This window comes from Cohnella terricola, assembly GCF_007786475.1.
Classification (GTDB): domain Bacteria; phylum Bacillota; class Bacilli; order Paenibacillales; family Paenibacillaceae; genus Cohnella; species Cohnella terricola.
Window position 1 is genome coordinate 170,796 of the sequence record NZ_VNJJ01000008.1, and the last position, 54,879, is coordinate 225,674.

At 53.3% G+C, this 54,879-nt stretch carries 56 protein-coding genes and 2 riboswitches (1 of these 58 cut by a window edge); of the genes, 39 read left to right on the top strand and 17 right to left on the bottom strand.

From position 1 onward, the window contains the following. Both FPZ45_RS15750 and sda read left to right on the top strand, forming a co-directional pair. Positions 1 to 266: the final stretch of a YheC/YheD family protein gene (locus tag FPZ45_RS15750; RefSeq protein WP_144703697.1), read on the top strand. Its footprint begins 406 nt before the window's first position; the window shows 266 of its 672 coding nt (coding positions 407–672); its start codon lies beyond the left edge, outside the window; its stop codon occupies positions 264 to 266. 261 nt (positions 267 to 527) lie between these two features. Next, positions 528 to 671, top strand: a complete 144-nt coding sequence (gene sda / locus FPZ45_RS15755) for a sporulation histidine kinase inhibitor Sda (protein WP_144703700.1) — start codon at positions 528 to 530, stop codon at positions 669 to 671. A 296-nt stretch (positions 672 to 967) separates the two neighbouring features. Here sda and FPZ45_RS15760 read toward each other — a convergent pair whose 3' ends face one another. Beyond that, positions 968 to 1,948, bottom strand: a complete 981-nt coding sequence (locus tag FPZ45_RS15760; RefSeq protein ID WP_144703876.1) for an NAD(P)/FAD-dependent oxidoreductase — start codon at positions 1,946 to 1,948, stop codon at positions 968 to 970. A 257-nt stretch (positions 1,949 to 2,205) separates the two neighbouring features. Here FPZ45_RS15760 and FPZ45_RS15765 point away from each other — a divergent pair, with 257 nt between their 5' ends. The 3 genes from FPZ45_RS15765 to aspA all read left to right on the top strand — a co-directional run bounded on the left by FPZ45_RS15765 (position 2,206) and on the right by aspA (position 5,232). Further along, positions 2,206 to 3,402: an NAD(P)/FAD-dependent oxidoreductase gene (locus FPZ45_RS15765; protein WP_144703703.1), complete on the top strand. Its 1,197-nt coding sequence runs from the start codon at positions 2,206 to 2,208 to the stop codon at positions 3,400 to 3,402. After that, on the top strand, positions 3,402 to 3,677 hold the full coding sequence (locus FPZ45_RS15770; RefSeq protein ID WP_144703706.1) for a hypothetical protein: 276 nt from the start codon (positions 3,402 to 3,404) through the stop codon (positions 3,675 to 3,677). The genes FPZ45_RS15765 and FPZ45_RS15770 overlap by 1 nt, the downstream gene beginning before the upstream one ends. A 136-nt stretch (positions 3,678 to 3,813) precedes the next feature. After that, on the top strand, positions 3,814 to 5,232 hold the full coding sequence (gene aspA / locus FPZ45_RS15775; RefSeq protein ID WP_144703709.1) for an aspartate ammonia-lyase: 1,419 nt from the start codon (positions 3,814 to 3,816) through the stop codon (positions 5,230 to 5,232). A gap of 68 nt (positions 5,233 to 5,300) precedes the next feature. Here the strand turns inward: aspA and hemQ are convergent, their stop codons facing one another. Next, positions 5,301 to 6,047 carry a hydrogen peroxide-dependent heme synthase gene (gene hemQ / locus FPZ45_RS15780; protein WP_144703712.1) on the bottom strand — a complete coding sequence of 249 codons (747 nt, stop codon included), beginning with the start codon at positions 6,045 to 6,047 and terminating at the stop codon, positions 5,301 to 5,303. 217 nt (positions 6,048 to 6,264) lie between these two features. Between hemQ and FPZ45_RS15785 the strand changes: the two genes are divergently transcribed. The 9 genes from FPZ45_RS15785 (at position 6,265) to FPZ45_RS15825 (ending at position 14,089) form a co-directional block, all read left to right on the top strand. Next, on the top strand, positions 6,265 to 6,576 hold the full coding sequence (locus tag FPZ45_RS15785) for a YuiB family protein (RefSeq protein WP_144703715.1): 312 nt from the start codon (positions 6,265 to 6,267) through the stop codon (positions 6,574 to 6,576). Between the two features lie 36 nt (positions 6,577 to 6,612). After that, complete coding sequence (locus FPZ45_RS15790) at positions 6,613 to 7,026, top strand: GtrA family protein (protein WP_144703718.1); 414 nt, start codon at positions 6,613 to 6,615, stop codon at positions 7,024 to 7,026. Positions 7,027 to 7,146: 120 nt separating this feature from the next. Continuing rightward, the gene (locus tag FPZ45_RS15795) at positions 7,147 to 8,664 is read left to right on the top strand and encodes a DnaD domain protein (RefSeq protein ID WP_144703721.1); all 1,518 of its coding nucleotides are present in this window, start codon (positions 7,147 to 7,149) and stop codon (positions 8,662 to 8,664) included. Positions 8,665 to 8,700: 36 nt separating this feature from the next. Continuing rightward, a complete protein-coding gene (locus FPZ45_RS15800) occupies positions 8,701 to 9,654 on the top strand; it encodes an ATP-binding protein (protein WP_144703724.1) in 954 nt (317 codons plus the stop codon). Between the two features lie 288 nt (positions 9,655 to 9,942). Further along, positions 9,943 to 10,764, top strand: coding sequence for a hypothetical protein (locus tag FPZ45_RS15805; protein ID WP_144703727.1), 822 nt, complete (start codon positions 9,943 to 9,945; stop codon positions 10,762 to 10,764). A gap of 246 nt (positions 10,765 to 11,010) precedes the next feature. Continuing rightward, on the top strand, positions 11,011 to 12,108 hold the full coding sequence (locus tag FPZ45_RS15810; protein ID WP_144703730.1) for a sulfate ABC transporter substrate-binding protein: 1,098 nt from the start codon (positions 11,011 to 11,013) through the stop codon (positions 12,106 to 12,108). Between the two features lie 33 nt (positions 12,109 to 12,141). Then, a complete protein-coding gene (cysT, locus tag FPZ45_RS15815) occupies positions 12,142 to 12,987 on the top strand; it encodes a sulfate ABC transporter permease subunit CysT (protein WP_144703733.1) in 846 nt (281 codons plus the stop codon). 5 nt (positions 12,988 to 12,992) lie between these two features. Continuing rightward, positions 12,993 to 13,862 carry a sulfate ABC transporter permease subunit CysW gene (gene cysW, locus FPZ45_RS15820; RefSeq protein ID WP_144703736.1) on the top strand — a complete coding sequence of 290 codons (870 nt, stop codon included), beginning with the start codon at positions 12,993 to 12,995 and terminating at the stop codon, positions 13,860 to 13,862. A gap of 38 nt (positions 13,863 to 13,900) precedes the next feature. Next, positions 13,901 to 14,089 (top strand): YezD family protein, encoded by a 189-nt coding sequence (locus tag FPZ45_RS15825; RefSeq protein WP_144703739.1) that lies wholly within the window; start codon positions 13,901 to 13,903, stop codon positions 14,087 to 14,089. Between the two features lie 69 nt (positions 14,090 to 14,158). On the opposite strand, the gene FPZ45_RS15830 is transcribed toward FPZ45_RS15825, so the two are convergent. Then, positions 14,159 to 14,305: a YqzM family protein gene (locus FPZ45_RS15830; protein ID WP_144703742.1), complete on the bottom strand. Its 147-nt coding sequence runs from the start codon at positions 14,303 to 14,305 to the stop codon at positions 14,159 to 14,161. A gap of 375 nt (positions 14,306 to 14,680) precedes the next feature. On the opposite strand from FPZ45_RS15830, the gene uvrC reads away from it, so the two are divergent. The 6 genes from uvrC to FPZ45_RS15860 all read left to right on the top strand — a co-directional run bounded on the left by uvrC (position 14,681) and on the right by FPZ45_RS15860 (position 20,551). Next, positions 14,681 to 16,612, top strand: coding sequence for an excinuclease ABC subunit UvrC (gene uvrC / locus FPZ45_RS15835; RefSeq protein ID WP_144703745.1), 1,932 nt, complete (start codon positions 14,681 to 14,683; stop codon positions 16,610 to 16,612). 128 nt (positions 16,613 to 16,740) lie between these two features. Next, positions 16,741 to 17,436, top strand: coding sequence for a YkoP family protein (locus FPZ45_RS15840; protein ID WP_144703748.1), 696 nt, complete (start codon positions 16,741 to 16,743; stop codon positions 17,434 to 17,436). 33 nt (positions 17,437 to 17,469) lie between these two features. After that, positions 17,470 to 18,162, top strand: coding sequence for a phosphatase PAP2 family protein (locus FPZ45_RS15845; protein ID WP_144703751.1), 693 nt, complete (start codon positions 17,470 to 17,472; stop codon positions 18,160 to 18,162). Next, positions 18,143 to 18,814, top strand: coding sequence for a class I SAM-dependent methyltransferase (locus tag FPZ45_RS15850; RefSeq protein WP_246120467.1), 672 nt, complete (start codon positions 18,143 to 18,145; stop codon positions 18,812 to 18,814). The genes FPZ45_RS15845 and FPZ45_RS15850 overlap by 20 nt, the downstream gene beginning before the upstream one ends. Further along, positions 18,811 to 19,500, top strand: coding sequence for a response regulator transcription factor (locus tag FPZ45_RS15855; protein ID WP_144703754.1), 690 nt, complete (start codon positions 18,811 to 18,813; stop codon positions 19,498 to 19,500). Before FPZ45_RS15850 ends, FPZ45_RS15855 begins: the two co-directional genes overlap by 4 nt. Beyond that, complete coding sequence (locus FPZ45_RS15860) at positions 19,478 to 20,551, top strand: sensor histidine kinase (protein WP_246120468.1); 1,074 nt, start codon at positions 19,478 to 19,480, stop codon at positions 20,549 to 20,551. The genes FPZ45_RS15855 and FPZ45_RS15860 overlap by 23 nt, the downstream gene beginning before the upstream one ends. Here FPZ45_RS15860 and FPZ45_RS15865 read toward each other — a convergent pair. Further along, entirely contained in the window at positions 20,511 to 22,199 is a 1,689-nt protein-coding gene (locus tag FPZ45_RS15865; protein WP_144703757.1) for a CPBP family intramembrane glutamic endopeptidase, read from the bottom strand. The genes FPZ45_RS15860 and FPZ45_RS15865 overlap by 41 nt on opposite strands. Positions 22,200 to 22,451: 252 nt before the next feature. Further along, a riboswitch (cyclic di-AMP (ydaO/yuaA leader) is annotated at positions 22,452 to 22,633 on the top strand. A gap of 87 nt (positions 22,634 to 22,720) precedes the next feature. Here FPZ45_RS15865 and FPZ45_RS15870 point away from each other — a divergent pair. The 4 genes from FPZ45_RS15870 (at position 22,721) to FPZ45_RS15885 (ending at position 26,957) form a co-directional block, all read left to right on the top strand. Continuing rightward, complete coding sequence (locus FPZ45_RS15870; RefSeq protein WP_144703760.1) at positions 22,721 to 24,064, top strand: TrkH family potassium uptake protein; 1,344 nt, start codon at positions 22,721 to 22,723, stop codon at positions 24,062 to 24,064. Positions 24,065 to 24,078: 14 nt separating this feature from the next. Then, positions 24,079 to 25,425, top strand: a complete 1,347-nt coding sequence (locus FPZ45_RS15875) for a TrkH family potassium uptake protein (RefSeq protein ID WP_144703762.1) — start codon at positions 24,079 to 24,081, stop codon at positions 25,423 to 25,425. A 13-nt stretch (positions 25,426 to 25,438) separates the two neighbouring features. Beyond that, positions 25,439 to 26,104: a potassium channel family protein gene (locus FPZ45_RS15880; protein WP_144703765.1), complete on the top strand. Its 666-nt coding sequence runs from the start codon at positions 25,439 to 25,441 to the stop codon at positions 26,102 to 26,104. 64 nt (positions 26,105 to 26,168) lie between these two features. Beyond that, a complete protein-coding gene (locus FPZ45_RS15885) occupies positions 26,169 to 26,957 on the top strand; it encodes a polysaccharide deacetylase family protein (protein WP_144703768.1) in 789 nt (262 codons plus the stop codon). A gap of 64 nt (positions 26,958 to 27,021) precedes the next feature. Here the strand turns inward: FPZ45_RS15885 and FPZ45_RS15890 are convergent, their stop codons facing one another. Both FPZ45_RS15890 and FPZ45_RS15895 read right to left on the bottom strand, forming a co-directional pair. Beyond that, positions 27,022 to 27,669, bottom strand: a complete 648-nt coding sequence (locus FPZ45_RS15890) for a 3D domain-containing protein (RefSeq protein WP_144703771.1) — start codon at positions 27,667 to 27,669, stop codon at positions 27,022 to 27,024. Positions 27,670 to 27,676: 7 nt separating this feature from the next. After that, a riboswitch (cyclic di-AMP (ydaO/yuaA leader) is annotated at positions 27,677 to 27,844 on the bottom strand. A gap of 108 nt (positions 27,845 to 27,952) precedes the next feature. Next, positions 27,953 to 28,870 carry a LysR family transcriptional regulator gene (locus tag FPZ45_RS15895; protein WP_144703774.1) on the bottom strand — a complete coding sequence of 306 codons (918 nt, stop codon included), beginning with the start codon at positions 28,868 to 28,870 and terminating at the stop codon, positions 27,953 to 27,955. A gap of 181 nt (positions 28,871 to 29,051) precedes the next feature. Here FPZ45_RS15895 and FPZ45_RS15900 point away from each other — a divergent pair, with 181 nt between their 5' ends. Genes FPZ45_RS15900 through sdhB form a run of 3 tightly spaced genes read left to right on the top strand, consistent with a single transcriptional unit; the run spans position 29,052 to position 32,277 of the window. Further along, positions 29,052 to 29,723, top strand: a complete 672-nt coding sequence (locus tag FPZ45_RS15900; protein WP_144703777.1) for a succinate dehydrogenase cytochrome b558 subunit — start codon at positions 29,052 to 29,054, stop codon at positions 29,721 to 29,723. Positions 29,724 to 29,742: 19 nt separating this feature from the next. Beyond that, entirely contained in the window at positions 29,743 to 31,500 is a 1,758-nt protein-coding gene (gene sdhA / locus FPZ45_RS15905; protein ID WP_144703779.1) for a succinate dehydrogenase flavoprotein subunit, read from the top strand. A gap of 3 nt (positions 31,501 to 31,503) precedes the next feature. Next, a complete protein-coding gene (gene sdhB / locus FPZ45_RS15910) occupies positions 31,504 to 32,277 on the top strand; it encodes a succinate dehydrogenase iron-sulfur subunit (RefSeq protein WP_144703782.1) in 774 nt (257 codons plus the stop codon). 1,050 nt (positions 32,278 to 33,327) lie between these two features. Here sdhB and FPZ45_RS15915 read toward each other — a convergent pair. The 5 genes from FPZ45_RS15915 to FPZ45_RS15935 form a co-directional block, all read right to left on the bottom strand. Then, a complete protein-coding gene (locus FPZ45_RS15915) occupies positions 33,328 to 33,888 on the bottom strand; it encodes a hypothetical protein (RefSeq protein WP_144703785.1) in 561 nt (186 codons plus the stop codon). 87 nt (positions 33,889 to 33,975) lie between these two features. Next, complete coding sequence (locus FPZ45_RS15920) at positions 33,976 to 35,088, bottom strand: PD40 domain-containing protein (RefSeq protein WP_144703788.1); 1,113 nt, start codon at positions 35,086 to 35,088, stop codon at positions 33,976 to 33,978. After that, on the bottom strand, positions 35,085 to 36,572 hold the full coding sequence (locus FPZ45_RS15925) for a sensor histidine kinase (RefSeq protein ID WP_144703791.1): 1,488 nt from the start codon (positions 36,570 to 36,572) through the stop codon (positions 35,085 to 35,087). Before FPZ45_RS15925 ends, FPZ45_RS15920 begins: the two co-directional genes overlap by 4 nt. Beyond that, positions 36,569 to 37,252, bottom strand: a complete 684-nt coding sequence (locus FPZ45_RS15930) for a response regulator transcription factor (RefSeq protein WP_144703794.1) — start codon at positions 37,250 to 37,252, stop codon at positions 36,569 to 36,571. The genes FPZ45_RS15925 and FPZ45_RS15930 overlap by 4 nt, the downstream gene beginning before the upstream one ends. A 21-nt stretch (positions 37,253 to 37,273) precedes the next feature. Next, positions 37,274 to 38,197, bottom strand: coding sequence for a M15 family metallopeptidase (locus FPZ45_RS15935; protein WP_144703796.1), 924 nt, complete (start codon positions 38,195 to 38,197; stop codon positions 37,274 to 37,276). 192 nt (positions 38,198 to 38,389) lie between these two features. On the opposite strand from FPZ45_RS15935, the gene FPZ45_RS15940 reads away from it, so the two are divergent. Further along, entirely contained in the window at positions 38,390 to 39,034 is a 645-nt protein-coding gene (locus tag FPZ45_RS15940) for a sensor domain-containing protein (RefSeq protein ID WP_144703798.1), read from the top strand. A 30-nt stretch (positions 39,035 to 39,064) separates the two neighbouring features. Here the strand turns inward: FPZ45_RS15940 and FPZ45_RS15945 are convergent, their stop codons facing one another. The 3 genes from FPZ45_RS15945 to FPZ45_RS15955 form a co-directional block, all read right to left on the bottom strand. Continuing rightward, positions 39,065 to 39,373, bottom strand: coding sequence for a winged helix-turn-helix transcriptional regulator (locus FPZ45_RS15945; RefSeq protein ID WP_144703799.1), 309 nt, complete (start codon positions 39,371 to 39,373; stop codon positions 39,065 to 39,067). Between the two features lie 321 nt (positions 39,374 to 39,694). Beyond that, the gene (locus FPZ45_RS15950; protein ID WP_144703801.1) at positions 39,695 to 40,507 is read right to left on the bottom strand and encodes a histidinol-phosphatase; all 813 of its coding nucleotides are present in this window, start codon (positions 40,505 to 40,507) and stop codon (positions 39,695 to 39,697) included. Positions 40,508 to 40,530: 23 nt separating this feature from the next. Further along, a complete protein-coding gene (locus FPZ45_RS15955; RefSeq protein ID WP_144703803.1) occupies positions 40,531 to 41,433 on the bottom strand; it encodes a LysR family transcriptional regulator in 903 nt (300 codons plus the stop codon). A gap of 201 nt (positions 41,434 to 41,634) precedes the next feature. Between FPZ45_RS15955 and FPZ45_RS15960 the strand changes: the two genes are divergently transcribed. From FPZ45_RS15960 to FPZ45_RS15970, 3 genes are all read left to right on the top strand, one after another. Next, complete coding sequence (locus FPZ45_RS15960) at positions 41,635 to 43,230, top strand: MDR family MFS transporter (RefSeq protein ID WP_144703805.1); 1,596 nt, start codon at positions 41,635 to 41,637, stop codon at positions 43,228 to 43,230. Between the two features lie 5 nt (positions 43,231 to 43,235). Next, positions 43,236 to 43,811 carry a PadR family transcriptional regulator gene (locus tag FPZ45_RS15965; RefSeq protein ID WP_144703807.1) on the top strand — a complete coding sequence of 192 codons (576 nt, stop codon included), beginning with the start codon at positions 43,236 to 43,238 and terminating at the stop codon, positions 43,809 to 43,811. Between the two features lie 180 nt (positions 43,812 to 43,991). Further along, positions 43,992 to 45,248: an MFS transporter gene (locus FPZ45_RS15970; protein WP_144703809.1), complete on the top strand. Its 1,257-nt coding sequence runs from the start codon at positions 43,992 to 43,994 to the stop codon at positions 45,246 to 45,248. A 21-nt stretch (positions 45,249 to 45,269) separates the two neighbouring features. Here the strand turns inward: FPZ45_RS15970 and FPZ45_RS15975 are convergent, their stop codons facing one another. Continuing rightward, a complete protein-coding gene (locus FPZ45_RS15975; RefSeq protein WP_186438417.1) occupies positions 45,270 to 46,226 on the bottom strand; it encodes a zinc dependent phospholipase C family protein in 957 nt (318 codons plus the stop codon). A gap of 114 nt (positions 46,227 to 46,340) precedes the next feature. On the opposite strand from FPZ45_RS15975, the gene FPZ45_RS15980 reads away from it, so the two are divergent. From FPZ45_RS15980 to FPZ45_RS15990, 3 genes are all read left to right on the top strand, one after another. After that, complete coding sequence (locus FPZ45_RS15980) at positions 46,341 to 46,799, top strand: chemotaxis protein CheX (RefSeq protein WP_144703813.1); 459 nt, start codon at positions 46,341 to 46,343, stop codon at positions 46,797 to 46,799. Positions 46,800 to 46,908: 109 nt separating this feature from the next. Continuing rightward, positions 46,909 to 47,691, top strand: coding sequence for an SDR family NAD(P)-dependent oxidoreductase (locus tag FPZ45_RS15985; protein WP_144703884.1), 783 nt, complete (start codon positions 46,909 to 46,911; stop codon positions 47,689 to 47,691). Between the two features lie 13 nt (positions 47,692 to 47,704). Further along, positions 47,705 to 49,216 (top strand): DEAD/DEAH box helicase, encoded by a 1,512-nt coding sequence (locus tag FPZ45_RS15990; RefSeq protein ID WP_144703815.1) that lies wholly within the window; start codon positions 47,705 to 47,707, stop codon positions 49,214 to 49,216. Positions 49,217 to 49,402: 186 nt separating this feature from the next. Here FPZ45_RS15990 and pdaA read toward each other — a convergent pair whose 3' ends face one another. Further along, positions 49,403 to 50,185 (bottom strand): delta-lactam-biosynthetic de-N-acetylase, encoded by a 783-nt coding sequence (pdaA, locus tag FPZ45_RS15995; RefSeq protein WP_144703818.1) that lies wholly within the window; start codon positions 50,183 to 50,185, stop codon positions 49,403 to 49,405. A gap of 190 nt (positions 50,186 to 50,375) precedes the next feature. Here pdaA and FPZ45_RS16000 point away from each other — a divergent pair, with 190 nt between their 5' ends. From FPZ45_RS16000 to FPZ45_RS16020, 5 genes are all read left to right on the top strand, one after another. Next, positions 50,376 to 51,674 carry an S-layer homology domain-containing protein gene (locus FPZ45_RS16000; RefSeq protein WP_246120469.1) on the top strand — a complete coding sequence of 433 codons (1,299 nt, stop codon included), beginning with the start codon at positions 50,376 to 50,378 and terminating at the stop codon, positions 51,672 to 51,674. 126 nt (positions 51,675 to 51,800) lie between these two features. Then, positions 51,801 to 52,592 (top strand): ABC transporter ATP-binding protein, encoded by a 792-nt coding sequence (locus FPZ45_RS16005; RefSeq protein WP_281284906.1) that lies wholly within the window; start codon positions 51,801 to 51,803, stop codon positions 52,590 to 52,592. Continuing rightward, positions 52,585 to 53,865, top strand: coding sequence for an ABC transporter permease (locus FPZ45_RS16010; RefSeq protein WP_144703821.1), 1,281 nt, complete (start codon positions 52,585 to 52,587; stop codon positions 53,863 to 53,865). Before FPZ45_RS16005 ends, FPZ45_RS16010 begins: the two co-directional genes overlap by 8 nt. Positions 53,866 to 54,225: 360 nt before the next feature. After that, positions 54,226 to 54,417 carry a hypothetical protein gene (locus FPZ45_RS16015; RefSeq protein ID WP_144703824.1) on the top strand — a complete coding sequence of 64 codons (192 nt, stop codon included), beginning with the start codon at positions 54,226 to 54,228 and terminating at the stop codon, positions 54,415 to 54,417. A 62-nt stretch (positions 54,418 to 54,479) separates the two neighbouring features. Continuing rightward, positions 54,480 to 54,716, top strand: coding sequence for a hypothetical protein (locus tag FPZ45_RS16020; RefSeq protein WP_144703826.1), 237 nt, complete (start codon positions 54,480 to 54,482; stop codon positions 54,714 to 54,716). A 41-nt stretch (positions 54,717 to 54,757) separates the two neighbouring features. Here the strand turns inward: FPZ45_RS16020 and FPZ45_RS16025 are convergent. Next, positions 54,758 to 54,879 (bottom strand): IS3 family transposase (locus tag FPZ45_RS16025; protein WP_144703829.1); only part of this gene is annotated, 122 nt, incomplete at its 5' end.

The following is a 54,879-nucleotide window of genomic DNA, read 5'->3' on the forward strand; positions in this document are numbered from 1 at the left end:
CGATGGTCGGAAGATTGGCCAGAAGGGGATTGTTCGTGACGAACCTGTGCAGGGGGGGCTCGCAGATAACTGCGGCGCAAGGAATTCGGCGCTCGTTATCGTCACGTGATGTCGTTCCGTTAAAACGCGAAATGCGACATTTGACGAATGCCTCAACGGCGCTGTTGGAACGCCGTTTTCCGGGTCTTGGCCAGCTCGGATATGATTACGGAATCGACCGCAACGGACACATTTGGATACTGGAGGTCAACACTCGACCGCAGTAAGCGGGTGATTGCGACAAACTTTTCTATAGAAACAGCTAATTGAATATTTTGCGGTTATGAAAGTTGTTTATTAAATTCCTTGTCGGATATTCTGTGTATAACTTTTTCCACAATACACACCTTGATGACAAAGGTCTACAAGTATTTTTCAACAAAATACTCACAACTTACTCACATTTCCTTGTGGATAAATGTCGGCTTGTCCGCTTTGTTGAAAGCGTGCTATGATGCCTTCACAAACCAAGGGAAAGGGTGTGGGTTATGTTGCCTTTACTGACGGATGAACTATTGCTGGACGCTTATCGAAGCGCGCTGCGTATGAGGCTAGACAGAGATTTCGTTCGTATGCTGCATTCAGAGATTCGAAGAAGGAAGCTTTCGGTTCCGGAAGATCGGGTAATCTAAATATGCCACGCGGCGATCTCTACCAAGAAAGAGAACTGGCAGCAGGGACAACGGACGGAATGCTGGCAACTCGACTCTTCGGCGGCGAAGGCTTCCCGAGAGACGAGGTCGGGTTCATAGGGGGAATAGGGTCCGCTCCAATCGCCCCAACGACCTTCGTCTTCGGCCGCGGAACCGCAGTTCGGACAAGAAATCTCTAGGGGGCTTAAAGCGTTGCAGATCGGACAAATCAAAAGGGCATCCTCCTTTGGCTCACCGGTAACAGCCGGTATTCCTCAGGTAGGATGCCCTTATTATTACATTTTCATATTGCTGCTATGGCCCGGGGAAAGCTTCGCGGCCGGATCGACGTAGACTTTAGCGTTATTGATCGCGGTTGGCGCTTCGCCGAAACCAACGGCGATTAGCTTCAGCTTGCCCGGATAAGTCGTAATATCCCCCGCCGCGAAAATGCCGGGAATGCTCGTTTCCATTCGCGAATCGACGATCAGGGAGCCGCCTTCGATATCAAGACCCCATTCCGCGATCGGACCGAGCGAGCTGACGAAACCGAAGTTGATAATGACCGCATCGACTTCATGGTCGGATACGGCGCCGGACTTAACGTCAGTTAACGTGACCCGGCTAATCGAGCTCTCGCCGTGAAGCGCGGTGATCTCCGTTGGCGTAACGACCTTGACTTTGGATTTCATCAACAATTCGACGCTATGTTCGTGCGCGCGGAACTTGTCCCTGCGGTGGACGAGCGTCACTTGCTCGGCGATCGGTTCGAGCATAAGCGCCCAATCGAGAGCGGAGTCTCCGCCTCCGCTGATCATGACTTTTAGGCCGCGGAAACGTTCAAGATCACTGACGAAATAATGAAGATTCGTTTTCTCGTAACGGGACGCTTCCGGCAACTCCAGCTTGCGCGGCTCGAACGCGCCGACTCCTGCCGTAATGATTACCGCCCGTGCATGGTGAACCGCTTTATCGGTAACAATTTCGAAGAGGCGTTCTTCAAGCTTATTAACCGCCGCGACTTTTTCTTCCAAATAAACGTTTGAATTAAAGTGTTCCATCTGATTTTTCAGATTATTGACAAGTTCCTGAGCGGTTACTTTCGGAAAACCGGCGACATCGTAAATATACTTCTCCGGATACAGGGCTGCGAGTTGCCCGCCGAGCTGCGGCATGCTTTCGATCAGGCTGACCGACATTTGTCGCATTCCGCCGTAGAATGCCGCGAACATACCGGCAGGACCTCCGCCGATGATGGCAACGTCGACAACGGGCATTGAACTTGAATTCAAAGGGGACACCTCCGTTAATCATAGCCAATCGCAAGAAACTAAACGTTTTCATTATAAACTTGCGGAGCGGAGGTGAAAAGGTTTTTGTAAAGATGCCCAAATTTATTCGTGAAAAAGAACCTTGAAAATTGTTGGAAAAGCCGATATGATCTACTTTGTAGAGTTCCGTTAAGAGGTTTAACGAAGAACATTGTGTAATTTTTCACAAACTAATCACACAGAGGGATTGGATGGGATCATCAATGAGCAGTATACCAAAGATTGTCATTCTGGGCGCAGGTTACGGCGGTGTGCTTACTTCGCTTCGTCTGCAGAAGGAATTGAACTATAATGAAGCGGACGTAACCTTGGTCAACAAACACGATTACCACTACATCACGACTCACCTGCACATGCCGGCAGCGGGTACGGATAACCCTGAGAACGCACGCGTCAACATCTCGAAGTTGATCGACGAATTCAAAATCGACTTCGTCAAGTCGACGGTCGTACAAATCCGTCCGCAAGACCGCAAAGTCATTCTCGAAGACGGAACGCTTTCTTACGACTATTTGATCGTCGGCCTCGGCGGCGAGCCTGAAACGTTCGGCATCCCGGGAATGGTCGAGAACGCGTTTAACATTCGCAGCATCAACTCCGTTCGCTTGATCCGCGAACATATTGAATATCAATTCGCACGCTTCAAACGCGAGCCTCACCGCACGGACTATCTGACGTTTATCGTCGGCGGCGCGGGCTTTACGGGCATCGAGTTCATCGGCGAGCTGGCCGATCGCATTCCGGAACTGTGCAAACAGTTCGACGTCGATCAATCGCTCGTTAAGATCATCAACATCGAAGCGGCTCCTACCGCATTGCCTGGATTCGATCCTGAACTGGTCGAATACGCAATGCAAGTGCTTCAGAACAAAGGCGTTACGTTCCGCATCGGCACTGCCGTTAAAGAATGCACGCCGGACGGCGTTATTGTCGGCGAAGGCGAAGAGATCAAATCGCAGACGGTCATCTGGACCGGTGGCGTTCGCGGCAACCGCTTGATCGAAGAAGCCGGAATCGAAACGATGAGAGGACGCGTGAAGGTCGACGAATTCTTGCGCGCTCCAGGCCACGAGAACGTCTATATTCTGGGCGACAACTCCCTCGTGTTCAACCCGGAAAACGAGCGTCCGTATCCTCCGACGGCTCAAATCGCGATGCAACAAGGCGTTAACTGCGCGCACAACCTGGTGGCTTCGATTCGCAACCAACCGCTTAAGCCTTTCGTGTTCTCGAACAAAGGCGCCGTGGCTTCGCTCGGCAAAGGCGAGGCGATCGGCGTTGCGTTCGGGAAGAAGTACAAAGGCCGTACGGCAGCATGGTTGAAGAAAATAATCGATCTTCGTTATCTGTTCATCATCGGCGGCATTCCGCTTGTCCTTCGCAAAGGCAAGTTCTTCTAATGAGACACTGCAGCGTGCAAGTGCGGGGCCTGTTGACGCGAGACGAACTGGACCGTTACAACGCGCTGATGGAAGTGGGCTCTTACCTGGAGTCGCAACGCCGTTACGATCTAGTCGCTACCGTTCAGGCGGAAGTCGATCTGCTCATTCAGCCGGGTATCGAGAGACTGAAGGAGAAAGGGCGCGCGCGCGATAGGATGACGCAAGAGTACCTGGAAGAGAAGCGGCGCGCGGAATGGGAAGCCCAGATGAGCGCGTTGGAAGACGAAGAATAAATAGGAAGCCGGATTCGATTGTTCCTTGGTAACGAGGAGGCGAATCCGGCTTTTTTGCGCGATCCGGCTATGTTCGCATAGGGTTCGGTGTACAATAGAGGGGAAGTGTACAGCCATGATAAGGGGAGATAATGCGATGACCGTGCGGATGGAGAAGGATTCGATTGGAAGCAAGGAAGTGCCCGGCTCGGTATATTACGGGATTCAAACGTTGCGAGCCGTCGAGAATTTTCCGATTACGGGGGTAGCGGTTCATCCCGAACTGGTCATAGCGTTGGCTCGCGTGAAAAAGGCGGCGGCATTGGCGAACATGGAATTGAAAAGGCTGCCGCATCAGATCGGACAAGCAGTCGTTCAAGCCGCTGAAGAAGTCGCGGGAGGGCAATGGTCCGATCAATTTATCGTCGATTCGATTCAAGGCGGCGCGGGAACGTCCATCAACATGAACATGAACGAAGTTCTGGCGAACCGGGCCTTGGAGATGATGGGCAAAGCCAAAGGCGATTATTTTCATTGCAGCCCCAACAACCACGTGAATATGTCCCAATCGACGAACGATGCGATTCCTACGGCGCTTCGAATCGCGGCGTATCGGCTGACCGAACAATTGCTGCATACGCTGCGGGCAGTGGCTAATGGCTTCGAGGACAAGGAGCGGGAATTCGACGATGTAATCAAAATGGGAAGGACGCACTTGCAGGATGCCGTTCCGATCCGGATGGGTCAAGAGTTTGGTGCATACGCGAAGGTTCTTGGCCGGGATATCGGGCGCATCGCCCGGTCGGCCGAAGGTCTGCTGGCGGTGAATATGGGAGCAACGGCCGTAGGCACGGGTTTGAACGCGACACCGGAATATATCTCTTTAGTCGTTAATTATATCGCCGAAGGAACGGGAATTCCGTTTCGTTCCGCGGACGATCTGGTAGACGCAACTCAGAATACGGATGCTTACACCGAGCTTTCGGCAGCGCTTAAAGTATGCGCGATGAATCTTTCGAAGATCTGCAACGACATTCGGCTCATGGCTTCCGGTCCCCATGTCGGCTTGAACGAGCTGCTGCTGCCGGCGAGGCAGCCAGGCTCCTCGATCATGCCGGGAAAGGTGAACCCGGTCATGGCGGAGGTCGTGAATCAGGCGGCTTTCCAGGTGATGGGGAACGACCATACGATCTGCATGGCATCGGAAGCGGGACAATTCGAGTTAAACGTCATGGGGCCGGTCATTGCGTTTAACCTGTTGCAGTCTTTACAGATCATGCAAAGGGCGCTCGATGTATTCAACCGATTTGCGCTGGAAGGCATGCAAGCGAACAAGGCGAAGTGCCAGTCCTATGTCGATCGGAGCTTCGGCATCGTGACGGCGCTTAATCCGCATCTCGGTTACGACGTGGCGGCGCAGCTTGTAAAAGAAGCGACGTCCACAGGGATGACGATTAAGGAATTGATATTGGAAAAAGGATTGCTTACGCAGGATGAGATGGACGAAATTCTCGATCCGATCCAGATGACGACGCCAGGTATCGCGGGGGAGCATTTGCTGAAGGATCAGCCATAATGATTCGATTACGGAAAAAAGGAGCTTTCCCTTAGGTTTAGGGAAAACTCCTTTTTGTGATGACGCGATTACCCTTGCAGCATGCGGGAGAATGACTCGCCCGTGAGCAGGTTGCCGACGTAGAACGCCCCGAATTCTCCGTAGCGGGCGCTTACTTCGTCGAAACGCATTTCATAGATCAGCTTCTTGAATTGCAGCGGATCGTCGGAGAACAGCGTTACGCCCCATTCCCAATCGTCGAAACCGACGGAACCGCAGATGATTTGCTTGACTTTGCCGGCATAGCCGCGACCGATCATGCCGTGGCTTCTCATCAGCGTTTTGCGCTCTTCCATCGGCAGCATGTACCAGTTGTCTTGCAGATCCCGTTTTTTGTTCATCGGGTAGAAGCAGATGTGCTTGCTTTTCGGCAAGATCGGCTTCAGGCGGGCGACGATTTCCGGTACTTGCATCGGATCTACGCCCGGCGTTCCCATATAGTTGCTCAGCTCCACGACGCTGACGTAAGAATAAGCTTTGCGAGTGAACCGGGCGAAGCTTGAGCGGTTAAACGCATTTTCGATCTCGTTCAATTCTTCAAGCGTTTCCCGAAGATGCATCACGATAAAATCTGCTTTCTGTCCGACGACCGAGTAGAAGGCAAAGCTGCCTTCTTTGCGGGCTTCTACCGCTTCCCATTCCGACAGCAGCTTCGACAATTCGTTAAGGGCTTCATCTTTCTCCGATTGCGTCGCGGCGTTCCAAGCTTGCCAGTCGATGCTGCGCAGATCATGCAGCGCATACCATCCATCCAACGTTTGAGCGGCTTCACTCATGGGTCATCTCTCCCTTGTCCATCGTTCTTCTCTTTTCCCATTGTAGCCCAAGCGGGAGGGGGGAGCAAACGATTCGCGGCGTTTCGACGGCGCAATCCGGCGCTTAATTCATTTTGTTCACATCTCATTCACACCCTGCTCGTTGACTGACGCCTGAGCAACTTGTAAACTAAAATCGTACGCTTTTGCGGATATGTTCGACTTGGAGGTTAACGGGATGATCGGTGGAGTTGTCGGAGGAGTTTTGTTCGGGATTATTGGCTCGCTGCTTTGTCTGGTGCTGTTTTTCGGCATCGGCTTTATATTGAACATGTTGATCAAGACGACATGGTTTCCGCTTTGGTTGTTCGTGATCGTCGTCATTCCGCTAGGCATTTGGCAATTGTGGCAAGACGATCTTAGTGTGACGGAGAATATCCAATCGCTGCTCGTGTCCGACACGATTCTGATCGTGGCCGGGGCCGTGGGTGCTTATTTAAGCGGATGGTCGATCCGGGCGCTTAGACGCGGCGGATACAAAATGTTCTAATGGCCGCCTTGCCGGATTGAAGTCAGGAGGAGACGCATGCTCCGATTATCAGAAGGTCTGAAAATGGCGAAATACGCGCTTGTGGGCGGACTGAACACAGGTGTGGATTTCGTCGTTTTTTGCGCGTTGGTCTACGGCTTCGGAACGGGCTCCGCATGGGCGCAAGCGATTTCTTATTTGGCCGGAGTGGCGAACAGCTACTTGCTGAACCGTTACTGGACATTCCGCGTGAAAGGAAAGCGAAGCGCGGCGGAAATCGTACGTTTTGCCGCCGTTAACGTTCTGTCATTCGCCTTTGCTACGGCCGTATTGCTTGGGTTGGAGTACTGGGGCACGGAGGCTGCCTTGGCGAAATTCGTGTCTATCGGTTGCTCGCTGGTCGTTAACTATGCAGGTTATCGCTTGTGGGTTTTTCGCGGGGAGGAACTGCAAAGCCAGAGGGCGGGATAATCACTTCAAAAGAGTAGTTGTCGTTAAGAGACTCCGAGTTCGCGAACAGGCGAGCGGGAGTCTTTTTTTACATCTCATCGAAAGATAGCTTTTATGCTACAATAGAACAATCATTAATCTATGAAAAGAGTTGTCGTTCCCGCGATGCGCGTGTCGAATTTGATGGAATTTACGGAAAACCACCGTTACTTTACGAGCCGGGATTTTGCTTTAAGCGGCATGGACCGCAAAGTGTTCGTTTCCCTCTATCAACCGATGGTGGGGGCGATTTCCGCTGCTTTCTATCATTTGCTCTATCATCAGGTGTCCGAAGACGGAATCGGAGCGACTTCGCCGGAGCCGCAGCGGAAGCTGTTCCTCGGTCTAGGCCTGGAGCTTAACGCGGCCGGGCGGCATACCGTGATCGACGCGGCTTCCCGTCTGGAGGCGGTCGGTCTGCTGCAAGTGTACCGCCATCACAACCCGGTAACGGAAGAATCGTTATACGAATACTTGTTATTGCGACCTCTCGATCCGGCTGAATTTTTCTCCAACTATCATCTGACTTTGCTATTAAGAGATAAGATCGGTCATAGCGCCTTGCTCGAAATTCGCGAAGGATTCACGCCGGAGCCTCCCGCTGAACTTGTCCGGTTCGTGAATCGGGAGGAGGCCACGGCGCATTTCTCCGACATTTTCCGAATCAGCCCAGGGATCGCGGATTCGGATCTTGAATCCGGATGGACGGAAAGCGCAGTTTCGAAGGAGCGCGCACCGGTTCAGCCGCAGGAAAGAATACGCCACAGCGATATGCTGCTGCGTTTTCCGCGCGGCTCCGTTAACCGAGGGTTCGTGGAACGGCTTAATCGGTCGCCCGAGGCGATGGCGCAATTGAACTATTTGGCCTATAAATTCGATTTGGAAGCTCCGGAAATTTGCCGTCTGCTCGACGAAGACGGAATCTTCCGGGAAGACGGCACGTTGTTATGGGACGAATTGCAGCAGCGCGCGAATCTGATGTATCGCCAGGATCGCAAGCGGGCGGAAGAACGGGACAGGTTCCTCGCGCGAACCGAAGGGCGAGCGGCGTCAGAGCCGACGGAGGCGGTTGCGCTCCCGACGGCGCATCTGTTGGACATTCCCGAACGGTTTAGGGAGAACGTGACCGTTGTTCAATATAACGAAATGCTTTGCAGAGAGCCCTATACTCGAATGTTGTCCCGATATTTTCCCGGAGAGGTGCCGGAGAACTTCGGCCGCGTGTTCGAACGCATCGACTTGAGTTACAAGCTTCCGGAGCCGGTAATCAACGTCCTGATCCATTATGTATTTTCGCTGGGCAGGGCCCAGAGGTTAACCCGATCGTTCGTCGATGCGATCGCGTCGAATATGCTTGCCAAAGGAATCGATTCGTTCGAGAAAGCCGTCCTTTATACGCGCGAGCAGGAGAAGCTCAACGCCGAGCTGGATCGCAAGCGCCGTGGCGAAGAGCCTGTACGCGGAAACGGTGCCGGTACATACGCTGGCGGTAAGGGTAAGACGGCCGGGCGCAAACCCGCGATGTCCGTGGTCAAGGATACGGGGCCGACTGAGGAAGTTACGCCGGAGGATCTGGAACGGATGCTTGCGCGTGCGCGCGAACTAAAAGGAAAATCGTAATCGGTATTCGAACTGTGAGGAGAGGAGGAACAAACGATGGAATCTTTAAGCGAATCGATAAGCCGTTTGCCATTCGGGCAAGCCGACAAATCGGCGGAAATCGCCGATCGCGTGCTCGGGGACCCGCTTGTCGCCAAGCTTCGCGAACGATACCCTGAACTGGACGAACGCGTGCTGCGGTTGAACATGAACCGACTGTACCAAATGACGACGGAATATCGCAATTGTCGGTCTTGCCCGGGGCTTGATGCTTGTCCGAACGACCTGCAAGGCCATTCGACGGGGATCAACTGCGAGCAGGTAAACGGCCGCTGGCAGATTCACGACTATAAGACCGCCTGTACCAAGTGGACGGCTTTCGAGCAGCAGGAACGCATTCGTCGCCGGGTCACGAGCCTGTACGTAGACGAGAAAGCGTTGGGCGAGCATTACGACGAAGAAGAGATGCTTCGCTTGGATCCGAACCGGGCCGTCGCGGTAGATCGGCTGCAGGAATACGTGCAGACGGCGATCAGGGAAGGCTTGCCGAAGCGCGGCTTGTATTTGCAGGGCGATTTCGGTACAGGCAAAACCTATATGGCTGGGTATTTGCTTCAGAAACTGGCGAAGGTGGGCTTTACAGGTGTCATCGTCTATATGCCGGAGTTCGTCGAAGATGCCAAAGCGTTGATGTTTGAGCCGCAGAAGTTAAAGGAAACGATCACGCTCATGAAGGATGCCGATCTGCTCGTATTCGACGACATCGGCGCGGAAAATTTGACCCCCTGGGTCAGAGACCATGTGCTCGGGGCGATATTGAACCATCGGATGAACCGCAAGCCGACTTTCTACACGTCCAATCACGATCTCGACGATCTGGAGAAGCATTTCAGCTTCACCCACAAAGAAGGCGAAGAAATGCACAAAGGCCAGCGACTCATGGACCGCGTCCGTCCGTTCGTGGATGTCGTTCACGTCCGCGGGCGCAACCACCGGGGTTCTCGGAACTGATAAGATGTAAACAACTCTCCAATGGAGGGTTGTTTTTTTGTTTAGAAGCCCTGTTGCGCGCGCACCAGTCTCTGAAGAGAAGGGGACTCGCCGGTATCGCCCAAACTAGCGGAAATGACAGCCCTTATTTGCCCGAATTTCCTCCGACAATAAATCTAACGGAATGGGCAGCCGTTATATGCTCGAATTAGGTATGATTCATGCTTTTAGAGCCCCAATAGGGTCTCCTATTTCCGTTAGGTTTTGAGTAACATCGCTGTCCGTAATATCGGCTCAGAAGGGTGAGCCATGCTCCTCGTCATTGCTGCTTTTTGCGACAATGGAGGAGTTCGTGAGGAGATGCGGCCCGCCATTGCTGCATTTTGCGACAATGGGAGGGTTCGTGAGGAGATGCGGCCCGCGATTGCTGCATTTTGCGACAATGGAGGAGTTCGTGAGCAGATGCGGCCCGCGATTGCTGCAATTTGCGACAATGGGAGAGTGCGTGAGCAGATGCGGCCCGCCATTGCTGCAATTTGCGACAATGGGAGAGTGCGTGAGCAGATGCGGCCCGCGATTGCTGCTTTTTGCGACAATGGGAGAGTTCGTGAGCAGATGTGGCCCGCCATTGCTGCAATTTGCGACAATGGGAGAGTGCGCGAGGAGATGTGGCCCACCATTGCTGCGTTTTGCGACAATGGGAGAGTTCGTGAGCAGATGTGGCCCGCCATTGCTGCATTTTGCGACAATGGGGGAGTGCGTGAGCAGATGCGGCCCGCCATTGCTGCAATTTGCGACAATGGGGGAGTTCGTGAGCAGATGTGGCCCACCATTGCTGCAATTTGCGACAATGGGGGAGTTCGTGAGCAGATGTGGCCCACCATTGCTGCATTTTGCGACAATGGGAGAGTGCGCGAGCAGATGTGGCCCGCCATTGCTGCAATTTGCGACAATGGGAGAGTTCGTGAGCAGATGTGGCCCACCATTGCTGCATTTTGCGACAATGGGAGGGTTCGTGAGCAGGCGTGGCCCGCCATTGCTGCATTTTGCGACAATGGGAGAGTTCGTGAGCAGGCGTGGCCCGCCAATGCTGCAATTTGCGACAATGGGAGGCGGTCCCACTGTGAATGAGTGCTGGCGAGGACTACTTTAAACATATATCAATTTTATTTATAACATCTTATTGACAATAAGCTAGGCCTGCTGATATGATTTCACCAATAACCTACTAAACAGGTAGGATATATAGTTTAAATTGGATTTGATGCTTTTGCACCATGTTGAACGCTAAGACTACAAAGCAACTAGAGGAACCACCGAATTGGCCAATCGGAGTTCCGCCTAAAGCAAAGACAGAATAGGGTAGGGTGGATGAACATGAAAACCATTAAAAATCTTCGCGTCGTCCTAATCGCGACATTATTGATTTCGGTTTTGTCGGCATGCGGCTCTAAAAACAACAACGAGCCATCCAAAGAAGCATCGCCAGGCGCGTCGGCGCCAAGCTCCGCATCCCAGAACGCTTCCCCCGGCAAGCCGAAAGATATCGAACTACTTAACGTTTCTTACGATCCAACTCGCGAGCTCTACGAAGAGTACAACAAAAGCTTCGCGGAATATTGGAAACAGAAAACCGGCGGCAAAATTACGATCAAACAATCTCACGGCGGTTCCGGTAAGCAGGCGCGGGCCGTTATCGATGGCCTAGAGGCCGATGTCGTCACTCTAGCGCTTGGATACGATATCGACCAAATTGCGGCAACCGGCGCGATCAAGGAGGATTGGCAGAAATCCTTCGACGACAATAGCACGCCGTACACGTCCACGATCGTATTTCTCGTTCGTAAAGGCAATCCGAAAGGCATTAAGGACTGGGACGATTTGATCAAAGACGGCATCCAGGTCATTACGCCGAATCCAAAGACGTCCGGAGGCGCCCGCTGGAATTACCTTGCGGCATGGGGATATGCAACCAAGACGCTCGGATATGACGAAGCGCAGACGCTCGATTTCCTCAAGAAGCTGTTCAAGAACGTCCCTGTGCTCGACACGGGTGCGCGCGGTTCTACGACGACGTTCGTGGAGAAAGGAATCGGCGACGTTCTGCTCGCATGGGAGAACGAAGCTTATCTGGCGCTTAAGGAGTTCGGCGACGAATATGAGATTGTCACGCCTTCGCTCAGCATTCTAGCCGAGCCTCCCGTTGCTATCGTTGACAAGAACGTCGACAAGAAAGGGACTCGGGAAGCGGCGGAAGAATACTTGAAATATTTGTACACCGAGGAAGGGCAGGAAATCGCGGCGAAGAACTTCTACCGCCCGCGCCTTCAATCGGTTGCCGACAAATACAAAGACCAGTTCGGAACGCTGAATCTGCTGACGATCGATCAAGACTTCGGAGGCTGGAAAGAAGCGCAAACGAAACATTTCGCCGACGGCGGGACGTTCGATCAAATCTATACGCCGGGATCCTAACCAAGGGCCGGCAAGAGAGGTTATGGCGGCCACATGACATTCCTTCGCAAGAAAGACCGGGTACTGCCGGGATTGCCGATCACGCTGGGATTTACCGTTCTGTATTTAAGCCTGATCGTATTGATTCCATTGGTGGCTCTGGCGATCAAGTCCGCGGAGCTATCCCCCGCGGAATGGTGGAACACGGTGACCAATCCGCGGGTCGTGGCGTCGTATAAATTAAGCTTGCTGACCGCGTTCTACGCGGGACTGGTGAATCTGGTTTTCGGTTTGCTGCTGGCATGGGTGCTTGTTCGATACAAGTTCCCGGGGAAAAGGATCGTCGACGGCCTGATCGATTTGCCGTTCGCCCTTCCGACGGCCGTCGCGGGCATCGCCCTAACGACAATCTATGCGCCGAAGGGGTGGGTCGGCTCCTTGTTGCAGCCGCTAGGCATTAAAGTCGCTTATTCGCCGCTAGGTATTACAATCGCGCTTATCTTCATCGGAATTCCTTTCGTGGTCAGGACGGTGCAGCCCGTGCTGCAGGATATGGAAACCGATATGGAGGAAGCCGCCGCCACGTTGGGAGCTTATAGGGCGAGAACGTTCTTCAGGATCGTTTTGCCGGAATTGATTCCTCCGCTGCTGACCGGCTTTGCGCTCGCCTTCGCCCGCGGCATCGGGGAATACGGCTCGGTCGTCTTCATCTCCGGTAACATGCCGATGAAGACGGAAATCGCGCCGCTTCTCATCATTACGAAGCTTGAGCAATTTCAATATGCCCAAGCGGCCGCGGTGGCGGTTGTCCTGCTCCTGATCTCGTTTGGACTTCTGCTATTGATCAACATCTTGCAAAGGTGGAGCAATCGCCGCCTGCGCACCGCCAAAGGAGGCTGACGGGAATGGGTGGTATCGTTACGAATCCCCGAGCGGGGAAAAGCAAGCCCATACGTCCGCATCTGACCGAGCCGCGGGTCGTGAGATATGTTCTGATCGGCATCGCGCTGCTGTTTCTCGGGTTGATCGTGATCCTTCCAATGGCGGCGGTGATCGCGGAGGCGTTCCGCAAAGGCTGGGATGCTTACGTATCTGCTTTATCCAATAAGGACGCGATGTCCGCGCTCAAATTGACGCTGCTGACGGCGCTGATCGCCGTACCGCTCAATACCCTTTTCGGCGTGGCGGCGGCGTGGGCGGTAACGAAGTTTTCTTTTCGCGGCAAAAACCTGCTCGTTACGCTGATTGATTTGCCTTTTGCCGTTTCTCCGGTTGTCAGCGGCTTGATCTACGTACTGTTGTTCGGCGCGCAAGGGTTTCTGGGACCGTGGCTGAGCGATCATAATATCCATATTATTTTCGCAACTCCGGGGATCGTGCTCGCGACGATGTTCGTCACGTTTCCGTTCGTGGCAAGAGAATTGATCCCGCTGATGGAGGCGCAGGGCGTTCAGGACGAAGAAGCGGCGGTTAGCTTGGGGGCCAGAGGTTGGCGGGTATTCTTCAAAGTTACGCTGCCGAATATCAAGTGGGGACTGCTGTACGGCATGATTCTGTGCAACGCGCGGGCGATGGGAGAGTTCGGAGCCGTATCCGTCGTTTCCGGCCATATCCGCGGCGAAACGAATACGTTGCCGCTTCATATCGAGATTCTGTATAACGAGTACCAGTTCAGCGCGGCATTCGCCGTTGCGTCCATGCTTATGCTGCTCGCCGTCGTCACGCTTATCGTGAAATCCATTCTGGAAAGCCGAATGAGTCGAGAGGAACATTAGACGATTCGAACATCGGTACGCAAACGGAGGAACCAAAGATGGCCAAACCTGTAGAATTAGACGATCGCTGGCTGGGCAGAATTGCCGAGCAAGTGAATGGATTGGAATACGGCGAAGTAAACATCATCATTCATGATGGAAGAATCGTGCAGATCGAGCGCAAGGAACGCAAGCGCTACGACGACGTCGCGCGATTGCCGAGGAAGGAACCGCAGAAACATCTTTAACCGGTTCCCCGTACGAAAAAGGAGAAAGAGAGGGCCAACGCCCTCTCTTTCTCCTTTTGTCGAACGTCATTAGGAAATAATAAATTTAACGACAACCGCCGCTGTAAATACAACGAACATGAAGCCGAACATCACTCCGAAGCCGACGGCCGTATCGGAAAAATCGTCGCGCGGCTCTTCGTTGATGTGCTGGCGGGGATCTCTAACATTTTCCATGGATGGAAGCCTCCTGACACATTCACTCACTATCATTACTTACAGAGGAAGTTCGAAAAGTCCAATTTTGATCACGAAGTGATTCAAGGAGCGGAATCGGCATCGAATCTTGAATTCAGCCGGGCCTTCCGGTGCTCACGTAGGTTTCTCCTACGCTCCGCTCCTCACACCCTAAGCTTCATCCAACCTTCTCGGTGCTGAAAACCGAACTTTTCGAACACATATATCACTAGTATACCCAACATCGCTTTTTGTTGTAAAGTATTCCCGAAACGGAGAGGTGACAAGTTTGCGACAACGGATCGACAGGGTGTGCTACAATGGAAGAACGAGTGTTCTGCCCTTTTCGGGTTAGGTAAAAAGGAGGCGCCATTGATGGACATCCCGAATTCTTCGGCAAGCCGGGACAAAGCGATGGAAAAAATACGCCATAAGCTGGCGCTGCTCCCGGATCAGCCGGGCTGCTATTTAATGAAGAACGACGAAGGAAAAATCATCTACGTCGGCAAAGCCAAGGTGCTCAAAAATCGCGTGCGTTCGTATTTCACGGGCAGCCACGACGGCAAAACGCAAAAGCTTGTCTCGGAAATCCGGGACTTCGAATATATCGTGACCGCCAGCAACACGGAATCGCTCATTCTCGAATGCAACTTGATCAAGGAGCATTTTCCCCGTTACAACGTGCTGCTGAAGGACGATAAATCGTTCCCCTATTTGAAGATCACGCACGAAAAACATCCCAAGTTGGAAGTGACGCGGAGGGTCATCAAGGACAAGGGCAAATATTTCGGGCCATATCCGAACGCGTTCGCCGCGCAGGAAACGAAGAAACTCCTGGATAGGATGTACCCGCTGCGCAAATGCAATACGCTCCCGGACAAAGTATGCCTGTACTATCATATGGGCCAATGCGTCGCGCCTTGCGAATATCCGGTCGAGCAGTCGACCTATGACGAGATGGTCGGAGAAATCTCGCGGTTTCTTAATGGCGGCCATACAGAAATCAAAAAAGAATTGAAACGCAAAATGGAGCAGGCGGCTGAAGAGCTGCAGTTCGAGCGGGCGAAGGAGTATCGCGATCAGATCGTGGCGATCGAAGCGCTCATGGAGAAGCAGACGATCAATATGGCCGACGCGATGGACCGCGACGTCTTCGGCTATGCCGTGGACAAAGGCTGGATGTGCGTGCAGATTCTGTATATGCGCCAAGGCAAAATGAACCAGCGCCATATGTCCGTATTTCCTTATTACGGAGAGCCGTACGACGATTTTCTTAGCTACGTGACCCAGTACTACAGCGATAACCCCGCATTGCCCAGGGAGGTTCTGCTGCCGTCGTCGCCCGAGGAAGAAGCGAAGCAGCCAAAAGTCGTGTACCAACCGATACGGGAACGGGTTGCGGAAGCTAAGGAAACATACGGAGAAGACGCAGAGCACGATCATCCAGAGGAGGGCGAGGAGGCGGAGGTTGGCGAATCGTTGCGGCGCTGGCTGAAAATCAAGGTGGCGATTCCACGCAGAGGATCGAAGCGCCAGCTCGTCGCGATGGCAAGCGACAATTCCCGCGTCGCGCTCGAGGAGAAATTCCGGCTCATCGAACGGGACGAGTCGCGTACGAATAAAGCGGCGGACGGACTGGCGAATTGGATCGGAATCCCGAGCGCCAACCGCATCGAAGCGTTCGACAACTCGAACATTCAGGGCGCATCCCCGGTCTCGGCGATGGTCGTGTTCACGAACGGAAAACCGGACAAAAAAGAATACCGCAAATATAACGTAAAAACGGTCCAAGGACCGGATGACTACGAATCGATGCGGGAAGTCGTGCGTCGCCGTTACGAGCGGGTGCTGAAGGAAGGGCTGACATTGCCCGATCTGATCGTCGTCGACGGCGGCAAAGGTCATATCGCCTCGGTGCTGGACGTGCTCGTGAACGAGCTAGGCCTTGACGTTCCGGTATGCGGACTGGCCAAAGATGACAAGCACCGAACGGCGCAGCTGCTCGTGGGTGATCCTCCGGAAGTCGTTCCGCTGCCTCGCGACAGCCAGGAATTTTATTTGCTGCAGCGCATTCAGGACGAGGTGCACCGCTTCGCGATTACGTTCCACCGCGAGAAGCGGGCGAAATCGATGGTTGCCTCCCGTCTCGATGCGATTCCGGGTATAGGAGAAAAGCGGCGCAAGCAGTTGCTTAGTCACTTCGGCTCGCTTAAGGCGATTAAGGAAGCGACGGTCGAAGATTTCAAGGCAGTGTCGATCGGAGAGGCATTGGCCAAGCGAATACTCGAGGAACTGAACGCAGAATAACCATCACAACAAGAACGGACAGCGTAGCAACCGCCAGATCGTACTGGCGGTTTTTTTTTGCGGACAAGCCAAGACCTTAGTCTAACCCCGACTGGACGAAAGACAGTTCGAGAACCCGACGAGAAGCGATGGGAGCCGGGGCGGCGGGAGGATACAATGAATTCAACGCGGAAAACGGCGAATACGTTGGCAAGGGTGGGTTTACGATGGGCAATCAACCTATGGCTAGGCAAACGATCTGGCTCATGTGGGAAAATGCGATCGGAAGGATCATAGGCATGACGAGCGAATATACGTTAGAAGCCGGGATGTGCAAGGTGCTGGTCAAGAAGCATTCCGGGGACGACATCGTATGCGAGGACGGAACCCGGATTCGTAAAGGGGACCGCGTCGGCGAGTTGCATCTGAATAACCGGATGGTGTTGGAGCTGACTCGTCAAGCTGGCCCGAACCGGGCCGCGCTTCGGACGGCTCGTCTTGCCCGCGATTCCCTTCAGAGGATTTCGGAAGAATGGGAGAAACGGCCGGAGATGGCCGAGATGAAAGCATTGGTGGGGGTAACCCTGCTTCATCGGGGGCTGACCCATGGACTTGGCTTCGAGCAGATGCGCCTTCCGTCGAGAAGGTTCGAGTGGTTGTGTTCCTTCTACTTAAAATTGCTGCTTAGATTTATGCATCCCGACGGCTTGGAACGGATCGGGCGGAACAAGGAAAAGCTGACTCCGCTTTTGCTCGTCTGCTCGCGCGACAACTTAAGAAACCGATTCATCTTTAGAAAACCTTCAGAAAGTTCTCGGGATGTTCCTTATTCTTCTTGTTTATGATGTGTTCATCAACCAATCAAGGAGTGTGGAACCATGATGAACATAGACGAAATGGCGGCAACCGAAACGTCCAAAAGCAGTCGTTACGAAGTCTACAAGCCGTTGCTAGGTCTGCTGGCCGTTCCGGTAATCAACCTCATATACGTGCTGCAGAATCGGCCGTGGGGCAACGTCTATTCGCTAGTCACGGAGGTCGATCGCAATCTGCCCTTCCTACCTGAATTCGCAGTGCCGTACATGCTTTGGTACCCGTTTTTGTTTCTTGTTTTTTTTCTGATCTTGCGCAAAGATAAACGCGAGTATTACCAAACATTGATTGCCATGTGTTGCGGAATTCTTCTATCTAATTTGGTTTATCTGGTTTTTCAAACGATGGTACCCAGGCCCGAGGTTCCTTCGACCGGTTTTTTCAACGGACTTGTAAATTATCTATACAGCCATGACGAGCCGTACAACTGCTTTCCGAGCGTTCATGTACTCACCAGCACGCTTATGGTTTTGGGTTCCCGCTCGCTCGGTTGGAAGCTGAGAATCCCGATCGTGTTGTTCGCGTCGAGCATTATCGCATCTACGCTCTTTATTAAGCAACACGTCATCGCGGACTTGCTTGCGGCGATGCTGCTGGCGAAATTCGTGTTCTGGGCTGCGGACAAACTGATAGCCGCGAATGACGCAAGACTGGCCGGAAAAGCGATGGAGGCCCGTTATGCGAATCATGAGCGATGAAGCCCGAATGTTCCTTCGCAAGTTCGTCCGCCGGCCGAAACAGATCGGCAGCGCAGTGCCGAGCTCGCGATTTCTCGCGGAGAGCATGAGCGCCCCGATTCCGTGGCATTCCGTTCGCGCGATCGCCGAGCTAGGGGCCGGAACGGGTGCCGTTACCCGGGAAATAACGCGCCGCGCGTTGCCCGGGACGAAAATTTATTTATTCGAAAAAGACTCGAAAATGCGCAAGCAGCTAATGCTGAATCACCCTGGCTGCAAAGTAGCGGCGAATGCCGCTAACATGGCCGCGATTCTCGAGCAGCATGGCGAACCCGGGTTAGATTGCATCGTAAGCTGCCTCCCGTTCTATAACTTCCCCCAAACGGTACGCGACGCCATTATGGATCAAGTGCGGATGTCGCTGAAACCCGGCGGCCTATTCATCGCCTTCCAATATTCCCTTCAGATGAAGAAGCGACTTTCGTGCATGTTCAAGATCGAAAGGATCAAATTCGTTCCATTAAACTTTCCTCCCGCTTTCGTCTACGTGTGCCGGAAAGAGGCGGAACGGGGCAAAGGGCTCCATTGCTCCAATTTATCATGGAACAATAGGAGGTCCCGGTTTAGAATGGGAAGGAGAAGAAAACCGGATAGGGAGCGAGATCGCCAATGAACAAGCCAACCGTCTTGATCGTCGACGACGATTCCGAGATCCGCGACGTCATTCACGTCTATCTTCGCAACGACGGGTTTCGCGTTCTCGAAGCGGACAACGGTTACGCGGCTTTGGAATTGCTGCGGACCGAGCGCGTGCAGCTCGTCGTGCTGGACGTCATGATGCCGGACATGAACGGAATTCAAGCCTGCATGAAAATCCGTGAAATATCCGACGTGCCGATTATTATGCTATCCGCCAAACAAGAAGAGATCGATAAAATCACGGGGCTGTCGACGGGAGCGGACGATTACGTGGCTAAGCCTTTCAGCCCGCTGGAATTGATGGCGCGTGTGAAAGCCCAGCTCCGTAGGTTCGGTTCGACCGCCAAAGAGGATAACGAGTCCGTCATTTATGTGAACGATTTGACTGTCGATATTGCTAAGCATCGAGTCACGGTGAAGGAGAAGGAAGTCGCGCTCACGCCTCTGGAATTCGCAATTCTCGAACTGCTGGCCCGCCATAAGGGGCAAGTCTTTCATGCAGACCAAATTTACGAGAAGGTGTGGAAGGAGCCGAGCGGTTATTCGGAAAACACGGTGATGGTCCATATCCGCAACATTCGTGAAAAAATCGAGGATCATCCCCGTGAGCCCCGTTATATCAAGACGGTATGGGGGGTTGGCTACAAAATTGAAAAGTGAGCTGCTCGCGGTCGTATCCGGACGCAAAAGCATTCGGTTCCAAATGATCTGGACGTTCGTCGCCAGTTTTCTGACGAGCTCCGTCGCGTCCATCTTAATTCCCAGGGGCTTTATTTTTGAAATTCCGATATCGGTCATCGCGTTCGTCGCGACTTTCGGGTTGTCTTTTGCCGCTTATACCCGCCATACGATCAAATATATGCAGAAAATAACCGAAGGCTTAACGGCCATATCAGAAGGGCAACTGAATTATCGGTTGCCTTCTGTCCGTTCGGACGAGCTCGGGACGATCGCCCGGCATATCAACGCCATGGCCGAGAAGCTGGAAAGCTCTATCGAGAAGGAACGACAGGCGGAGAAGTTGAAAATGGAGCTGATCACGGGCGTTTCCCACGATCTGAGAACACCGCTTACAAGCATTATCGGTTACTTGGAACTGCTTAAGGAGAAAGCGTACAGAGACGACGAGGAAGTCGAACGTTTTATAGCGAACACGCATCATAAAGCCCGCCAGTTGAAGTCTCTGATCGACGAGTTGTTCGAGTATACGAGATTGTCGCAAGGCGAAGCGAAGCTAGAGACGGAGACGGTCGATCTGCGAGCCATGCTGAACCAGATGTTATCCGAACTGGAGCCTCTAGCCAATGATCAACTGATTGAGCTTGATTCGGAGCTGCCGGACGCCCCGCTATTTATGACCATCGATCCCGAGAAAACAAGGAGAGCGGTGGACAACTTGCTCATGAACGCTTTGAAGCATTCGGTCAAACCCGGGACGGTTCGGGTATCGCTTGTTTCCGATGACGGCCGGGTATCGATCGTGGTGGAGAACGAGGGAGAACCGATCTCGAAGGAACAGGAAGCGCGTTTGTTCGACCGGTTTTACAAGGCGGACGAATCCAGAACGAATAAAGACCCGCAAGCAGGCACGGGTCTTGGTCTGGCGATCACTCGGGGCATCGCTGAGCTTCACGGTGGACAGGCGACGCTTCGGCATTCGGAAGGACGATTCAGCTTCGCATTCGTAGTGCCCCATGAAGCCGCCAAATAATGATACCGACGATTCCCGGCAATATAAAGCTGAATACGCCGCCGGCGAAGTCGCCGGGAAGACCGTCGAACATCATCTGAATGCCCATCAGGATCGCATCGAGCGTGACGTGGGCGAAGATGACGGTCATGATGCCGAAGCGCAGCATAAACCAGCCGAACAGGAAGGACATCAGCACGAGCTCGATCAGCCGGGTGTATACCGGATAAACCGCGTAGCCGACATGGCCTAACGCCCACATTAGGCCCGGAGGGACGATCGCAAATGTCGTCAATACGATAGCCGTCCGCCCGGACGGTTCCTTCCCGGTGATTTTACGGGCGATACCGACGAACCATTTGCGGAATAACCCGATGCCGAACAACCGGCTTTGCAGTTCCTCCGATATGCCCGCGCACCAGGCCAGCAGAGGCAGCAATAACGGAAAACTCATGTTGTACATCGACTGCGTCGCGTCTGAAGCGGAGAAAGAACCTAACGATTTCTCCAGCGCGAGTAAAATCAACGATTGCGCGCCAAGCAAAATAAAGGCGAGGAAATATCCTTCCCTCATGCTCCTCAGAACCGCGGCTCCGTACCCGGCCTCTTTCCAGCGCGGCCAAAGCGCACGCCCCATGGATTTCCACAATCCGTCGCCGCCTACCGCGGAGAAGTAAGTCAGAAGAGCCATCGCGGCGTAAGTAACCAGACTGACGACTAGATTGACGTTGTCCCCGATGTTGACTCCCGAGTCCCATGTTCCCGCCCGAAGTCCCGGAATCATGTTAAAAGTCAAACCGGCGTACAAAACGAAAAACGCGACCGACAGGAATATCCCTCGCCGGAAAGAAGTGTGGCCGCTATGAGTGCCCGCGTAAATGATGGCGAGGATGAACAGGATGATCTGCGGCAGAATAAACCCGAATACGGAAAGATTAGCCGCCCATCGTTCTTGGGTTTTCATATACCCCATAAAATCGGCAGGCAGGTTCACCCCGTAAGTGACCGCCCCTCCTTGCCACGTTGGAAAAGAAGAAGAAGCCTTATCAAGCGAGGCGGGGAGGAGGACGCGAAGTCGCAGCTCGGCTTCTCCGACCGACTCCTGGCGGGAAGCATATTCGAATCCTTTGGCGGACGTTATACCTGTCCACTCCCATTGCTTCGTATCGATTCCCCGCGTGGCCGCATACTCTAGGGCAAGTTTCGCCAGCTCTTCGGAGTTGCCTGATGGGCCAGCGGTTGCCGTGCTGGACGCGGCGATGTGCTGCCATGCGACAAGCTTTCCATTCTCCATATTCAGGGAGAGCGCCAATGCGCCCTTAATCCCTCGTATAAACAACTCGACGACATATACATCGGTCGGCGCCGCCTCGGACCACTTTTTATCGTAATCATTCGTCAGTTCGTATTTCGCGAAATAACCGGTCGTTTTGCTGTCCGAGATATGGGTGACCGTCGTTTTGTCGATGTCCTCGGCCCGGATTCCGAATTTCTCCGCGACTGTCGCGATCGCCGTATTTTCCGCTTCCGATCGGGTCATGACATGCTGCACGTTGGCCGTGAACAGTTGTCCCGTTACGGGAAAAACTTGAATGATGAGAAAGAAGACGAGTCCGAGCGCTGCGGTCCAAATCCAACGTTTATCCAACGGGGTCGTTATATCGTTCAAATAACATCTCTCCTTAGGCATTAAAAGCTCAGGTAAACGCATACAGTGGGTTCGCACGTTGGCTGCTTCAAATTTTCATTAAGTATCTCGCATTTTCGGCGAAAATGAAAGCAAAACAGACGATAATGACTGTAAACAGGGCAATGTTGGCGAAAGCCGTTCGTAAAATCGGCCAAACGGTCCGGTTTGCTTTCTTTCTGGTGTTGTCCGCCCATAACGGAAAGACTATAATGCGATGGTACGTCTTTTATTTGATGATGTCAGCCGAATTTCTTAGCGAAGAAAATGGGGGAACCAACGATCGCCTTGTACAAGTACAATTGTATTCGGTGATCCCGGGGTGAATTCCAATTGCCGTAAATGGCGATGGATAGGGCGGCCTGTTCGAGCCCGAATCCGACAGCTAACCTCGTAGGCTGCTTGCGAACAGGACTTCGTGTGCGAAAATCGGGCACTGGGGTTCCAGTGCTTTTTTTGTTGCATAAATTCGGTATAGCGAAAACGGGTTCGAGGTGGTTTAAGTGTTCAGCAAAGCGATCCGATGGTTCGGCGCATCCCCGCCAAGAATATTATTGCTTGGTTTCTCGTTTATCATTTTTGTCGGGGCCCTGTTGTTGGAATTGCCTATAGCTTCAACCAACGGGGAATCGACGCCATTCATCGATGCTTTGTTTACTTCGACCTCGGCGACTTGCGTGACAGGGCTTACGGTGTTCGATACGGGCTCCTATTATTCCGTATTCGGACACTGGGTGATTTTGCTGCTCGTTCAAACCGGAGGCATCGGCTTCATGACGATGGCGACGTTGTTCGCGCTCATCTTAAGAAGAAGAATCTCGCTTAGAGAAAGGCTGATTTTGCAGGAGTCGCTGAATCAAGGCAGCATCGAGGGTCTGGTCAGGCTCGTGCGCAAAGTCATTTTCTATGCTTTAGCGATCGAAACGGTCGGCGCTTTACTGTACACGGTCAGATTCATGATCGATATGCCGTTCGGCCGCGCGGTGTACCAGGGCGTCTTTCATTCGATATCGATTTTTAACAACGCGGGCTTCGATCTGTCGGGAGATGCCGCCAGCTTCGCCAAATACTCCACGGATTTATATCTCAATATCGTATCGATGGGCCTGATTATATTCGGTGGTTTCGGTTTTATCGTATTGGCTGACTTGTTCGAAATCAAAAGCAAAAAGAAATTATCGCTTCACACGAAAGTCGTGCTTAGCGTTTCGGCCGCTCTGATTCTCGTAGGCGCGATCGTCATCTTTATTTTCGAGTTCACCAATACCCGTTCGATCGGAGACTCCGGTTTCGGACATAAACTGCTCGTATCGTTCTTTCAATCGGTAACGTCCAGATCCGGGGGCGTCTCTACGGTGGATATCGCCGAACTCCGTCAAGCGACCCAGTTTTTCTTGATCATTCTGATGTTTATCGGAGCTTCCCCGGGCTCTACGGGCGGAGGGATCAAGACGACGACGTTCGCCGTTCTGGTCGGCGCGGTGCTGGCCATGATCCGGGGCAAAGAAGACGTCGTGTTGTTTCGGTTGCGGCTGGCCCAAGAACGCGTCTATAAGGCCGTAACGGTTACGCTGTTCTGTATCGGACTCGTCATGCTGGGCACGATGATACTCGCCACGACGGAGAATGCGGCCTTCTTGAAAATATTGTTCGAAGTAACCTCTGCTTTCGGAACGGTCGGATTGTCCATGGGACTTACGGAGAATTTAACCTCAGCGGGAAAACTGACGATTATTTTCATGATGTTCGTCGGCCGATTGGGTCCGTTGACGTTAACTTATGCATTGGGGCCTAAAGCGGGTCGCCCGCTCTATCGCCATGCGGAAGGCAAAATCATTATCGGATGATGGAGTGAACGCCGATGCTTCGTAAATGGGGCCGATCGATTGTCGCATCTCCGCCGCGGATTCTCGTGCTGGGCTTTGCCGCGATTATTTTGTCCGGAGCGGGTTTGTTGATGCTGCCGTTTTCCCACGTTCAGGAGGAGACTCCCCGATTTATCGATACGTTGTTCACGGCGACCTCGGCTACATGCGTAACCGGACTGGTCGTGGTCGATACCGGCACGTACTGGACGACGGCGGGACAACTGATCATTATAGCGATGATCCAGATCGGCGGGCTCGGGTTCATGACGATGGCCACGTTGTTCGCGCTTATGCTAAAGCGGCGGATTTCTTTACGAGAAAGATTGGTCCTGCAGGAAGCTTTTAATCAAACCAGCATCGAAGGCATTATCAGGTTGGTACGCAAGGTAGTCGTTTATGCGTTATCGATCGAGCTTGCGGGGGCGATCCTGTTCTCGATCCGCTTCATGTTCGATATGCCCGCGGGCAAAGCGATATACAAGGGCGTTTTCCATGCCGTCTCGTTTTTTAACAATGCGGGTTTTGACACCATGGGGAATTACCGCAGCTTGACCGACTACGTTGGGGATCCGCTTGTCAATATCGTGACGATGCTGTTAATCATATTAGGCGGTCTCGGGTTCGTCGTTCTTTCCGATCTGGTCGAGATCCGCAAGCCGGGCCGTAAGCTGTCGCTTCATTCGAAAGTCGTGCTCAGCATGTCCGGTTTCTTGATTTTATTCGGAGCCGTTATCATTTTCATATTCGAATACACGAATACGAACACGTTCGCTTCTCTGCCGTTCGGTGAAAAGGTGCTCGCGGCGTTCACGCAGTCCGTGTCGCCGAGAACCGCCGGAGTTAACTCGGTCGATCTGGCGGGACTTAGGCAATCGACGCAATTTTTTATCGTCATTTTGATGTTTATCGGGGCGTCTCCGGGTTCGACGGGCGGAGGAATCAAAACGACGACGTTCACAGCTCTGATCGGAGCTATGATCGCCATGATCCGCGGCAAGGAAGACGTCGTTCTTTTCAGATACAGACTCGCTCAGGAACGGGTGTACAAAGCGTTGACGATTACGTTATTCGCTTTCGGTCTAGTCATGATCGCTTCGATGATTTTATCGACAACGGAGGATCACCGTTTCCTGATGATTCTGTTCGAAGTGACGTCGGCTTTCGGAACGGTCGGGCTATCGATCGGGTTAACCGCTAAGCTAACGCTCGCCGGCAAAATCATCATTATTCTGATGATGTTTATCGGACGGCTCGGTCCGCTGACATTGTCATATGCGCTAGGTCCAAGAAAAGGACGGGTGCTGTATCGCCATGCTGAAGGTAAAATCATAATCGGGTAGAGGACGGAGAAAGATGAAATTCAATCAATTCGTGATCATCGGGCTTGGCAGGTTCGGTTCCAGCTTGGGCCGGGAATTAATCAATCTGGGATACGAGGTGCTTGGCGTCGACCGGGACGAAGAGAAGGTGCAGGAGCTTTCGAACATACTGACCCATGCGGTCGTGGCCGACGCGACGGAGGAAGAGGTGCTGAGATCCGTCGGAGCGCGCAACTTCGATTGCGGCGTCGTCGCGATCGGCGACGATATCCAAGCCAGCATACTGGCGACGATCCTGCTGAAGGAGCTTGGCGTTAAAAAAGTCGTCGCGAAGGCGGTATCCGATCTGCACGGACGGGTGCTCGAGAGGATGGGCGTCGATCGGATCATCTATCCGGAGCGGGATATGGGCGTGCGCGTCGCGCATCAGCTCGTGTCTCCGAACCTGCTCGATTATATCGAACTGTCCAAAAATTATACGATCGCGGAGCTCGCGGTTCCGAATTGCTGGTCGGGGAAATCGCTCGAAGACGTAAATCCGCGCGGGAGATTCGGCTGCAGCATCGTGGCGATCAATAAGCCGAAGGGCATGATTATCGCGCCGATGGCCGAAGACGTGCTTGCCCAAGACGACGTGATGGTCGTTATCGGTACGAATGATCAGATCGAGCAATTTCAGCAATCGATTACCGGGGCATGAATGAAAACGAACCCGTTCGCTCAGGATAATATAGGAAGACGAGCGTACTGGGGAGGAATGGAAGATGACGAGATCGCGTCCGGGAAAAGCGGTGATAGCGCTCATAGGCGCTGTCACCTTTTTGACGTTAGGGGGAAGTTGTTACGCGGCCAATGCCGTTGGCGAAGCACGGGCCAAGCCTTCCGGCGTCAGTTGGTCCGATCTGGAACGCCGCTACGACGGCGTGTTCGTACTGTCCGCTTCGCGGGAAACCCGCAAGGTCGCTTTGACGTTCGACGACGTCCCGGATCCGCGTTACACGCCCAAGGTGCTTGACGTGCTGAAGGAAAAAAAGGTAAGAGCGACATTTTTCGTCGTAGGCACAAGGACAAGCAAACATCCCGCTCTCGTCCGGCGCATTCATCGGGAGAACCACGCGATCGGCAATCACTCCTACAACCATCCCAACTTTTCCAAGCTGCCTATCGCTAAAGTCCAGGAGCAGATTTACCGGGCGGAAAGAACGATTAGCGAGGTCGTCGGTTTTAAGCCGAGGCTCGTTCGCCCTCCTTACGGAGAGATCGTGGCCAGACAGCTTGAGTGGGCTAAAAAACGGGGCTACACGGTCGTGAATTGGGATGTGGATTCGTCGGATTGGCGGCAGCTGAACGCGGATCAAGTGTTTCGCAACGTCACCCGTTCCGTGCGTCCGGGGTCGGTCGTGCTCATGCACGCCGGGGGCGGAAATGGCCAGAATCTGTCGGGGACCGTACAGGCGCTTCCGAGAATTATCGATTGGCTGCGCGAGCACGATTACGAGCCGGTCACTTTAACGGAACTGCTGGAGATTCCGGAAGGAAGAAACGGAACGTAAGAAAGAGGCTGATCGGGCATCGTTAAATGCCTGATCAGCCTCTCTCGCTCATGGAGTCGCGAAATTAGTTCAGAATATAAACTTTAACGCTCTGGATGCCGAAATCGGAAACGAATTTAGCCGAGCCCGGGACGAAGATATCGATCCGGTTGCCTTTGATCGCGCTTCCGGCGTCGGAAGCGGTGGCGACGAAACCGCCCGTTGGCAAGCCGGAGAAGTCGTATCCGGTTACGTAAAGCTTCGTTCCGAAAGGAATGACGTTCGGATCGACCGCGATCGTGCCCAGTTTCAACGGGTTGCCGAAGTAGTCGACAGCGCCCCACTTGCCGTTCTCCTCTGGAGCCGCGGAATAGGCGGTAGCCGTAATGTTCAGCACTTTGGAATATGACAGCGTCTTGCCGGACGCCGTAGCGACGGCCTGGATCGGCTTGGCCGATGCGGCCGCGTTCATGGTCAATTTATTCGAAGCGGAAGCTTCGCCCGGAATCGTGAGCTTCAGTCCCGCGTAGATGTTCAGCGGGTTGATGTTGGGATTGGCGTCCATTAGCTTCTGAAGCGGGATGTTCATTTGTTGCGACAGCTTCCAGAATGTATCGGAATCTTTGGCCGTGTAAGTCGTTGCGGCATGGGCGGTAAGTCCCGGAAGCAGGATAGCGGCTCCTAATACGAGCGCAGCGGAGCGCGTGCCCAGCTTGGTCCAACGGTTTTTCATCTGTTTGATTTCCTCCTGAACTTGGCCGGCGAGGTTAGCTGTCGGGTTCGAGCCGGGAGATCGGCTCTGCGCGTCGCTGCGGTTCACCCCTAGTACATTCCGCGAATCGTTGCTTGGGATATGTACTTATTTTATTGTCCCCCGCACCTGGATCAGGTTTTGGCCGGTATAAGTAGTTGAAGCTTGCCGTAACGCATGGCGCCCGGCTGCTTGTTTCAAGTTATCATAGCCGGTAGGGAGATAAAACCGGTAAGAACAGGAAGGAAACCGATTCTTAGAATGATTAAGATTCTTTACGGCGGCTTGACCCGCGTTCGAAATAAGCGGCCGTTTCTTCTATTAAATAGCGGGTAGAAGGAGCGAGCCAGGCCGGATCACCGTGAATAAGAGACGTCGTACGCTTAGTCTCCTCAAGCTCTTTGATGCGCACGACGAACAAATCGTTGTCGATTAGGATTTGCTCCCGCAGGTAAGATTTAGGAAGCAAAGTGCCTGCCCGGCAAGCGGACAACAACCGGATGATTGCCTCGAACGAGTCGATTTCCATTCGGACGTCCGGTTTCAAGTTATATTTTTTTAATATTTCGTCGGTTAACGTCCGATACCAGGTGCCGGGAGCGAATAAAATCATCGGCAAGCCGTTGAGATCGGTCATCTCTAAATGCGTTCTTTCCAAAATAATATGGGTTCTCGGGAGAACAAGCATAAGATGATCGTCGAACAAGGGTAAACTGGTAATAGCAAGATCGGCAATCGCCGACGATGCGACGATGCCAAAATCGACTTTCCGATCCTTGACGAGTTCGGCGATTTCGTGGGACTTGCCGGTAATCGCTTTAATCTCGAGATTGGGATGCTTCTCGGTCATCGCCGTAATCAGACCGGGCAGCGTCGTCTGAAGGGTCGTCAAGCTCGCCCCGATGGTGGCGATGTGCGCTTCGGACGATTTGTACGCATTCAGTTTCTTCAAATAACTCGCATGAAAACGCCGCAGCTCCAATGCGAATTCATAAGTGACTTGACCTGCAGCGGTCAGCTCCAATCTTTTGCCGATTCTTCGGAACAGATCCACTTCAAGCTCCGCTTCCAGCCGGGCAAGTCGCCGGGACAGGGCGGGCTGCGACAGGTTTAGTCTTTCCGCGGCTTTGTTCAGGCTGGTTTGCTCCACGATGGTGGCGAACAACCGCATATCTTCGAGCATAGGAATGGCTCCTTCTCTTATGCAAGATAGTTATAAGTTGTAATATGAAATAAGCAGTTCCATTATAAGCGAAAATAGAGTAACCTTAAAAGCGGTGACAAAATGGTGACGTCTGCCAATGCATAAGCAAGGGGCGTCAGACGAGTCAAAGCACGGTTGCGAAAGGAGATCAAACACAGACATGAAAGGTAATTCTTATTTACCGCGAAAGCTTCATTCGCTGCTTGGCGTCATCCCTCTCGGCTTGTTTATCGTCGAGCACGCGTTGACGAACTACTCCGCATACGAAGGCGGGAAGGAGGGCTTTTCGAAGAGCATCGATTCTTTGAATAGCATGCCTCTTATTTTCTGGCTGGAACTGTTCGTGATCTGGCTGCCTATTTTATTCCACGGAGTATATGGGCTCTACATCGCTTATCAATCGAACATGAACACCGGCAGATTCAGCTACGGACGCAACTGGGCGTTCACATGGCAACGCATTACGGGGGTTATTACGTTTATCTTCGTCGCATGGCACTTCTACGAAACGCGGTTCCAGATTACGCTCGGGAACGTTGCTCACGAAGATTTGGGTTCGCACATGAACGGCATCGTGAGCAATCCGATCGCCTTCACGGCATATATCATCGGGGTTGTCGCTGCGATGTTCCACTTCGCAAACGGACTATGGGCATTCCTCGTAAGCTGGGGCATTACGATCGGCCCGCGCGCACAAAAAGTGTCCTCCAGAGTGTGCATGGTTCTCTTCGTTATCCTGACGGCTCTGTTCTTGCTGTCGCTGTTCGCGTTCCGCAGCGACGAGTTCGCTTCGGCCGCGGCGTCGGCGCTTAGTTCGGTTTCGATAGGTTAAAGGGAGGAGAAACATACACATGGCTACTCAAAAAGTAATTGTCGTCGGCGGCGGCCTGGCCGGTCTGATGGCGACGATCAAAGCGGCGGAAGCAGGCGTGCGCGTCGATCTGTTCTCGCTCGTTCCGGTAAAAAGATCTCACTCCGTTTGCGCCCAAGGCGGCATCAACGGAGCTGTTAATACAAAAGGCGAAGGCGACTCCCCATGGGAGCACTTCGACGACACGGTATATGGCGGCGACTTCCTGGCGAACCAGCCTCCGGTTAAAGCGATGTGCGAGGCGGCGCCTGGCATCATCCACTTGATGGACCGGATGGGCGTTATGTTCAGCCGTACGCCGGAAGGTTTGCTCGATTTCCGCCGTTTCGGCGGAACGCAATACCACCGCACGGCGTTTGCGGGCGCAACGACGGGGCAGCAGCTTCTGTACGCGCTGGACGAGCAAGTGCGTCGCTGGGAAGTGGCCGGACTCGTGCAGAAGTACGAGCATTGGGAATTTACCGGAGCGGTACTGGACGACGACGGCGTTTGCCGCGGAATTTCCGCGCAGGACCTGCGCACGATGGAATCGGTCACGTTCCGTGGAGACGCCGTCATTCTGGCGACGGGCGGACCTGGCATTGTTTTCGGCAAAACGACGAACTCCGTCATCAATACGGGAACCGCGGCTAGCGCGGTTTATCAGCAAGGCGTTTATTACGCGAACGGCGAGTTCATCCAGATTCACCCTACGGCGATTCCGGGCGACGACAAGAACCGTTTGATGAGCGAATCCGCGCGCGGCGAAGGCGGCCGTATCTGGACGTACAAAGACGGGAAGCCTTGGTACTTCCTCGAAGAGAAGTATCCGGCGTACGGAAACCTGGTACCGCGGGATATCGCGACGCGCGAAATTTTCGACGTGTGCGTAAACCAAAAGCTCGGTATCGACGGAGAGAACAAAGTTTATCTTGATCTGTCGCATAAAGATCCGAAGGAACTGGACGTCAAACTCGGCGGAATCATCGAGATTTACGAGAAGTTCACGGGAGACGATCCGCGCAAGATTCCGATGCAGATCTTCCCGGCGGTTCACTACTCGATGGGCGGCCTGTGGGTCGACTACAATCAAATGACGAACATTCCGGGGCTGTTCGCTTGCGGAGAGTGCGATTACCAATATCACGGCGCGAACCGTCTCGGCGCGAACTCGTTGCTGTCGGCGATCTACGGCGGCATGATCACAGGACCGAAGGCGATCGAGTACGTCAAAGGCTTGAAGAAAACGTCGGAAGACATTGCGGAGAGCGTATACGAGCGCGAGCGCAACAAGCAAGCGAGCAAGTACGACGCGATCACGAAATTGGACGGCAACGAGAATGCGTACGTGCTGGCCAAAGAGCTGGGCGAATGGATGACGAACAACATGACCGTCGTTCGTTACAACAAAAAGCTCGAAGAAACGATCGGCAAGATCAAAGAGTTGAAACAGCGTTACAAAAATATCAATATCAACGATACGACGAAGTGGAACAACTCGGGCGCGGCTTATACTCGGCAACTGTGGAACATGCTCGAGCTGGCCGAAGCGATGACTGCGGGTGCGTTGCTGCGTAACGAAAGCCGCGGCGCTCACTACAAGCCGGAATTCCCGGAACGCGACGACGACAACTTCCTGAAAACGACGAAAGCGAAGTTCACGGCGGAAGGTCCGGAAATTTCGTACGAAGACGTCGACGTATCGCTGATCGCGCCGCGGAAGCGCGACTATTCCACCAACAAGAAGAAGGAGGGCTAATCCATGGCGGAAGCAACTACTGCAACGGCAACGGGACGTAAGGTCAAGTTTATCATCACACGGCGCGAGCGTCCGGATGCCTCCCCATTCACGGAGGAATTCGAGGTTCCGTACCGTCCGAACATGAACGTCATCAGCGCGCTGATGGAAATTCAGCGCAACCCGGTCAATGCCAAAGGAGAGAAAACGGTACCCGTTTGCTGGGAATCGAACTGTCTGGAGGAAGTGTGCGGCGCTTGTTCGATGGTCATCAACGGCAAGCCGCGCCAAGCGTGCAGCGCGCTCATCGACAAGCTTGAGCAGCCGATTCGCTTGGAGCCAATGGCGACGTTCCCGGTCGTGCGCGACCTTGTCATCAACCGCGAGCGGATGTTCAACGCGCTCAAGAAAGTCAAAGCGTGGATTCCGATCGACGGCACGTACGATCTCGGACCCGGCCCGCGTATGGCCGAGTCCAAGCGCCAATGGGCATATGAGCTGTCCAAGTGTATGACGTGCGGCGTTTGCCTCGAAGCTTGCCCGAACGTCAACGATCGAAACAGCTTTATCGGCCCGGCTCCGATCTCGCAAGTGCGTCTGTTCAACGCCCATCCGACGGGCGAAATGAATGCGCACGAGCGTCTCGACGCGCTGATGGAGGAAGGCGGCATCGAAGGCTGCGGCAACTCGCAAAACTGCGTGCGCTCCTGCCCGAAAGGCATCCCGCTCACCACTTCCATCGCCGCTATGAACAGAGACACGACCAAACATCTGTTCAAGCGTTGGCTGAACGCTTGAGTTTAGATTTGCCGCCGGACGGGGGATTCCCTCGTCCGGTTTTTTGTTGCTTGCGCAGGCGTCGCCTGCGACTCAGGAACCCATAACCGCATAAAGTAACTCTAGTACCCTCCGTATAAGTCGATTCCCGCCGCATAAAGTAAATCCAGTACCCTCCGTATTAGTCGCACCCCCGCTAACCGGCAGTTCCAGTAACATTAGACATCCCTGCAATCCTCACAGTAACCCTCCGTATTAGTCGCACCTCCCGCCAACCGGCAGTTCCAGTAACATTAGACATCCCTGCAATGCCTCCCAGTAACCCTCCGTATAGTCGCACCCCTGCTAACCGGCAGTTCCAAGTAACATTAGACATCCCTGCAATGCCTCCCAGTAACCCAAATGCGAAGTTTCGTGAGGTGCTGTGAAATTAGTTGCAGTAAGTACAATTAATTTAGGGTAGATCGCACAGAGAATTGGTTTAATTGCAAATATGCATCTAATTCATCGATTACGGCGGGGGAGTCGCGAATTCTCCTCGATTAGTTGTATGAAATACAACTATATAAAATTTTCGGACATTATTGATTGAATTAGTTGTACAAAATACAATTAGTCCGGGTGACGGACGGGTTAAACCCAGGTATTTAAGTACCCTCCGTATTAGTCGCACCCCTGCTAACCGGCAGTTCCAGACATTAGACATCCCTGCAACGCCTCTCAGTAACTCGAATGAGAAGATTCGTGAGGTGCCGTGAAATTAGTTGCAGTATGTACAATTAATTTAAGGTAGACCGCACAGAAAATTAGTTTAATTGCAAATATGCAACTAATTCATCAATTTTGGCTGGGGAGTCGCGAATTCTCCTCGATTAGTTGTATGAAATACAACTAAATAAAATTTTCGGACATTATAGATCGAATTAGTTGTACAAAATACAATTAGTCCGGGTGACGGGTGACGGGTGACGGGTGACGGGTGACGGGTGACGGGTGACGGGTGACGGGTGACGGGTGACGGGTGACGGGTGACGGGTGACGGGTGACGGGTGACGGGTGACGGGTGACGGGTTAAACCAGGTATTTATATGCTCCATCGGTCAATCGATATAGCACGCCGCGTTCTCCTTGGCCTTTCGGGAGAGGGCGTATCCAACCATTGCTGGTCAGATTGTCGAGCGCTTTTTTCGCGGTTCTGTAATTGATCCGAAGGGAACGCGAGACGTCAATCGGCCGAATGGAACCCGCAAGCGCGAAGGCGAGCCGGATGATTTCTTTGTCGATCGGATTGGGGATTCCAGCCGGCGTCTCCGAAGGATGAAATTGGCTTATGAATAACTTCAGCAGCATGATACCGATATCGGGTTTGTTAGCGATGGTATCGTATGAAAAGGAAATGACGCGATACCCGATTCCTTGGAGGAAAACCTCTCGATTCGTTTCGTTGTCGTATCCCGCCCGATCCATGTCGCGAACATGCTTGGAGAATCCTTTGATTTCGAATAGAAGCACAAAGCGCCAGGGCGTTCGCCAAGCGAAGTCCGCATAGTAGGGGCGGCCGCGCCAGTCCATGATCTCGTACTCGGGATGCAAATCGTCGAAGTTGCCTATCCCTCCTAAAGAAGCGGACAAAAAAACGTCCTTATCCGCCAAGCGGATAAGGACGTTCTTCGTCTCTATAAGCCTATTATAGCCGTGGGACCAATAAAAGAATAGCGGTTATCTCACCCTAACAAGGTAGGTTACAAAACGGTTGCGGCTCTGCTGTTCGTCGGGCAAGGTGGAGGAGACCATGAGACGGTCTCCCGAAGGATTCCAGCGCACCGGATCGGCGATAAATTTGACGTCCAGAGCCAGCGTCGCGGACAAGCCGGTAGACGTATCGGCGACGTAGACGCCGCGAGCTGTGCCGTTCGAAGTAATACCGGCATAGGCGAGCTTGGTTCCATCCGGAGACCAGGCGATGCCGAAAATTTGGGAATCTTGCGCGACGGTGTATAGAACTTTGCCCTCTAGATCTGTGATGAGGAGTTCGGCTTCGCCGCTTTTGATCCTTCGAACGATCGCAAGCCGCTGCTTATCAGGTGAAGGCGTCATCCATACGGCGTTGTCGAGCAAGAGAGACTGTTCTTTCAAGTCGGAGGAAACGGCAAAGAGAGAGCCCTTCAGCGTTGTGTAATAGATGCTGCCGTCAAAGATGGCCAGATTGCTGGGAAACATCGTTCGGGCGTCATACAATTGGCGCGGTTTTCCGTCATCCGTCCGAAGCTCGTGTATCGTCCCTTTGATCGTCGAGTACAAGATCGAATCGTTATCGATCCAACTGCCGTTGTCCAGCGTGATCTCGTCTTCGTCGGTAAACGTCGTCGTCATCCCGGACGATAAATCCATCAAATGTCCTTTGCCCGTGTTGCTCTGCAAGGAAAAGGTTTTGTAATAGATTTTGTTTTTATCCGGGCTGGCTTGGGCGAATCCCTGGTTCTCGCCGCTGGGAAGAAGCGGAACGTCGGTTCCGGTCGAGAGCGCATGAATGTATATATTGTGCGGATACCAGACGCCGCCATCCGCATGCGCGGGTTTCATCTCACGGTTCTCGCGGTCGACGAGAATTCTATCGTCGCTTAGCCAGTCCATTCCGCGGACATCGTTCAAACGGATTATCGCGTTCATTTCCTCTTTTTCGTATGAAGTTTTCTCGGGATTGTTCAATAGGGTTATCGTTTTGCCTTCAACCTGCAATTCTTCGCGATTCGAATTCCATTGCTGCTTGCATCCCGCGAGAAGTAGGAGAGAAGAGAGCATGATTGCCGCAGCCCGTATATGCGATCTCATTCAGATTCCTCCTTATCGGGAAACACGCGGAATAATGGAAAGGTCAAACGAAATGCGGCTCCTTGTGGTGAATCGATCAGTTCCACGGTACCGCCTTGCTTTTCGGCCAATTGCTTCACAAGCGCAAGACCAAGCCCGGTTCCCCCGCTTTGGCGCGAACGGTCTTTATTAACCGTATAGAAAGGCTCGAATATTTTGTTTCGGGATTCGCGCGGAATTCCAATACCCGTATCGGCGATCGTCACGACGGCTTGATGGCTTTCCACGCTGTCGGAGACGATTACTTGTCCGCCCTTTACGTTGTATTTGATGCCGTTGTCGAGAAGGTTCACGAAAATATGGACAAGGCTCTCGCGATCAGCCCATATAGACGCTTCCGTTAATTGCGGAACGATCTCGACATCGAACCGCTCCGCCTTCGCCTTCATTCTGTTAATCAAGTCGAGCAGCAGCTCTTGCAGATCGACTTTCTGCGGGAGATATTCGAATTCGTATTTCTGCAATTCGGCAAGCCTAAGCACTTTCTCGACCATGTCCGTTAGGCGATCGCTCTCAAGCCGGATGTGATGAAAGGCGTCCTTCCGCAAGCCGGCATCTTCGGGATAAAGCTCCATCAGCTCGGAATAAGCTTTGATGGAAGTAAGCGGCGTCTTGAATTCATGGCTGATATTGCCGATGAACTGCTTTTGCTGCCTCTCAAGGCGCTGGAGCTTAACGACGGCACGACGGAGCTTGCGCTCTTCTTTTTTCATCGCGGCCATATTTTTTTGAATTTCGGAGCTCATATAATAAATGCCTTGGCTAAGACGCCCGAGTTCATCCATTCTTCTTAGCGGCGACTTCGGCAGAAAACGGCCGCGCCGAATTTGCTCGGCGGCCTGATTAAGCGCAACGATCGCCGAAGTCGCGCGCCTGAAGTATAAGTACCCCAGAATAAAACTGACGACGAGCACGGCGGCTCCCGTATAGAGGAACAAGTTCGTAATCGTGCGGTAAAAACGAATATCGTTCGTTAAAGGATACTGGAACTGGATAACGCCCATCTGTTTTCCCGGCCCTTGAAGAGGGGCTAGATAGAACAGCGAAAGCCCTTCCCGCTGATAGGCGATCTTCCCTTCGAGGGCGAAGGCCAACGTACCGTTCACTTCGTATGATGGGACGGCCGACGGAATGGAATCTCCGACTTTCTTGCCGGCATTGTCGTACAGAACGACGTGCAGGCCGGAATAAACTGCCAAATCCATTGCGAATTGCTGGCCACGAGCGCTAAGGAAACGCTGCGCATCGACGGGGGGCGAGGTCATGTAAGCTTGCTTGACGCTCAGATTAGCGATCCTCGATTGCTGAATAAGCTCCTTCTCCATTCGCGTCTGCTGCTGATCTTGAATCCCTCTGAGCACGAATAGGCTCAGTACGAAGACGGTGAGAGACAGGAGAGCGGCAAGAAAAAGACTGAATTTGATTTTGATGCTAAGCGAACTCATGCCTCGCTCCCGGACGCCTTGTAGCCGACGCCGAATACGGTTTGGAGCAGACGTTGGCCGGAGTCTCCCAGCTTTTTGCGCAAACGCTGAATATGGATGTCGACCGTTCTCGTTCCCGCCGCGTACTCGAGACCCCAGACCGCGTCAAGAAGCTCGTCGCGGGTATATACTCTATCCGGGTGGGAGAGAAGGAGAGCGAGCAGATCGAATTCCTTGGGCGTCAGCTCGATCGGTTCGTCGTCCGCGAGCACCGTTCTTAATTTCAGATGGACCGCAATGCGGCCAACGCGGAGCGTGTCGGGCTCGAGCTCCTTTTTCTCCAGGCGGCGAAGCAGCGCCTTCACGCGTGCGATAAGCTCCCGAAGATCGAAAGGTTTTGTCATGTAATCGTCGGCGCCCAGCTCCAGGCCGACGATTTTGTCTACGATATCGTTCTTGACGGTAAGCAGAATAATGCCCATATCGGATCTGTCAACGAGACTGCGGCATACCTCGTAGCCCGTCAGCTTCGGCATCATGACGTCAAGCACGATGACATGGGGACGAAAGCTGAGGGCTTTATCCAAAGCGGCTTGTCCGTCGAATACGGTTTCGACCTCGTAGCCTTCCTTGCGGAAGGCGTAGGAGATCGGGTTCGCGATGCCGGGTTCGTCGTCGGCAACGAGGATACGTTTGTTCATTGGCTCTCCTGTCCGCTTCGATTAAGCTTTCCGATTGATGGAAGAGGCAATATCGTCGAAATATTCTTCAAGCGTTACGTTCTTCTTAGTAATGTCCTTAGCAACCTCTTTTCCTACATAGCGTACATGCCACGGTTCATACGAATATCCCGTTACCGTTTCTTTACCCTTCATAAAACGAATGATAAACCCGTGATCAGCCGCATGCTTGGCCAGCCACTTGCCTTCCTTCGTTTTTCCGAAGCTTTCCTCGAGACCGTATCCGACGCTTGCGCTTGAGACGTCCATCGCAAGGCCCGTCTGATGCTCGCTCTGTCCGGGCCGTGCGCTGGTGCGATTGGCGACCTCTTCTCCTTTGGTGTTGGCGTTATTCTCGAAAATTGATTTTTGTGTGGCGTAGGAGCGATATCCGGAGACGGCCTTTAGCTCGATGCCGTCTTTCTCGGCGGCCTTAAATAACTTTTCCAGCGCTGCGGCCGCTTCTTTGCGCATCTTTTTCTTCGGAGAATTTCCCGAAAAAGAGAAAGCGACATCAGGGACGACAAGGTCCCGAGGCTCGTAATTCGCTGGCAGGTTGCGTTTTTTGTTGACAAGCACGTACAGGCTTGACGTATTGGTCACGACGGGAAGCCCGTCTTTATTTTTCTCGATCGTAAGATTAGGCAAGCTGTCGGCCAGTAACGCGGCAATCGCCGGTTTGGTTGCGCCGGAACCCGCGTTATCGACTGGTTTGGTCGGCGGCGATGTTTCCACGGGATTGGTTTCTATCGGATCGGGCGTCGAGGGATCATCGGTAGGCGGGAGCGAGATGCTCGGTATGGCTGTCTCGGTTTCGCCGGAAGGCGAAGCTAGCGGCGTGGCATTGCTGGGGATATGGGTCTGCCTGTACCAGATTCCGCCGGCGATCGCGACTCCGAGAACGATAATTACGGTGCTTTTTTTCATCTTTCTCTCTCCTCAGAATTTCGGTTCTGAGTGAAAGATTAATAGAAAGATGTTTCCGCGTTATATCGACATGTTTCGAAGTTGTAAACTTAACTAGACTTAAGTCTAGCGAAGAACCGTTCGACAGCCAAGGGATCAGTTCCGGAATTTCCCATATGATAGAGGAGTCGATAAGAGATCGGGGAGAAAAAGATGATAAACAACAGTAAACAGGCTATTGCCGTCTGGAAAGTTTTTATTGGAAGCCTGCCGCGGGGGATCGCGACATTCGTCATTGCGATAGCGGGGTTAAGCGTAGGGCTTTCGCTTGCCATCTTCTTTATCGGACTGCCCATTCTGGCCGGGATGCTCATTGTTTGCGAACGGCTGCTGGGGGTGGAAATCCGACTCCTGAAGAATTGGGAAAATCCTGCGAATGAGTCGAAGGACGAGCCGTTCCGCATATCGGAGATTCGACACGATCAGAGGCTTAAAGGTTGGCGAGGATGGATGGAGGTGCTCGGCAATCCACAATATTATCGCAGCTTGGCATACGGTATAGGGCAATTCCCCGTGTCGATCCTTGCGTTCGTTATGGCGATCATCATTCCCGCTACCGGTTTTGGACTCATGCTGTCACCAGCCGCGGAATGGGTCAGCACCCATATGTTCGCGTTCGATTTATTCGAAAAGGACATGTTCATGAACGGGTTGTTCCCGGATTGGACGAGTCAGCAAAGGGCATGGTTTAATACCGGGTTAGGCGTGATTCTGGTAGCGGCGACTCCGTTCCTATTGAGAAAACTGGGCGGCTTATACTCGGCTTGGATTCATTGGATATCGGGGCAGAGAGCATAACAAAAAGCGGACCGTTTCGGTCCGCTTTCGTTACATCCAATTCTCGCCCCAGTTTTGAATAGATTGGATGACTTCTTCAAGGCTGTGGCCTTTCTCGGTTAATTCATATTCAATGCGCACCGGCATTTCCGGATAAACCGTACGAGTCAGGATCCCGGCAGCTTCAAGTTCCTTCATGCGATCCGTCAGCATTTTATCGCTCATATCGGGAATTTGCTCTTTAATATCCTTAAAGCGCTTTGGACCTCCGAGAAGCACTCGGATAATAAGCCCGGTCCATTTCTTGCCCAACAACTCGGCGGCTGATTCGTACTTGGGGCACATTTTGGAATAGTCCATACCGATTCCCCCTTTAACGTTATATTAACATATCCACTACAGAAAAGTAAGTAAAAATGAAGTCGGGGATCGAACTGCCGTAATTTGGTTCTTTGTTACACAAATGAAATATATCTGTGATCTTCCTGTCGCAGAGACAGGTTATCATAATGAACAAGACCCCCTTTTTTCATATGTTAGAAGCCTGCCAACGGTGGCAGGCTTCCTTTTTTTATCAATCAGACAGGATAAGTTTTGAATGTCCCTTTTACCTATCTGATTGCTCGATACAAACGTATACCGCCGTCAAAGGACGGCGAAGCCGTTTTACTTGGAACGAGCTTACAGATCCACAAGCACTTTGCGTTTCTGGCGGAAAAATACCCAGCGGCGAAACCCGATCTCGCGAAGCCGATTCCGAACAAGCTCCCATTCGTCTCCGACGCGCCCCGGAAGATGAGCGTCCGATCCGAAAGTGACGTCCGCTCCGAAGTGAAGAGCGCGTTCCAGAATCGCGTCGGAAGGATACCAGCCTCCGCAATCCTTCGTCTTGCCGCTCGTGTTGATCTCGATGGACAGATCGTTCGCGGCAACCGCTTTAAGCGCCTCGTCGATCTCGGCTTCCGCGCCGGCGATATCTGCGAACCCTGGATAATATCCCTTCATCGCGTCGATATGCCCGAGCACTTGGAATAACCCGCTATTCGCCGATTGTCGAATCAACTCGTAATAGTGCTTTTTCTCGTCGAGCTGTGCGGCTTCTCCTTTGTCTTTCCACCGGTTGCGGTTAAAGATGCTTACCCCTCTCGTTTGATGCACGGATCCGATAATGTAATCAAACGGATAGGGTTCGTATGATGCCCTATACAATTCGAGCTGGTCGGGATAGAAATCGGACTCCACGCCGAGAAGAACCTCGATTCGATCCTTATATTCTTCCTTCAGGCGGAGCACTTCCGCCACGTAATTCGGAAATTCGCTTCTGGCCATCGCGATTCCGGGGCTTGGGTGATCTTTTTCATGGGCAAAATAAGGCGAGTGGTCGGAGATGCCGATCACGTGCAGCCCGGCGCGAATCGCCGATTCGATATAATCCTTGATGTTATCCGATGCGTGTCCGCATCTGTCGTGATGAGTGTGCAGATCGAATTTCATGGGAATCTCTCCTTGCGGTCTCTTTATTCGCTTCCGATAAACTGATCTTCCGGCATGCCCTTCAAGTCGTTCAGGAATTGGCGCATCGCGCTGTTTACGTACCGGCTGGACTTGGTCATGACGCCAACGGGGTGGCTGACGGCCAATTCTTCGACGGGAATCATTTTCAGCGTTCCGCGGCGTACTTCCTCCGCTACGGACAGCTTGGATACGACGGCGGCGCCCAAATTGAGCTCGACCATGCGCTTGACTTCTTCGCTGCTTCCAAGCTCCATGACGATGTGAGGCTCGACGCCGTTCTCGCGAAAAACTTGTTCCGCAAATCGACGCCCGAGCGTGTCCGGAGACAAGAGGATCAGAGGGACGTCTTTCAGCATGCTGATCGTAATTCTATTGGCGCTTGCTAACGGATGTTTGGGGGAGATGACGAGTTCGAACGTATCGTAGTACAGCACGGAAGTTTCCACATGGGGGCTTCTATCGGTCAAGTAGCCGATGCCGACGTCGACCGTTCCGTTCTCAACGCTGGATAATACTTGAGCCGAGGACATGGAGAGAATGCTCGTTTTAATCAAAGGAAACTGGTTTTGAAAATAGGATAACACCCGGGGCAAAATCTGAATCGCGATCGAGGTCGTCGTCCCGAGGATAATATGCCCCTGCGGCACCTGGTTCAAATCCGACAGCTTCTGTTTCAGTTGCTCTACGATCTCCAGAATTTGTTCGGCGTGCTCCAGGAACACCTGTCCCCGATCCGTCAATGTCACGGGATGGTTGCGATCGACTAATATGGCCTTGAATTCTTCTTCGAGACTTTTGATTTGCGCGGATACTGCGGGCTGTGTTAAGTTGAGCATTTCGCCGGCTTTGCGAAAACTCAACGTCTTGGATATCGTAACTAACGTCTCCAGTTGGCTAATGTTCACCTATTCGCCTCCTTGAGTATTGAATTAATTTATCAGCGCCACGTATAGATATAAAAAGGATTTGTCGTTACTTCCATTATAGGGGATTATTTTTCTCATCGCAAAGGGTTTACTTTTACTCAAATTTGAGTATAATCTCAATGTGTACTCAAATTTGAGTATTCAAGAGACTGGAGAATTTGGGGAGGAAACGAATTCCTAATGGATGTTAAGAAAAGCAATACGAAGCTGGTTGTCGCGGGGCTTTTGCTAGGTCTGTTCATGGCCGCGCTGGACCAGACGATCGTCTCAACGGCGATGACGACAATCATCAAGAAGCTGGGTGGGCTTGAGAGCTTTGTTTGGGTGTATTCCGCCTATATGATCGCGATGGTCGTATCGACGCCTATCTTCGGTAAATTATCCGATATGTACGGACGGAAAAGATTTTTCCTGATGGGCCTGATTTTGTTCCTGGGCGGTTCGATTCTGTGCGGTACCGCGCAGAATATGGATCAATTGATCATTTACCGGGCAATTCAGGGGATCGGCGGAGGCGCTTTGATGCCGATCGTCTTTACAATCATTTTCGACTTGTTCCCGGCCGAGAAGCGCGGCAAAATGATGGGGCTGTTCGGTGCCGTTTTCGGCATTTCCAGCGTGTTCGGTCCGATCATGGGTGGCGCGATTACGGATCACTTAAGCTGGCGATGGATCTTCTACATTAACGTTCCGATCGGACTGTTGTCCATTTTCTTCATCACGAAGGCGTACCACGAATCTAAAATCTCTCGTAAACAAGTGATCGACTGGGCGGGAGCGATTCTGCTCACGGGCGCGATTCTGTGCCTCATGTTCGGGCTCGAGCTTGGCGGCACGGACGGCTGGGCGTGGGATTCGACGAAGACGATCTCCTTGTTCGTAGGCTCTGCTGTTTTATTGGCTTTATTCCTATGGGCGGAAAGCGTCGCGAAAGATCCGATCATCAAGCTTGACCTGTTTAAGAAACGGCTGTTCACGAGCAGCATGGCGATCAGCCTTCTGTACGGGGGAGTGATGATCGCGGGAGCGACGTACATTCCGATCTTCATTCAAGGTGTCTTCCACAAGACAGCGACGGAAACGAGCACGGTGCTGACGCCGATGATGCTCGGCGTCGTACTTAGCAGCCAGATCGGAGGCCGGATCGCGACTCGTTTCAGGTATCGCGACGTCATGCTCGTCTCCGCGCTTACGCTGCTTGTCGGAACCAGTCTGCTCGGCTTCGCGATGGATACGGAAACGAGCCGTCTGATGATTACTTTGTTTATGGTCGTCGTCGGGTTGGGGATGGGCGTATCTTTCTCGCTGTTGAATATATCAACGCTGAACTCCGTTCCTCCGCAATACAAAGGCTCCGCCTCGTCGCTAATTACTTTCTTCAGGACGATCGGCTCCGCGCTTGGTGTTACCGTATTCGGAACATTGCAGAAGCATGATTTTCAACAAGGCGTGCAGCAACTTCCGAACATGAACCCGGAGCTGGCCGAGCATATCAAGGGCGGTCAAGCGCTGCTCGATCCTGACATGCAGGCGAAAATCGGTCTGTCTCCGGAGATCGTAAACGGGCTTCTGGGAAAATTGGCGGACTCCATTATCTATATTTTCCAATGGTCCGTTATTCTACCGGCGCTTGCTCTTGTGTTCGTACTGCTCATGGGGCGTGCGCGCATGGAAAAGACCGCTCCTGGTCAACAAGGAACTCCGGGCCAGCAAGATGGGCAAGGATCGAAGGCGGAAGCGGCAGGCAAACCGGAACCTTCGTATAATCGGAGCTAGAGCGTATGTCCATTCGTTTGATCATTCTCGGCTTGCTTACGGAGTGCAACCGACATCCTTACGAGATCAGGCAAGCGGTCAAGGCGAGAAACTGGCATATGACTTTTCGGATAAAGGACGGATCTCTATATTACGCAGTGGATCAGATGAGGGAAGAAGGCTTGATCGAAGTCGCCGAGACGATCCACGTTCAAGGAGACAACCGTCCGGACAAACTCGTATACAGGATCACGGAGAAGGGAAGGAGCGCGCTGCTGGATTTGATCTACGGCGAGCTCGGCCAGGAATTTTATCCGCAGCACCCGATGTTCGCTTCGCTTCCGTTCGTTCGTTATGCCGATAATCGGCTGATGGAGCCGATTATCGCGAAGCGGCTGGAGGCGTGCGAAGAAAGAATTAAGCATGTGAGCCGGGTGTTGGAGATCAAAGGGGAATGGCTGCCGCGTGGAGCCGTGCGCATGATTCAAGGGATGCTGCGCTTCAGCGAAACGGAGCGCGATTGGCTGCGTGAGCTGCTTGAAGACGCCAGAACGGGGATGTTGACCGACAATGGCGACGTGCCCGACCAACATCCCAATTAAATGAGGCGCAGAAACCCGGAACGCGAGACGGAGGAATACCGTCCCTGTCGTTCCGGGTTTTCTAACGGGTTAACGCTGTATTAAATCTAGTTAAAGCGATAAGTTTCTAAAGGAAAAGAAACGGTCCTTGTCGAAAGTAACCGTCAAACCGCGCTGAATAGCGAGAAAGGCGACTTCCTCATGGACGACAAGAAAAAAATCAATGCCTGGGTGATGTACGATTGGGCGAATTCGACGTTCGCGACGACGATTATGGCGGCCGTCATGCCAATCTATTTCATCAAGGTCGCGGGCGGAACGGACGGCAGCTGGAGTTTTACGCAGACGGCGGCAGCGATCATTGTCGCGCTTCTATCCCCGTTGCTTGGAGCGATCGCGGATCATACGGGCCGGAAAATGGCGTTTCTGAGGGTGTTCAGCCTAATCGGAGCGTTTGCCAGCGTTGCCATGGCGTTCATCGGTCCGGGGGATATGTGGCTGGCTTCCGTGCTGGTCGTCATCGGAATGATCGGGTTCGGCACGGGCAATACGTTCTATGACGCGTTACTGAACGATGTGTCTTCTCCGGCTCAGAGAGAAAGGGTAAGCGCGAGGGGATACGCGTTGGGGTATTTGGGCGGCGGAGTGCTGCTGGCGATCAACTTGGGACTGATTCTCGGCTGGGAGTCGATAGGTCTGCCGGACAGCACCGCGGCGTCGCAAATCTCTTTCGTCATGGTGGGCGTCTGGTGGGTCGTGTTCTCTTTGCCGTTATTCCGGAATTTGAAGGATCCTAAGCGGGCGCAAGAAGACAAAGGAACGGCCGCCGCTCATCTGAGATCGGGAATGAAGCGGCTCAAGACGACGTTCTCCCAGATCAAGAAATATCCGGAGCTGCTGAAGTTCATGCTTGCGTACTGGTTTTTCTTCGATGGAATCAATACGATCATTGTAATGGCCGCCAGCTATGGTACGACCATCGGCATCGAAGATAACCATCTGATCGCCGCGCTTCTCATTACGCAGTTCGTAGGTTTCCCGGCTTCTCTGCTATTCGGCAAGCTGGCAGATCGCCTCGGAAGCAAGCGGATGCTGTACAATTCGCTTATCATCTATCTGATCATCGTGGTATTGGGTTATTTCATGACAAGCGCGCTTCACTTTTACTTGCTTGCCATAATGGTCGGACTGGTGCAAGGAGGCTCGCAGGCGACGTCCCGGGCCATATTCAGCAAGATGATCCCCCCAGGGCGTACCGCGGAATTTAACGGGTTTCTGAGCTTTACGAGCCGGTTTTTCTCTTTTGGCGGACCGCTCGTGTTCGGGCTCGTGAAGCTGATCAGCGATTCCAGCCGATCCGCTCTGCTCGCCGTTGCTTTTTTCTTCGTCGTTGGTATTATTCTGCTGACGTTCGTGAATTTAGCCAAGGGAGAGCGGGAGGCCGAGCAAACGTTATAGAGACGGAACCGTCCCAGCTCGCTAAGCCGGGACGACGGAATCCGCGTATACGATCGAAGCGCTGCCGCAAGGCAGTCCGGTCTCATAGGACACGTCCCCGAGCAGCCCGCTGAAACGAATTTTCAGCCGGGCTGCTTCTTCGTGTTCGCCGTTAGCGGAGGCGATCAGCCAACGGATGCCTGCCGCGGTTGTCGCCTGGCCGTCCTCAAGCGCCCGGTCCCAGAGCTCCATCGCGCTTTCCCGACGTATGACGGTCCGATCGGTCGGATCGATCCATTCTGCCCGGGAATCGTTCAGAACGTCCCAATCCGGCATTCGCCTTGGCGGAGAGAACGGCGAGAGCTGACCGAACGCGAACCGGGATTTCCAACCGCTCGGATCAAAGAACAGCTTCTGGGCCTGAATCATCTGCGCAACGGCTTGATCAAGCCGTTCTGCCGAGATGATCTCGCCGAGAACGGGATAATTGCGCGAGACGATGCGCAAGAAATCGGGGGCAAAACCGCCAGGCAACTTGCCGCCCGTGTCGATTTCCGGAGCGACGGGGGTCTGGCCGGTATGGATTCCCGCCCGACGCATAAGAATGACCGAGTCCATCGCCGTTTCGTAGCGCTGATGGTGCCATTTTTTGAATCCGGAACGGCTGAATACGAAAGGATGAAGATGACGATCGAGTACATGATGCAGCAAAAAACCGATCGTGTACGCGGTGGCGGGATCGTGGAGGGGTCTCTCGCCGACTGCTTCGAACATGGAGATCAGGAACGGTCCGCAGTTCGCAGAGTGCATCATCGTCCCGAGCTTATTTAACGGTGTCGAGGTTTTCCATGGCAGATAATGATCATAGAAAAGAAAATCGGGACCTTGGCACCCGAGCTGAAAAGCGATTTTCCACTCCTGAAGTTCCAAGTGCTCGGAAGCCTTGATAGACCTTAGGACTTCCTTGCCGAATTGGATATGGGCCCAAATGTTCGGCACCAATCTTCCTCCTTTGACAAAAACCAGTGTACTTGTACCTATGATTTCAGTATAATGAAAGAAAGAAGTTACGGCTAGCGGTTCACTCCTAATAGACAAGGGGCGCGTACAGACATGAAGGCTGAGTACATCAACCCGTTTTTGGAATCCGCGCGTATGGTTATCGAACAGATGGTTCAAATTCGTCCGAGCACTGGCCAACTAGCGGTTAGGGACATCAAGTTCGCCGAAAATCATGTGTGGATTCAGATTGGACTGACAGGCCACTTGACCGGCGATATCGTCTTCGGACTAAGCGAATCCGTTGCTCTGCGGATCGTATCCGCCATGATGGGCGGTAATACGATAACCGAGATCGACGACATGAGCAAGAGCGCGATCTCCGAACTAGGCAACATGATCAGCGGCAATGCCAGCACGATGTTGTTTAACCAAGGCGTTCACGTAGACATTACGCCTCCTAAAATCATGGGTTCGCATTTTGCCTCCGCAACCGGTGCGACGCGCGCTTTGGCGGTACCTCTCATCATGGATGGAATCGGAGAAATGGAAATTCAAGTCCTGATTGCTTAATACATACGTTTTATCATATGATAATCTAGAGCAAGACCGCCCCGTGAGGGGCTTTTTTCGTGACGAAAGTCCTTTGCCCAATGCGTATATCGTTCCGGGAGGGGTAATGATGAAGGTAGATCTGCGTGGGAAAGTCGTGCTCATTACAGGGGCTTCCAGCGGAATCGGGGCAAAAGTCGCGGTGTTGCTCGCCGAGAAAGGCGCTGTTCCCGTTCTTACGGCGCGTTCCGTGGATAAAATGTCGGAACTGGCCGCTAGCATCACCGGTGAGCACGCGATCTACGGGATGGACGTTCGTTCGGACGAGCAGGTGGAGCGTGTGCTCTCGCAAGCTCTCGCTCGTTACGGTAAAATAGACGTACTGCTGAATAATGCGGGTTACGGGGAGTTCGTCCCGTTCACCGAAGCTCCTATTGCCCATTTTCAAGAGATGATGGACGTCAATTATATGGGAACGGTGCGTTGTACGCGCGCGGTGCTGCCTTCGATGTTAAGCTCCGGACAAGGCCATATCGTCAACGTGGCGTCGATGGCGGGTAAGATGGCGACCGCGAAGTCGACCGCATATTCCGCAACCAAACACGCCGTTCTCGGGTTCACGAACGCTTTGCGCCAAGATTTGCGAGGCACCGGAGTGGCTGTGTCCGCGGTGAATCCGGGACCGATCGATACGCCGTTTTTCAATCGGGCGGATCCTGGCGGGCAATACGTTCGTAATATCGGATGGTTTATGATGTCGCCCGACAAAGTCGCGAAAGCGATCGTGTCGGTAATCGAACGGCGCAGACCGGAACTCGATCTGCCTTGGGCCGCATCTGTCGGAGTTAAGTTTATGCAATTGTTCCCGCGAATCGGATCGGCTCTATTCGGGGGATTTACGAATCGGAAGTAAGGGGTTGCAAACGATGAGTTTTCAAGAATTAGGTTTAGGGGAGGCGCTCGCGGGGAAGCTTGCCGCTTCCGGAATCGAGCAGCCGTCCGAGGTGCAGAAGCAGGCGATTCCCGCGCTGCTCGCCGGCAAGGACGGCGTATTGGTATCGCCGACCGGCACGGGCAAGACGTTGGCTTATTTGCTGCCATTGTTGCAGCAAATCGATGGATCGCGCAAGGAGGTTCAAGCGCTCGCGCTTGCGCCGACACAGGAGCTCGCGATGCAGATCATGCGCGAGGCGGAAGCGTATGGCGCGGCTCTTGGCATTAAGGCGGTCGCTCTGATCGGCGGCGCTTCCTTGTCCCGGCAACTTGAGCGGATGAAGAGCAAGCCGGCGCTAATCGTAGGCACTCCGGGACGCGTGCGCGAGGTGGCGAACACCCGCAAGCTGTCCCTTCATGCGGTACGTTTCATCGTCGTGGACGAGACAGACCGGATCTTCTCGCTCGGCGGCAAGAACGATGTCGAACACTTGCTGAAGCGATGCGCCCGCGAACGGCAAACCGTTTTCGTCTCGGCGACACGTTCGGAAGCGATGAAGGAAGCGGAACGAAAGTGGCAGAAGGACGCATGGATCTCCGACGTCACGGAAAAAGAGAACGAGAACGGGTTGTCGTCGACGTTGCAGCACTGGTACTTCCTCGGAGACCGGCGGGACAAAATCGATCTGGTGCAAAAAATCGTCCGTCATATGAAGCCGTCTTCGGCGCTTTTGTTCGTCAACGATACCGAGAAAATCGGAGAGTTGCAGGCGAAGCTGCGCTATGAAGGCTTTTCGGTCGATGCGTTGTACGGGGATACGCGGGGACAAGAGCGCGGCGAAGTCATGCAGCGTTTCCGCAACGGTCGGACGAAGCTGCTAATCGCGACGGACGTTGCGGCCAGAGGGCTCGATCTGCCGGGGCTTCCCCTTGTGATCCAATTGGAGCCGGCTCTAGACGCTGACCACTACGTGCACCGTTCGGGGAGAACGGCGAGAATGGGCCGCGAAGGCACGTCGATCACACTCATCGCCCCGGAAGAAAGATTCATGATCGACAAGCTGGAGAAGCAACTCAATATCCAGGTTCAACCGAAGATGCTGTACGAAGGACGCGTCGTGTCTTACGAGGAGGGCGTGGCGCGCCGAAGCCGAGGCGCCTCTGGACGCCAGCCGCAAGGGGCCGGTGCGGATGCGAAGGACGCTCGCCCGGTATGGAAGTCCAAAGCGGAGTATTTGGCGGGGCTAGAAGCTCGGCAGGCGGCCGAGGCGAAGCCGCGATCGCGGCGCGTGCCGGAAGGAAAGCCGGCCACGGTCGGTTCCGCGCAAGCAGAAGGTTCCGGGCGCGAGGCGAAAAAGCCGGGCCTGGCGGCTAAGCCGGCACAGCCACCGGTCAAGCCTGCCAAAAGCAAGGTGAAACGCGCACGCGAACAGAAGAACAAAGGCGCTCCGAAGTGGTTGAAGGCGAAGCGGGAAGCGGGCGCGACAGACAAGCCTTCGGAATAGAGGCACGACGGAAGAATGCATAAGGAGAGGCTGTCCCATCGGTCATATGTGACCTTGGGGCAGCCTCTCTTGCCATTTTGCATGGCTGGCACGGTATTCTTCTTGCCAAGGCACTTTAATGGCCTTCGTTCGCACGCTGTCCCGGAAACGAGCCCGCCAAGGCACATTGATGTCCTGCGCGCGTATTTACCGGTACGTTTTTTTGGCGAGCCGGTCCAGGCTATGGAACTCGTAACCCTGCTCACGCGCCGCATCGATCATGCGTCCGAGCGCCTCGGTATTGTCCTTGGATACGGAGTGCAGCAGGATGACGGCTCCCGGATGAAGCTGATTCATGACGCTGTCATACGCGTACCGCCAGCCTTGCTGCTTATTGACTTCCCAGTCCCGGTAAGCAATCGACCAGAATACGCCGGTATAACCGAGCTGGCGGCAAACGTCGAGCATTCGGCCGCTGAAAATTCCCCGCGGGGGACGCATGTAACGCATTTCCTTCTGATCCGTGAGCTGAGCGACTTCGTCTCGGACTTTGTCCATCTCGCTTCGGATGCGTTCGGCCCCTACTTGGCTCAAGTCGGGGTGGCTCCAGGAATGGTTGCCGACGATATGGCCTTCCCGAACCATTCTTCGCACCAACTCCGGCTGATCCTTGATGAAATGCCCGGTGACGAAAAACGCCGCTGGCACGTTCTTATCCTTAAGAATATCGAGGATGCGCGGCGTATAACCGTTTTCGTAGCCGTTGTCGAAGGTCAGAAACAATTCTTTTTTCTCCGTATCGCCCAGAAATATGGCCTCTTGCCCTTGCAAGACGGACATGAAGCCTTCATCCGCGATGGAAGGAAGAGAGCCGTTGCGGCTTTTCTTGAAGCCGAAATGGTAGGGGTTGTGCTCGTGGGCGGACGCCGTGCCGGACAATAGGATGCCGATCGCGGCCGTCGCAATCAGGACGATTCTAATGCTGCGCATGAATGAACGTTTCACTCCTCGTTACGGTCTATCTTCATTACGTTGAATCCAAAGGCGCAAAATTATTCATCCACTCGTACTTTAGGCTTATTTTTATTCTAGGACCCTCCGATAATCGATCCGACTCTCGAAAAGTATAGGCGTACGGTATTTATCCGTGAATACGTTACGTAAAGGAGAGACGATCCTCATGAATCAAAACCGGTCGATCTTAAAAAAAACCGCGGCGGCTACGCTAGCGCTAACCATGCTTGCTGGCGGGGCAACAGGCGCCATGGCATCGGCGGATGCAAAACACGGCAATAACTGGAAACAGGAAGAAAAAAAGAAGCAACAAAATAACAAGAAACAAGAAAATAACAAGAAACATGAAGAGAACAAGAAACATGAAGACAACAATAATCAAGGCGATAAAAAGAAAGGTTCGTCCATCACCATTAACTTGAACTTCGGCGATCTGAACGAGCAAGAGTGGAAATGGGCCTACGATCACATTATCCGGCTTGCCTCCAAAGGTGTCTTTAACGGATATCAAGACGGCAGCTTCAAACCGAAGAACAACATTACGCGCATCGAAGCGTTGGTTGCGGCAGTCCGCATGCTCGGTTTGGAGGAAGAAGCGAAGAAGCCGGAAAACATGAATGCCCATCTGAACTTCAAAGATTTTGATCAACTCAAAAAGAAATACGGTTGGGCGGTCGGTTACGTCACCGTAGCTTTGGAGAACGATCTATTCTCCGAAAACGACATGGTCGTTCAAGCCGAGAAACCGGCAAACCGGCTATGGGCGTCCGTGCTGCTCGTTAAAGCGATGAAACTGGATGCCGAAGCGAAGAAAAAGATGGACACGGTGCTGCCGTTCCGCGACGCGAAAGAGATTCCTGCCGGATCGGTCGGTTACATCGCCGTCGCGTTGGAAAAGAACCTGATTACCGGTTACAACAACAATACGTTCCAACCAAACAAACCCGTTACGCGTGCCGAACTGGCCGCTCTGCTGGATCGCGTAGATCAACAGCTTCCGGAAACGAATAACGCCCAAGCGATCAACGGAACGATTCAGGCTATCGCAAACGGTGCAATCACTGTGAAAAAGGCGGATAACACATCGGTAACGATTCCGGTGGAACAGAACGTATTTATTTTCCGCAAAGATACGAAAGTTCCTGTGTCTGCCCTGCAAGCCGGAGATGAAGCGCTTGTGCGGACGTTTAACGGAAAAGTGATTTTCATTGAAGTGACCAAACCGGCCGAAGCGCACATCTCGTTCGTCGACAGCGGGAAGGTCAGCTCGTTCACCTTAAACGAGCAAGGCAAGATCGCAACGATCTCCTTGACCAAAGAAGTTAACGGTACTGTGCAAATCGTCATTTTCAACGTTGATCCGAATGTCGCGATTACGGGAAATGCCGGCGTATTGTCTCCTAATCTGAACGTTATCGTCAAAGGTGCGAACAATCTAGTTCAGTCGATCGAAATCGTAGCTTAATCTCTTATACTCTCCCAAAAGGAAGAGGACCGCTCCCCCGGTCCTCTTTTTTGTATGCGACGCGCTTGACCGCTATAATAGAAAGAAACGAATGAACGTTGCGTCGTCGCGAGGGGGTACGATAACGTGGGTTTGCGTCAAGACATTGGGCATCAAACGGCAGCGCTTCGAATCACGGAGTTAACAGGCGGGTATAGCCAGCGGAAACCGGTGCTGCACGGCATTTCCATGACGGTTAACCCCGGCGAAATGGTCGGGCTGATCGGATTAAACGGAGCCGGCAAGAGTACGGCGATCAAACATATTCTCGGTTTGATGGTTCCGCACAGCGGCGAGGTCCGGGTTGCGGGCACGACATTGGAGGAGAACCGCGATCTTTATCGTTCTTCCGCTGCATACGTGCCGGAACAGCCGTCTTTATACCCTAATTTAACGGTTAAGGAACACCTGCAATGGACGGCTATGGCGTATGATCTAGAGCAAAAGGTCGCCTTGAGCCGTTCGGAAGAACTGGCGCGAACGTTCCGAATGACGGAGGCGATGAACGCACTGCCGGATACTTTGTCCAAAGGGATGAAGCAAAAAGTGATGCTGATGAACGCGTTGCTCGTCAGCCCGGCGCTGCTCATTATCGACGAGCCGTTCCTTGGACTTGATCCTCTTGCGATACGAGGTCTCGTGGCTGCCTTGGACGAAGTTCGCGAACGTGGAAGTGCAATATTGCTTAGCTCGCATATTTTGTCGGCGTTGGAACGTAAAGCCGATCGGTTAGTCGTACTGCACAGAGGGCGGATCATAGCCGAGGGCACGCCTAAGGAAGTCAAGCTGCTGGCCGGCTGCACCGAACCGGAGGCGACGCTCGACGACGCGTTCGAAGCGCTGGTCGTGAAGGCGGAAGGGGGGCGCCCGCTTGTTTGAGCAGGAGCGGGAAGATCGGCGCGGTTTTATGCGTGCACTTCGCCAAACCCGCGCGGCCGCATTCCGGAATGAGATCGTTCCGTACTTTCGATACGTATTCCAGAGCGGATTCGGTCTGTTCGTCTCGGCGATCTTTTTCGCGGCTCTGATCGGGTACGCGGATCTGATTAAAGCCGTTCCCGAACATTGGCCAACGAAGCTGGTCGGTATTGCGGCGCTTACCTTGGCGGCGATTCGAGCGCCGCTTCGCGCCTATTTCCGGCCTGCCGACGCCGTTTTCCTGTTGGCGATGGAAAGCAGGCTGCTGAAAGAATACATACGGCCGGCATTGACGAATGCGATCGTCGCCGCAGCGCTTAGAACGGTTGCCATCTTCGCGTTGTTCGCGCCGATCTATGCTCGTTCGGCGCAGACGGCGGATATCGCCGCGTCTCATCCTCCCGCGCTGATGGGAGCATTGTTCGCGGTGATCGCCGGCTGCAACGTATACGGCGGCTGGATGGAGCGCAGGTTAGCGGCTCGGACTTGGCAAAGGGGGCTTCGCCTCGCAAGATGGCTGCTCACCGCAACGGTGGTAGCGGCTTTGCTGCTGAAGCCGCTGATGTGGGCGATTCCTTTCATGCTCATCAGCATGGCGGTCGTTGCGCTCGCGTGGCGTTTGCCCGCCGGACATGCCCTTCCTTGGGAAAGGCTGATTGAAGAGGAAGCGGCAACGCGCCGGAAGTGGATGGCCTTTCTTAGCTGGTTCGTAGATGTGCCTTCGGAGGCGTCCAAACCCGCTATGCGCAGATGGATCGCTTGGGCGGGTGATCTCTTGCCTTGGCGGCACCGGTGGTCATGGCATTATTTATACGCAAAAGTGTTCCTCAGAGGAGAAACGTTCGGCGCGATCTGGCGTTGGGTATTGCTTTCTGCACTCGTCATTATCGTATCGGGCAGCGCGCTTGCGGATGTGATCTTGTATGTCGTTTCTATCGTAGTCATCGGATTGCAACTAAGTGAGCTAAAAAGGGTGCGCTTCGTCGAGACGGCGGCCACGCTTCCGGTCGCGCCGGAGGGCAGGCTCGCAGCTGCCTCGGCGATCGCTCGCGCGGCAGGAGTCTCCGCCGCTCTGTTGCTTGGCTTGGTCGGAATATTAACGGTCGGTTTGGGAGCGGAACATGAAACGTTGAGGCTGGATTACTGGCTGCCTTCTATCGCCTTCGGCTTGTTATGGTGCGGATGGTGGATGCCCCGAAGAATCGCGAGATATAAGGACGAGGACGAATGGTAGGCGAGGCGGATGTAACGGCCTGCGAGACCGCTAAACCGCACGCTGAGGGCCATCCCGCCGAAATAACGGTTTGGGAGACCGCTAAATCGCACGCAGAGGGCCATCCCGCCGAAATAACGGTCTGGGAGACCGCTAATCGCACGCAGAGGGCCATCCCGCCGAAATAACGGTTTGGGAGACCGCTAAATCGCACGCTGAGGGCCATCCCGCCGAAATAACGGTTTGGGAGACCGCTAAATCGCACGCAGAGGGCCATTCCGCCGAAATAACGGTCTGGGAGACCGCTAAATCGCACTAGAGGTCCATTCCGCCGAAATAACAGTCTGCGAGACCGTAAGAGCGCCAGTTGGCGGGGTTTTGGTGGTTGTAAGGGTCTGCGAGACCGTAAGAGCGCCAGTTGGCGGGGTTTTGGTGGTTGTAAGGGTCTGCGAGACCGTAAGAGTGCCAGTTGGCGGGGTTTTGGCGGATATAACGGTCTGGGAGACCGTAAGAGCGCCAGTTGGCGGGGTTTTGGCGGATATAACGGTCTGGGAGACCGCTAAATCGCACTAGAGGTCCATTCCGCCGAAATAACAGTCTGCGAGACCGTAAGAGCGCCAGTTGGCGGGGTTTTGGTGGTTGTAACAGTCTGCGAGACCGTAAGAGCGCCAGTTGGCGGGGTTTTGGCGGATGTAACAGTCTGCGAGACCGTTACAGCGCCAGTTGGCGGGGTTTTGGCGGATGTAACAGTCTGCGAGACCGTTAGAGCGCCAGTTGGCGGAGTTTTGGCGGATGTAAGGGTCTGCGAGACCGTTAGAGTGCCCGGTGGTGGGGTTTTGGCGGATGCAAAATGGCGGCGCAAGGGAGAGTGAACTGCACCCCGTCAAGTAGACAGTCTAATAAATAAAAGCCATTAAGCGGCCTTGGTCCTGAACTGTATGGGACTGAGGCCGTTTAGTTTTTGCTGCAATCGTTCGTTATTGTAAAAGTGCATGTAGTCATCAATATCGTTCTTCAACTGCTCAAAAGTCTGGT

What these genes read in the sequence shown, in the direction of transcription:
- FPZ45_RS15920 (WP_144703788.1), bottom strand. Translation starts at nt 35,088, where the DNA reads ATGAGATCGCATATACGGGCTGCGGCAATCATGCTCTCTTCTCTCCTA.
- cysT (WP_144703733.1), top strand. Translation starts at nt 12,142, where the DNA reads ATGACATTCCTTCGCAAGAAAGACCGGGTACTGCCGGGATTGCCGATC.
- FPZ45_RS15875 (WP_144703762.1), top strand. Translation starts at nt 24,079, where the DNA reads ATGCTTCGTAAATGGGGCCGATCGATTGTCGCATCTCCGCCGCGGATT.
- FPZ45_RS16000 (WP_246120469.1), top strand. Translation starts at nt 50,376, where the DNA reads ATGAATCAAAACCGGTCGATCTTAAAAAAAACCGCGGCGGCTACGCTA.
- FPZ45_RS15990 (WP_144703815.1), top strand. Translation starts at nt 47,705, where the DNA reads ATGAGTTTTCAAGAATTAGGTTTAGGGGAGGCGCTCGCGGGGAAGCTT.
- FPZ45_RS15790 (WP_144703718.1), top strand. Translation starts at nt 6,613, where the DNA reads ATGCTCCGATTATCAGAAGGTCTGAAAATGGCGAAATACGCGCTTGTG.
- FPZ45_RS15880 (WP_144703765.1), top strand. Translation starts at nt 25,439, where the DNA reads ATGAAATTCAATCAATTCGTGATCATCGGGCTTGGCAGGTTCGGTTCC.
- aspA (WP_144703709.1), top strand. Translation starts at nt 3,814, where the DNA reads ATGACCGTGCGGATGGAGAAGGATTCGATTGGAAGCAAGGAAGTGCCC.
- FPZ45_RS15895 (WP_144703774.1), bottom strand. Translation starts at nt 28,870, where the DNA reads ATGCTCGAAGATATGCGGTTGTTCGCCACCATCGTGGAGCAAACCAGC.
- FPZ45_RS15970 (WP_144703809.1), top strand. Translation starts at nt 43,992, where the DNA reads ATGGACGACAAGAAAAAAATCAATGCCTGGGTGATGTACGATTGGGCG.
- hemQ (WP_144703712.1), bottom strand. Translation starts at nt 6,047, where the DNA reads ATGAGTGAAGCCGCTCAAACGTTGGATGGATGGTATGCGCTGCATGAT.
- FPZ45_RS15965 (WP_144703807.1), top strand. Translation starts at nt 43,236, where the DNA reads ATGTCCATTCGTTTGATCATTCTCGGCTTGCTTACGGAGTGCAACCGA.
- FPZ45_RS15925 (WP_144703791.1), bottom strand. Translation starts at nt 36,572, where the DNA reads ATGAGTTCGCTTAGCATCAAAATCAAATTCAGTCTTTTTCTTGCCGCT.
- FPZ45_RS15840 (WP_144703748.1), top strand. Translation starts at nt 16,741, where the DNA reads ATGGGAGCCGGGGCGGCGGGAGGATACAATGAATTCAACGCGGAAAAC.
- FPZ45_RS15980 (WP_144703813.1), top strand. Translation starts at nt 46,341, where the DNA reads ATGAAGGCTGAGTACATCAACCCGTTTTTGGAATCCGCGCGTATGGTT.
- FPZ45_RS15825 (WP_144703739.1), top strand. Translation starts at nt 13,901, where the DNA reads ATGGCCAAACCTGTAGAATTAGACGATCGCTGGCTGGGCAGAATTGCC.
- FPZ45_RS15950 (WP_144703801.1), bottom strand. Translation starts at nt 40,507, where the DNA reads ATGAAATTCGATCTGCACACTCATCACGACAGATGCGGACACGCATCG.
- sda (WP_144703700.1), top strand. Translation starts at nt 528, where the DNA reads ATGTTGCCTTTACTGACGGATGAACTATTGCTGGACGCTTATCGAAGC.
- FPZ45_RS15900 (WP_144703777.1), top strand. Translation starts at nt 29,052, where the DNA reads ATGAAAGGTAATTCTTATTTACCGCGAAAGCTTCATTCGCTGCTTGGC.
- FPZ45_RS15785 (WP_144703715.1), top strand. Translation starts at nt 6,265, where the DNA reads ATGATCGGTGGAGTTGTCGGAGGAGTTTTGTTCGGGATTATTGGCTCG.
- FPZ45_RS15855 (WP_144703754.1), top strand. Translation starts at nt 18,811, where the DNA reads ATGAACAAGCCAACCGTCTTGATCGTCGACGACGATTCCGAGATCCGC.
- FPZ45_RS15765 (WP_144703703.1), top strand. Translation starts at nt 2,206, where the DNA reads ATGAGCAGTATACCAAAGATTGTCATTCTGGGCGCAGGTTACGGCGGT.
- FPZ45_RS15945 (WP_144703799.1), bottom strand. Translation starts at nt 39,373, where the DNA reads ATGGACTATTCCAAAATGTGCCCCAAGTACGAATCAGCCGCCGAGTTG.
- FPZ45_RS15930 (WP_144703794.1), bottom strand. Translation starts at nt 37,252, where the DNA reads ATGAACAAACGTATCCTCGTTGCCGACGACGAACCCGGCATCGCGAAC.
- FPZ45_RS15940 (WP_144703798.1), top strand. Translation starts at nt 38,390, where the DNA reads ATGATAAACAACAGTAAACAGGCTATTGCCGTCTGGAAAGTTTTTATT.
- FPZ45_RS15885 (WP_144703768.1), top strand. Translation starts at nt 26,169, where the DNA reads ATGACGAGATCGCGTCCGGGAAAAGCGGTGATAGCGCTCATAGGCGCT.
- FPZ45_RS15845 (WP_144703751.1), top strand. Translation starts at nt 17,470, where the DNA reads ATGATGAACATAGACGAAATGGCGGCAACCGAAACGTCCAAAAGCAGT.
- FPZ45_RS15770 (WP_144703706.1), top strand. Translation starts at nt 3,402, where the DNA reads ATGAGACACTGCAGCGTGCAAGTGCGGGGCCTGTTGACGCGAGACGAA.
- FPZ45_RS15795 (WP_144703721.1), top strand. Translation starts at nt 7,147, where the DNA reads ATGAAAAGAGTTGTCGTTCCCGCGATGCGCGTGTCGAATTTGATGGAA.
- uvrC (WP_144703745.1), top strand. Translation starts at nt 14,681, where the DNA reads ATGGACATCCCGAATTCTTCGGCAAGCCGGGACAAAGCGATGGAAAAA.
- cysW (WP_144703736.1), top strand. Translation starts at nt 12,993, where the DNA reads ATGGGTGGTATCGTTACGAATCCCCGAGCGGGGAAAAGCAAGCCCATA.
- pdaA (WP_144703818.1), bottom strand. Translation starts at nt 50,185, where the DNA reads ATGCGCAGCATTAGAATCGTCCTGATTGCGACGGCCGCGATCGGCATC.
- FPZ45_RS15760 (WP_144703876.1), bottom strand. Translation starts at nt 1,948, where the DNA reads ATGCCCGTTGTCGACGTTGCCATCATCGGCGGAGGTCCTGCCGGTATG.
- FPZ45_RS15960 (WP_144703805.1), top strand. Translation starts at nt 41,635, where the DNA reads ATGGATGTTAAGAAAAGCAATACGAAGCTGGTTGTCGCGGGGCTTTTG.
- FPZ45_RS15890 (WP_144703771.1), bottom strand. Translation starts at nt 27,669, where the DNA reads ATGAAAAACCGTTGGACCAAGCTGGGCACGCGCTCCGCTGCGCTCGTA.
- FPZ45_RS15810 (WP_144703730.1), top strand. Translation starts at nt 11,011, where the DNA reads ATGAAAACCATTAAAAATCTTCGCGTCGTCCTAATCGCGACATTATTG.
- FPZ45_RS15850 (WP_246120467.1), top strand. Translation starts at nt 18,143, where the DNA reads ATGCGAATCATGAGCGATGAAGCCCGAATGTTCCTTCGCAAGTTCGTC.
- sdhB (WP_144703782.1), top strand. Translation starts at nt 31,504, where the DNA reads ATGGCGGAAGCAACTACTGCAACGGCAACGGGACGTAAGGTCAAGTTT.
- FPZ45_RS15830 (WP_144703742.1), bottom strand. Translation starts at nt 14,305, where the DNA reads ATGGAAAATGTTAGAGATCCCCGCCAGCACATCAACGAAGAGCCGCGC.
- sdhA (WP_144703779.1), top strand. Translation starts at nt 29,743, where the DNA reads ATGGCTACTCAAAAAGTAATTGTCGTCGGCGGCGGCCTGGCCGGTCTG.
- FPZ45_RS15800 (WP_144703724.1), top strand. Translation starts at nt 8,701, where the DNA reads ATGGAATCTTTAAGCGAATCGATAAGCCGTTTGCCATTCGGGCAAGCC.
- FPZ45_RS15805 (WP_144703727.1), top strand. Translation starts at nt 9,943, where the DNA reads ATGCTCCTCGTCATTGCTGCTTTTTGCGACAATGGAGGAGTTCGTGAG.
- FPZ45_RS15985 (WP_144703884.1), top strand. Translation starts at nt 46,909, where the DNA reads ATGAAGGTAGATCTGCGTGGGAAAGTCGTGCTCATTACAGGGGCTTCC.
- FPZ45_RS15935 (WP_144703796.1), bottom strand. Translation starts at nt 38,197, where the DNA reads ATGAAAAAAAGCACCGTAATTATCGTTCTCGGAGTCGCGATCGCCGGC.